This is a genomic window from Bradyrhizobium sp. UFLA06-24, from assembly GCF_054967145.1.
On sequence record NZ_JADFUE010000047.1, the window covers coordinates 1 to 48875 of the forward strand.

52 protein-coding genes and 1 tRNA gene are annotated in these 48875 nt (G+C 64.0%); 21 read left to right on the top strand and 32 right to left on the bottom strand.

Annotated features, from left to right (window positions below):
* The first annotated feature begins 106 nt into the window (after window positions 1-106).
* Together IF809_RS28290 and IF809_RS28295 are read left to right on the top strand one after the other, a co-directional pair.
* On the top strand, window positions 107-559 hold the full coding sequence (locus IF809_RS28290) for a VOC family protein (protein ID WP_128966123.1): 453 nt from the start codon (window positions 107-109) through the stop codon (window positions 557-559).
* A gap of 350 nt (window positions 560-909) precedes the next feature.
* Window positions 910-1548, top strand: a complete 639-nt coding sequence (locus IF809_RS28295; RefSeq protein ID WP_462839173.1) for a glutathione S-transferase family protein — start codon at window positions 910-912, stop codon at window positions 1546-1548.
* A gap of 122 nt (window positions 1549-1670) precedes the next feature.
* On the opposite strand, the gene IF809_RS28300 is transcribed toward IF809_RS28295, so the two are convergent.
* Window positions 1671-1919, bottom strand: a complete 249-nt coding sequence (locus tag IF809_RS28300) for a hypothetical protein (RefSeq protein ID WP_462839204.1) — start codon at window positions 1917-1919, stop codon at window positions 1671-1673.
* A gap of 52 nt (window positions 1920-1971) precedes the next feature.
* Entirely contained in the window at window positions 1972-2226 is a 255-nt protein-coding gene (locus IF809_RS28305) for a PilZ domain-containing protein (RefSeq protein WP_128966119.1), read from the bottom strand.
* A gap of 227 nt (window positions 2227-2453) precedes the next feature.
* On the opposite strand from IF809_RS28305, the gene IF809_RS28310 reads away from it, so the two are divergent.
* The 6 genes from IF809_RS28310 (at window position 2454) to IF809_RS28335 (ending at window position 6962) form a co-directional block, all read left to right on the top strand.
* Window positions 2454-2528 (top strand) — tRNA-Glu (locus IF809_RS28310).
* 201 nt (window positions 2529-2729) lie between these two features.
* A complete protein-coding gene (locus IF809_RS28315; protein ID WP_462839174.1) occupies window positions 2730-3356 on the top strand; it encodes a PilZ domain-containing protein in 627 nt (208 codons plus the stop codon).
* Between the two features lie 103 nt (window positions 3357-3459).
* Entirely contained in the window at window positions 3460-3702 is a 243-nt protein-coding gene (locus IF809_RS28320) for a hypothetical protein (protein WP_462839175.1), read from the top strand.
* Window positions 3703-3951: 249 nt separating this feature from the next.
* A complete protein-coding gene (locus IF809_RS28325; RefSeq protein ID WP_128966098.1) occupies window positions 3952-4992 on the top strand; it encodes a PrsW family glutamic-type intramembrane protease in 1041 nt (346 codons plus the stop codon).
* A 71-nt stretch (window positions 4993-5063) separates the two neighbouring features.
* Window positions 5064-5642, top strand: a complete 579-nt coding sequence (locus tag IF809_RS28330) for an HdeD family acid-resistance protein (RefSeq protein WP_128966097.1) — start codon at window positions 5064-5066, stop codon at window positions 5640-5642.
* 234 nt (window positions 5643-5876) lie between these two features.
* Complete coding sequence (locus IF809_RS28335; RefSeq protein ID WP_462839176.1) at window positions 5877-6962, top strand: 3-deoxy-7-phosphoheptulonate synthase; 1086 nt, start codon at window positions 5877-5879, stop codon at window positions 6960-6962.
* Between the two features lie 58 nt (window positions 6963-7020).
* Here the strand turns inward: IF809_RS28335 and IF809_RS28340 are convergent, their stop codons facing one another.
* The 3 genes from IF809_RS28340 to epmA are packed head-to-tail and all read right to left on the bottom strand — an operon-like array spanning window position 7021 to window position 9461.
* Entirely contained in the window at window positions 7021-7272 is a 252-nt protein-coding gene (locus IF809_RS28340; RefSeq protein ID WP_462839177.1) for a hypothetical protein, read from the bottom strand.
* Window positions 7273-7317: 45 nt separating this feature from the next.
* Entirely contained in the window at window positions 7318-8412 is a 1095-nt protein-coding gene (locus tag IF809_RS28345; RefSeq protein ID WP_462839178.1) for a lysine-2,3-aminomutase-like protein, read from the bottom strand.
* Window positions 8409-9461, bottom strand: a complete 1053-nt coding sequence (epmA, locus tag IF809_RS28350; RefSeq protein WP_128966093.1) for an EF-P lysine aminoacylase EpmA — start codon at window positions 9459-9461, stop codon at window positions 8409-8411. Before epmA ends, IF809_RS28345 begins: the two co-directional genes overlap by 4 nt.
* Window positions 9462-9623: 162 nt before the next feature.
* On the opposite strand from epmA, the gene efp reads away from it, so the two are divergent.
* Both efp and IF809_RS28360 read left to right on the top strand, forming a co-directional pair.
* On the top strand, window positions 9624-10190 hold the full coding sequence (gene efp, locus IF809_RS28355) for an elongation factor P (protein WP_092301496.1): 567 nt from the start codon (window positions 9624-9626) through the stop codon (window positions 10188-10190).
* Between the two features lie 17 nt (window positions 10191-10207).
* Window positions 10208-11833, top strand: coding sequence for a M23 family metallopeptidase (locus tag IF809_RS28360; RefSeq protein ID WP_462839179.1), 1626 nt, complete (start codon window positions 10208-10210; stop codon window positions 11831-11833).
* A gap of 59 nt (window positions 11834-11892) precedes the next feature.
* Here IF809_RS28360 and IF809_RS28365 read toward each other — a convergent pair whose 3' ends face one another.
* Window positions 11893-12396, bottom strand: a complete 504-nt coding sequence (locus tag IF809_RS28365; RefSeq protein ID WP_462839180.1) for a cupin domain-containing protein — start codon at window positions 12394-12396, stop codon at window positions 11893-11895.
* A gap of 21 nt (window positions 12397-12417) precedes the next feature.
* Window positions 12418-12885, bottom strand: coding sequence for a carboxymuconolactone decarboxylase family protein (locus IF809_RS28370; RefSeq protein ID WP_128966090.1), 468 nt, complete (start codon window positions 12883-12885; stop codon window positions 12418-12420).
* 54 nt (window positions 12886-12939) lie between these two features.
* Here IF809_RS28370 and IF809_RS28375 point away from each other — a divergent pair, with 54 nt between their 5' ends.
* Window positions 12940-13470, top strand: a complete 531-nt coding sequence (locus IF809_RS28375) for a MarR family winged helix-turn-helix transcriptional regulator (protein ID WP_462839181.1) — start codon at window positions 12940-12942, stop codon at window positions 13468-13470.
* Between the two features lie 16 nt (window positions 13471-13486).
* Here the strand turns inward: IF809_RS28375 and IF809_RS28380 are convergent, their stop codons facing one another.
* A complete protein-coding gene (locus IF809_RS28380) occupies window positions 13487-13738 on the bottom strand; it encodes a hypothetical protein (RefSeq protein ID WP_462839182.1) in 252 nt (83 codons plus the stop codon).
* A 62-nt stretch (window positions 13739-13800) separates the two neighbouring features.
* On the bottom strand, window positions 13801-14055 hold the full coding sequence (locus IF809_RS28385; protein ID WP_462839183.1) for a hypothetical protein: 255 nt from the start codon (window positions 14053-14055) through the stop codon (window positions 13801-13803).
* A gap of 125 nt (window positions 14056-14180) precedes the next feature.
* Here IF809_RS28385 and IF809_RS28390 point away from each other — a divergent pair, with 125 nt between their 5' ends.
* Window positions 14181-15410: a lytic murein transglycosylase gene (locus IF809_RS28390; RefSeq protein WP_462839184.1), complete on the top strand. Its 1230-nt coding sequence runs from the start codon at window positions 14181-14183 to the stop codon at window positions 15408-15410.
* Window positions 15411-15416: 6 nt separating this feature from the next.
* On the opposite strand, the gene IF809_RS28395 is transcribed toward IF809_RS28390, so the two are convergent.
* The 3 genes from IF809_RS28395 to recJ form a co-directional block, all read right to left on the bottom strand.
* On the bottom strand, window positions 15417-16211 hold the full coding sequence (locus IF809_RS28395) for an aldolase (RefSeq protein WP_462839185.1): 795 nt from the start codon (window positions 16209-16211) through the stop codon (window positions 15417-15419).
* Between the two features lie 96 nt (window positions 16212-16307).
* Window positions 16308-17117 carry an SDR family NAD(P)-dependent oxidoreductase gene (locus IF809_RS28400; protein WP_462839186.1) on the bottom strand — a complete coding sequence of 270 codons (810 nt, stop codon included), beginning with the start codon at window positions 17115-17117 and terminating at the stop codon, window positions 16308-16310.
* Between the two features lie 43 nt (window positions 17118-17160).
* Window positions 17161-19002, bottom strand: a complete 1842-nt coding sequence (gene recJ, locus IF809_RS28405) for a single-stranded-DNA-specific exonuclease RecJ (protein WP_164938657.1) — start codon at window positions 19000-19002, stop codon at window positions 17161-17163.
* Window positions 19003-19276: 274 nt separating this feature from the next.
* On the opposite strand from recJ, the gene IF809_RS28410 reads away from it, so the two are divergent.
* Window positions 19277-20353, top strand: a complete 1077-nt coding sequence (locus tag IF809_RS28410) for a methyl-accepting chemotaxis protein (protein ID WP_453979051.1) — start codon at window positions 19277-19279, stop codon at window positions 20351-20353.
* A gap of 517 nt (window positions 20354-20870) precedes the next feature.
* The gene (locus tag IF809_RS28415) at window positions 20871-21431 is read left to right on the top strand and encodes a serine hydrolase (RefSeq protein ID WP_462839187.1); all 561 of its coding nucleotides are present in this window, start codon (window positions 20871-20873) and stop codon (window positions 21429-21431) included.
* Window positions 21432-21688: 257 nt separating this feature from the next.
* On the opposite strand, the gene IF809_RS28420 is transcribed toward IF809_RS28415, so the two are convergent.
* Entirely contained in the window at window positions 21689-21898 is a 210-nt protein-coding gene (locus IF809_RS28420; protein WP_128966080.1) for a hypothetical protein, read from the bottom strand.
* A gap of 494 nt (window positions 21899-22392) precedes the next feature.
* On the opposite strand from IF809_RS28420, the gene IF809_RS28425 reads away from it, so the two are divergent.
* Entirely contained in the window at window positions 22393-23754 is a 1362-nt protein-coding gene (locus tag IF809_RS28425; protein WP_462839188.1) for a serine hydrolase domain-containing protein, read from the top strand.
* Between the two features lie 20 nt (window positions 23755-23774).
* Here the strand turns inward: IF809_RS28425 and IF809_RS28430 are convergent, their stop codons facing one another.
* Window positions 23775-23996, bottom strand: a complete 222-nt coding sequence (locus tag IF809_RS28430) for a hypothetical protein (RefSeq protein WP_462839189.1) — start codon at window positions 23994-23996, stop codon at window positions 23775-23777.
* A gap of 330 nt (window positions 23997-24326) precedes the next feature.
* Here IF809_RS28430 and IF809_RS28435 point away from each other — a divergent pair, with 330 nt between their 5' ends.
* Window positions 24327-25973, top strand: coding sequence for a caspase family protein (locus IF809_RS28435; RefSeq protein WP_462839190.1), 1647 nt, complete (start codon window positions 24327-24329; stop codon window positions 25971-25973).
* Window positions 25974-26183: 210 nt separating this feature from the next.
* Here IF809_RS28435 and IF809_RS28440 read toward each other — a convergent pair whose 3' ends face one another.
* The 7 genes from IF809_RS28440 to IF809_RS28470 all read right to left on the bottom strand — a co-directional run bounded on the left by IF809_RS28440 (window position 26184) and on the right by IF809_RS28470 (window position 33439).
* Window positions 26184-27194 carry a L,D-transpeptidase family protein gene (locus tag IF809_RS28440; RefSeq protein ID WP_462839191.1) on the bottom strand — a complete coding sequence of 337 codons (1011 nt, stop codon included), beginning with the start codon at window positions 27192-27194 and terminating at the stop codon, window positions 26184-26186.
* A 93-nt stretch (window positions 27195-27287) separates the two neighbouring features.
* Window positions 27288-28295, bottom strand: a complete 1008-nt coding sequence (locus IF809_RS28445; RefSeq protein WP_462839192.1) for a 4-hydroxythreonine-4-phosphate dehydrogenase PdxA — start codon at window positions 28293-28295, stop codon at window positions 27288-27290.
* Window positions 28292-29821: a tripartite tricarboxylate transporter permease gene (locus IF809_RS28450; protein WP_453979059.1), complete on the bottom strand. Its 1530-nt coding sequence runs from the start codon at window positions 29819-29821 to the stop codon at window positions 28292-28294. Before IF809_RS28450 ends, IF809_RS28445 begins: the two co-directional genes overlap by 4 nt.
* 9 nt (window positions 29822-29830) lie before the next feature.
* On the bottom strand, window positions 29831-30313 hold the full coding sequence (locus IF809_RS28455; protein ID WP_462839193.1) for a tripartite tricarboxylate transporter TctB family protein: 483 nt from the start codon (window positions 30311-30313) through the stop codon (window positions 29831-29833).
* 15 nt (window positions 30314-30328) lie between these two features.
* A complete protein-coding gene (locus tag IF809_RS28460) occupies window positions 30329-31321 on the bottom strand; it encodes a Bug family tripartite tricarboxylate transporter substrate binding protein (RefSeq protein WP_462839194.1) in 993 nt (330 codons plus the stop codon).
* 54 nt (window positions 31322-31375) lie between these two features.
* Window positions 31376-32635: a CaiB/BaiF CoA transferase family protein gene (locus IF809_RS28465; protein ID WP_462839195.1), complete on the bottom strand. Its 1260-nt coding sequence runs from the start codon at window positions 32633-32635 to the stop codon at window positions 31376-31378.
* Window positions 32636-32644: 9 nt separating this feature from the next.
* The gene (locus IF809_RS28470) at window positions 32645-33439 is read right to left on the bottom strand and encodes an enoyl-CoA hydratase/isomerase family protein (RefSeq protein WP_128966066.1); all 795 of its coding nucleotides are present in this window, start codon (window positions 33437-33439) and stop codon (window positions 32645-32647) included.
* A 117-nt stretch (window positions 33440-33556) separates the two neighbouring features.
* Here IF809_RS28470 and IF809_RS28475 point away from each other — a divergent pair, with 117 nt between their 5' ends.
* Window positions 33557-34222 carry a GntR family transcriptional regulator gene (locus IF809_RS28475; RefSeq protein WP_128966065.1) on the top strand — a complete coding sequence of 222 codons (666 nt, stop codon included), beginning with the start codon at window positions 33557-33559 and terminating at the stop codon, window positions 34220-34222.
* A gap of 17 nt (window positions 34223-34239) precedes the next feature.
* Here the strand turns inward: IF809_RS28475 and IF809_RS28480 are convergent, their stop codons facing one another.
* The gene (locus IF809_RS28480; protein ID WP_453979064.1) at window positions 34240-35166 is read right to left on the bottom strand and encodes a LysR family transcriptional regulator; all 927 of its coding nucleotides are present in this window, start codon (window positions 35164-35166) and stop codon (window positions 34240-34242) included.
* Window positions 35167-35262: 96 nt separating this feature from the next.
* On the opposite strand from IF809_RS28480, the gene IF809_RS28485 reads away from it, so the two are divergent.
* Window positions 35263-36138, top strand: coding sequence for an ABC transporter substrate-binding protein (locus IF809_RS28485; protein WP_453979065.1), 876 nt, complete (start codon window positions 35263-35265; stop codon window positions 36136-36138).
* A gap of 18 nt (window positions 36139-36156) precedes the next feature.
* On the opposite strand, the gene IF809_RS28490 is transcribed toward IF809_RS28485, so the two are convergent.
* The 6 genes from IF809_RS28490 to IF809_RS28515 form a co-directional block, all read right to left on the bottom strand.
* Window positions 36157-36876 carry a haloacid dehalogenase type II gene (locus tag IF809_RS28490; protein WP_462839196.1) on the bottom strand — a complete coding sequence of 240 codons (720 nt, stop codon included), beginning with the start codon at window positions 36874-36876 and terminating at the stop codon, window positions 36157-36159.
* Window positions 36877-37004: 128 nt separating this feature from the next.
* Window positions 37005-38006 carry a class II fructose-bisphosphatase gene (gene glpX / locus IF809_RS28495; RefSeq protein ID WP_128966061.1) on the bottom strand — a complete coding sequence of 334 codons (1002 nt, stop codon included), beginning with the start codon at window positions 38004-38006 and terminating at the stop codon, window positions 37005-37007.
* A gap of 98 nt (window positions 38007-38104) precedes the next feature.
* Window positions 38105-39421 carry a homoserine dehydrogenase gene (locus tag IF809_RS28500; RefSeq protein ID WP_462839197.1) on the bottom strand — a complete coding sequence of 439 codons (1317 nt, stop codon included), beginning with the start codon at window positions 39419-39421 and terminating at the stop codon, window positions 38105-38107.
* Window positions 39422-39451: 30 nt separating this feature from the next.
* A complete protein-coding gene (locus IF809_RS28505; RefSeq protein WP_028171284.1) occupies window positions 39452-40672 on the bottom strand; it encodes an LL-diaminopimelate aminotransferase in 1221 nt (406 codons plus the stop codon).
* Window positions 40673-40888: 216 nt separating this feature from the next.
* A complete protein-coding gene (locus IF809_RS28510) occupies window positions 40889-41164 on the bottom strand; it encodes a hypothetical protein (RefSeq protein WP_128966058.1) in 276 nt (91 codons plus the stop codon).
* A 12-nt stretch (window positions 41165-41176) separates the two neighbouring features.
* Complete coding sequence (locus tag IF809_RS28515) at window positions 41177-41539, bottom strand: hypothetical protein (RefSeq protein WP_462839198.1); 363 nt, start codon at window positions 41537-41539, stop codon at window positions 41177-41179.
* Between IF809_RS28515 and IF809_RS28520 the strand changes: the two genes are divergently transcribed.
* Window positions 41505-43247, top strand: coding sequence for a PHA/PHB synthase family protein (locus IF809_RS28520; protein ID WP_462839199.1), 1743 nt, complete (start codon window positions 41505-41507; stop codon window positions 43245-43247). The genes IF809_RS28515 and IF809_RS28520 overlap by 35 nt on opposite strands.
* A 62-nt stretch (window positions 43248-43309) precedes the next feature.
* Complete coding sequence (locus IF809_RS28525; protein WP_128966056.1) at window positions 43310-43708, top strand: MAPEG family protein; 399 nt, start codon at window positions 43310-43312, stop codon at window positions 43706-43708.
* 143 nt (window positions 43709-43851) lie between these two features.
* Here the strand turns inward: IF809_RS28525 and argC are convergent, their stop codons facing one another.
* The 4 genes from argC to IF809_RS28545 all read right to left on the bottom strand — a co-directional run bounded on the left by argC (window position 43852) and on the right by IF809_RS28545 (window position 46519).
* Window positions 43852-44835, bottom strand: coding sequence for an N-acetyl-gamma-glutamyl-phosphate reductase (gene argC, locus IF809_RS28530; protein ID WP_462839200.1), 984 nt, complete (start codon window positions 44833-44835; stop codon window positions 43852-43854).
* Entirely contained in the window at window positions 44832-45497 is a 666-nt protein-coding gene (locus tag IF809_RS28535; protein ID WP_462839201.1) for an FMN-binding negative transcriptional regulator, read from the bottom strand. Before IF809_RS28535 ends, argC begins: the two co-directional genes overlap by 4 nt.
* A 224-nt stretch (window positions 45498-45721) precedes the next feature.
* Window positions 45722-46252, bottom strand: coding sequence for a DedA family protein (locus tag IF809_RS28540; protein WP_128966053.1), 531 nt, complete (start codon window positions 46250-46252; stop codon window positions 45722-45724).
* Window positions 46253-46363: 111 nt separating this feature from the next.
* Window positions 46364-46519: a hypothetical protein gene (locus IF809_RS28545; RefSeq protein ID WP_462839202.1), complete on the bottom strand. Its 156-nt coding sequence runs from the start codon at window positions 46517-46519 to the stop codon at window positions 46364-46366.
* Between the two features lie 5 nt (window positions 46520-46524).
* On the opposite strand from IF809_RS28545, the gene parE reads away from it, so the two are divergent.
* Entirely contained in the window at window positions 46525-48573 is a 2049-nt protein-coding gene (gene parE, locus IF809_RS28550) for a DNA topoisomerase IV subunit B (protein ID WP_462839203.1), read from the top strand.
* Window positions 48574-48875 lie beyond the last annotated feature (302 nt).

Genomic DNA, 48875 nt, shown 5'->3' on the forward strand with positions numbered 1-48875 from the left:
TTCGTCGGCAGCGTCAGATGTGTATAAGAGACAGCCCCACTTTCCTGCTATCTCTCCCCCGCCATCCCGGCCCAAAGCAAAACCCCGCCCCAAGGGAGCAACAACCATGCGTTATCTCCACACCATGCTGCGCGTGCGCAATCTCGATGTCGCGCTGAAGTTTTACCAGGACGCGCTGGGGCTGAAGGAGGTGCGGCGGATCGAGAACGACAAGGGGCGCTTCACGCTGGTGTTCCTGTGCTCGTCTGATGATCTCGAGGCGCTGAAGAAGCAGCCGCCGACGCGCGGCGCGCCGCTGGTCGAGCTCACCTATAACTGGGACGAGGAGACATACGGCGAGGACCGCTTCTTCGGCCATCTCGCCTATGAGGTCGACGACATCTACGCAACTTGCGAGAAGCTGCAGAAGGCCGGCGTCACCATCAACCGGCCGCCGCGCGACGGCAACATGGCCTTCGTCCGCTCGCCCGATCTGCACTCGATCGAGCTGCTGCAGAAGGGCGAGCCGAAGCCGCCGCAGGAGCCGTGGGCCTCGATGCCCAACACCGGCCATTGGTAAGGGCCGGGCCGCAGGAACAAAGGCCGCCCCGCCCGTGTTGTCCTTCCGACAAATGCGATGGAGGAGAACGCGATGGGACGCGGAATTTTGCTGTGGCTGCTGGGTGTGCCGATCCCGGTGATCATTCTGTTGTGGCTGTTCTTCGGCCACTGATATCAGCGCAAACGCATCTTCGCGTTTGTCGCGCCAGCGCAAACGCATCTCGCTGATGTCGCGCCTGATGCGCTGCAATGAAAGCTCCGCTTCCCGAAGCGGAGCTTTTTGCATGAGAGGGGCGCGGCAAGGTACATGCCTGCTCGCGGCGATTTCCGCTATCACCCGCAGCAAATAAATGCTGCGGGAGACGCTCCATGCCGGACACACAGCTGACGATCTGGGGCCGCGCCAATTCGGTCAACGTGCAGAAAGTGCTGTGGTGCCTCGCCGAGCTCGGCCTGCCCTATCAGCGCATCGACGCCGGCATGCAATACGGCAAGACGCGTGAGCCTGACTATCTTGCGATGAACCCGAATGCGCGGATCCCGACGCTGGTCGAGGGCGACTTCGTGCTGTGGGAGTCGAATTCGATCATGCGCTATCTGTGTCTGGCGCATGGGCGCGGCACGCCGATCTATCCGGAGGCGCCGAAGCTGCGCGCCGGCGTCGACCGCTGGCTCGACTGGACGCTGTCGACGGTGCAGCCGGTCGACCGCCCGGTGTTCTGGGGCATCGTGCGCACCGCGCCCGCCGAGCGCGACATGATCAAGGTGCAGCAGGATGCCGATGCGGCGGCCGAGGTCTGGGCGATCGCCGACCGCCAGCTCGCCACGCGCCCCTTCATGGAAGGCGATGCGTTCACGCTCGCCGATATCGCCGTGGGCGCCTATGCGCGGCGCTGGTTAGGGGTCGAGGGCATCACTAGGCCGGCGCAGCCGAACCTGACGCGCTGGCTCGCCGAGCTCGGCAAGCGGGTGGGATTTGCCCAGCACGTGGCGCCGCCGATGTCGTGAGCCGCCGAGGCGGCCCAAGGTGCGGTGGGAGCGCACGGAATTGCGTTGACTGCGCTGGTTCGGCCGCACCCCGCTTCTACTGTGCATGGGGTTGTTTTCGTGTTTTTGGGGTGGGCCCTGTCTCAGCGCCGGATCGCCGTGTCGACACTGATCGAGCCGCCGATCTTCACGCAGGTCCCGGTGGCCTCGACCATGTAGAAGCCGCGGCCATAGGCGGCGCAGCTGCCCGCCTTTGCGGTCCCCGGGGCGTCGCCCTTCAGCGGCAGCGTCTTGCTGGACTGCGGCTGCTCGGTCGCTGGCAGGCGCAAGGTCTCGGCCCCGGCCGCGGCGGTCAGTGCGAGGGAGATCAGGGCGAGGACGGCAAGGCGCATGCCCGCCTTGTAGCCCGGACCGCCCATAGGCGCCATCCGGCTGGCCTGGAGTTTAGAGGAACCGGACGCCGGCCGACTTGCCGCGGCGCCAGATCACCTGGCAGCTCCGCCCAGTCCGCGCGTCCCGCGCAAAGGCCATCCGGATCACGCCCGGAAGCTGGCTCGCATCCTCATCCATTGTGATCTTGGCGCCCGAGTCCGAGATGTCCTGGACCAGGCAATGCCGCGCCGCGAATCCGCCGTCGAGCGTGATCCAGGCGTGCCGCGACAGCAGCTTGCGGGCTGCGCGCTTCTTGGGCGGTGGCATCGGCGAAAAATCTCCCCCGCCAGCGCTAGCCTGGGGAACCCTAAGAAACCGTTGAAATCGCGGCCCGAACAGTCCCGGAGCCGGCTATCCACCGCCGCCAGAACAGCGTTCCGGAACGGCCTTGCCCACGGGCCGAAAGGTCACTATACGTTCGCCCGCTGCAAGCCGCCGGGCCCGACTCGGACGGCCAGCGGGCCTGTCGCTAGATACGATCAGGCCTTGCGTTTGCTCCCTTCGTCTATCGGTTAGGACGCCACCCTTTCACGGTGGAGAGAGCGGTTCGATTCCGCTAGGGAGCGCCAAGCAGCCCCTCTCATTCTCTCACCGTTTCGCCCGGGAAGCCGCCGCGCACACCAGGACGTTTTGTCGCCGCCCCCCGGCACACCACCGCTCTGGCCGTTTACCGGAAATTTACCCCTGCTCCTGAGCGCGAGTATCAATTGCTTAGAATTTGATTGCTACCGTGGAATTACGGAAACAATCAGAAGCACAATTTAGCGCCCATGTCCGTCGCAGAGTTCCTGAGGCAGCGCGCAGTGGAAGTCAGCGTGGACGGCAGCTATTCGCTGCATCGCTGGTACGATTGCGAGGGAAAGCTGCGAAATTTCGCGTGCCGCACCAAACGCGTTTCGCCGTTCCGCATGATCGTGGACGTGCCCGTCGTCGGCAAGATCGGCGAGCGCGTGACCTCCTATTTCCAGGACTTCGGCGAATTCCAATGCACCATCAGCGCCACGCTCAAGTCGGGTTTCCTGATGGAGCTCGACATGACGCGAGCGCGACGCGCCTGGATGTCGGAAAAACTGACCTGGCTCGAAAAGAAGCAGAAGGATGACAGCATCCGGGAGCTGCGGCGCGACGCGCGCTTCGTCCCACAGGCCTCGCACACCGTCCTGACGCTCGCCGACGGCAGCAGCCATTCCTGCTTCATCATCGACGTCTCCACGGCCGGCGTCGCGATCTCCTGCGAATACGATCCGCCGATCGGAACGGCGCTGGCGGTCGGGGCCTGCGTCGGGCGCGTCATCCGCAAATTCGACAATGGCTTTGCCGTGAAGTTCGCCGAAAAGCAGCAGCGCGACGACCTCGTGCGCTTGATCGTCCGCTCGGCCGTGCCGCAACCGGCTTGAGCCCCACCCAACGCCGCCCTACCGCCGCCCCATTGCAGGATCAGCCTTGAAAACGTTCGCGCCGCAGCCGGGCGCTCTAGCTGACTTGCGATCGGGGGACCGAATGGCAGTCAACAAAATTACCTGGGACAGGGTCGGCCGGGTCACCGAGCCCGGGCGCTACATGTACACGTTCGGCTGGCTCACCATCACAGCCGGCGACCTCGATATCTGGAAGCAGTACCCGCAAGCCGCATTCACTTTGCTCGCACACCGTCCCGAGCCCGACGCGACCGTCGGCGAGGAATTCCATCTCGGCGCTTTCGACATCGCGCCCGACGCCCCACCGCCCCTTACTACCCATTGAATCCAAGAAGCCCCCGTAATTCGTTGATCCAACTCGGCAATCGCTTCCCGTCAGCGTGGCGGCGATTGCTACCATGGATGACGAAAAGGCTCCGTCACGCACTTGATTGCGCTTGCATTCTGCCCGAATGACCGGGATTGATGAACGCTGGCTGTTGCGCTTGTTAATCGACGAGACAGCGAGCGCATGACAGATGGTCGCATCGGGAGACGTAGATAAGCAGACCAGGGGAACCTATTTTCGGCGCCGATGTACCTGATTGAAGCGTTACCCACTGTCATCGGAACGGCCGCCATCGCCCCGGCGCTGCTGATGCTGTGGCTCGTCATCGCCGCCGAGGAACGGCCGGGGCCGCCGACGCAGGTTTGGACTGCGTTCCTGCTCGGTGCGGCCAGCATCTCACTGCTGGGCCTTGCACGCGCCCCCTTCGCCAAGATGGTCGCCTCGCCCGATAACCCCTGGGCGGCGCTGGCCATGCATTCGATCTTCGGCGTCGCGTTACCGGAGGAAGCGGTCAAGGTCATCGCCATCGTGCTGGTCTCCTCGACCAAGCGGCGAACTTTCGCCAATCCGATGGATACCGTGGTCTACGGCGCCGCCGTCGGGCTTGGCTTCGCCGCCTACGAGAATCTCGCTTATCTCGTGCAGCATGCCGAGATGTGGCGCTCGCTGGCGGCCTTGCGCAGCGTGCTCACTGTGCCGTTCCATGGTGCACTCGGCATCATTGCCGGCGCTTACCTCACGATCGCGCGTGCCGGCACCGCACTGGGCGCGAACCGCCGTCATCGCGACTGGGCCCGTCTCTCCAGTCGGCTGTTGATGCTGGCAGGCCCGCTGGCGTTGCATTCGGCCTTCGACTTCCCGCTGCTCACCCTGCAACAGATGCCGGATCTCGATCCGACACTGCGGATGTGGCTGGGCGGCGCGAGCCTGCTGATCGGCTTCAGCTCGATCGCTTTCGCAATTCGCCTGGTCCGGCGCGTCGCTCGCCATCACGCGCCCCGGACCGACGTCGCGCGGGAGCGGCTCAGCCAGTTGCGGCGGATGTGGGCACTGCTGCTCGCCGGCGGCGGCGTCGGCTTCCTCGGCCTGGCCTTCGTGCTGACCTCGATCCATCACTGGCTAGTCAACCCCGAGCGCAATCTGACATTGGCCCTGATCCCGATCGGGCTCACCTCCATCCTGCTCGGCCTTGCCCTTCTGATTGTCACAACGGCGATCTACATTCTTGGCCGCAACCGCATCCGGACCAGCGCGGAAGGCTTTTCCTCGGCACCCGGCGGCGGGTAAGCTCGCAGGATGGCGAGCGCACCGCGCGCATACTAGATTGAGCACACGCCCGTCGATCTTGGAGCCTGCCAATGACATCGCCCGACGAATTTTCACGATTGCAATCCGCGATGAGCGAGGCAGTCAAGGCGCATTGGAAAGCATTTCTGTTCGAGGGCATCCTGCTCGCCATCCTCGGTGTTGCCGCACTGGTCCTGCCGCCGCTCGCAAGCCTTGCGACCGCGATCTTCCTCGGCTGGATGTTCCTGATCAGCGGCATCGGCGGACTGATCGCAACCTATTGGGCGCGCCACGCACCGGGCTTCTGGTGGTCGCTGATCTCGGCGGCCCTCGCAACGCTGACGGGCATGCTCCTCCTGGCCCGCCCGATGCAGGCCGTACTGACACTCACCATCGTGCTCGGCGCTTACTTCCTCGCCGAGGGCGTCACTACCATCATGTATGCGCTCGAGCACCGTCGCGAGCTCAGCGGCCGCTGGTCGTGGCTCCTGGTCTCTGGCCTGGTCGACATCGCGATCGCGTTCATGGTGATCACGGGATTGCCGAGCTCGGCGGAATGGGCCGTCGGCGTGCTCGTCGGTATCAATCTGCTGTTCGGCGGCGCCACCCTGATCGGCATGGCTCTGGCGGCGCGCAAAAGCAACAGTTGAGCTGCCTCGAAGTCCCTCGCGCCGAGTGGGGGGTGACAAGGCGCCCACGGCGCGCTATATGGCCCATCATGATCACCATCGCCACCAGCTACTTTTGGTACTTTAGCTACGACAGCTCGCTGGCGGCAGGAGGATCGCGCTCAATCTGAAATATTGAAGCAAACGTCCGAACAGCCGCCAGGCCTGGCGGCTTTTTTATTGCCGGCAGGTTCTCGAAACAGACAGGAGCCCGCCGTGCTGAGCACGACCGACGATCTTCGTATCCGCGAACTGAAAGAGCTGAGCACGCCGGAGGATGTGATGCGGGAAGTCCCGCGCACCCTCACGGCCACCCGCTTGGTGATGGCAGCCCGTAACGCCATTCACGCCATTCTCAATGGCCAGGACGACCGGCTTCTGGTCGTGGTCGGCCCCTGCTCGGTGCATGATGCCATGGCTGCGCTCGACTACGCCGAGCGTCTTGCCAAACTGCGTGAGGACCTCGCCGATCAACTCGAGATCGTGATGCGGGTCTATTTCGAGAAGCCGCGCACCACGATCGGCTGGAAGGGACTCATCAACGATCCCGATCTCGATGGCAGCTTCGACATCAACAAGGGCCTGCGGCTCGCGCGCAGCGTGCTGTCGGCCATCAACAATCTCGGCCTGCCCGCCGGCACCGAATTCCTCGACATGACGACGCCGCAATACATTGCGGATCTCGTCTCCTGGGCCGCGATCGGCGCACGCACGACCGAGAGCCAGATTCACCGCGAGCTGGCTTCGGGCCTGTCCTGCCCGGTCGGCTTCAAGAACGGCACTGATGGTAATGTTCGTATTGCCGCGGACGCGGTGAAATCGGCCTCGCATCCGCATCATTTCATGGCCGTCACAAAACTCGGCCGCTCGGCGATCGCCTCGACCGCGGGCAACGAGGACTGTCACATCATCCTGCGCGGCGGAGCTAAGCCGAACTTCGACGCGGCGAGCGTCGCGGCGGCCTGCAACGAGCTGGCGAAATCCGGCGTCGCGCCGCTGGTGATGGTGGATGCGAGCCACGCCAATTCGAGCAAGAAGCCGGAGAACCAGCCGCTGGTCATGGCCGACATCGCGGGCCAGATCTCCGGCGGCGAGAGCCGCATCATGGGGGTGATGATCGAGAGCAACTTGGTCGCCGGCCGCCAGGACGTCGTGGCGGGCAAGCCGCTTTTGTACGGCCAGAGCATCACCGACGGATGCATCGATTGGGCGACCACGGCAGGCGTACTCGATCAGCTCGCCGACGCGGTCGAGATCCGCCGCAACGCTGCGCGCGCCGGACGACACGAGCGCTCCGCATAGAACGCGGTGTAAGGCGGGCGGGGCGATGCGCGCCCTGCCCGCCGCTGGAATTATCGCTCTAGCAGCCGCGGCAGATGCTCTTGATCTTCTTGTCGAGCAGAGCGTCTTCTTTGTTCACGGGATTGTTTGGATCGCTCAGAGTCTTCTCGCTCGGCACATCGCCCGCGCGCGGCTGGCGGTGACCGACAGGGGCCTGCGGCAACGTTCCCGACGTGGCCCCGCCCGAGGGCGATCCCTTGGCGGCGGGCTGGGCAATCGCCATACCGCCGAGCAAGACCACGAGCGATGCTGCGATCATGATCTTCTTCATCTTCGATCCTCCATTCCTCAAGCCCGACGTCTCCTCCGCGACCACTCAGGTCTCGGGCGGATAGAGATGAACGTCGCCGCAATAGTCGATGATACGATAGCGCGTTTCCGTCACCGCATCACCCGCATCGGCTGCGGTATTTTGCGCCGCCAACACATAATTCGGCCCCACGGGCGATTTGCCGGCGCCCCCGGGGATATCGATCACGTATTCCGGCTGACACAGTCCTGACACCCGTCCGCGCAGCTCCCGCATCAAGTCCTGTCCACGCGCCAGCGTCGTTCGCAGATGCGCGGTGCCGGGCGCCAGATCGCCATGATGCAGGTAGTACGGCTTGATCCGGCACTCGACGAAGGCCCGCATCAAATCCGACAGAGCAGCGACGTTGTCGTTGACGCCGCTCAAAAGCACGGACTGGCTCACCATGGGAATGCCGGCATCGATCAGCTGCGCGCAGGCGGCGCGGGCCCCCCCCGTCAGCTCGCGCGCATGGTTGGCATGCAGCGCAACCCAGGTGGTGGCGCCCTCGACTTTCAACGCAGCCACCATCTCGTCAGAGATGCGCGAGGGTTCAGCCACAGGCACGCGCGTGTGAAGACGGATGATCTTGACGTGATCGATCGCAGCGAGATCAGCCATGATCTCGCTCATCCGACGTGGCGACAGCATCAGGGGATCACCCCCGGTCAGGATCACCTCCCAGATCTCGCTATGCGCACGGATATAGTCGACCGCCGCGCGATAGCCACTGTCCGAGAGTGCGTTCTCCTTGCCCGGCCCCACCATCTCGCGGCGGAAGCAGAAACGGCAATAGACCGCGCAGACGTGAACGAGCTTGAACAGCACGCGATCGGGGTAACGATGCACGATCCCTGGAACCGGCGAATGTGGATGATCTCCGATCGGATCGGCGTCCTCGCCCGGTTGCATTTCCAGCTCCGCGGCCGTCGGAACGAACTGACGGGCGATAGGGTCGTCGGGATCAGAGGTGTCGATGAGTTCGACCAGCGCAGGTGTGATCGCAACCGCGTAGCGCGCAGCGACTCTCTCGAGCGAGGGCAGTAACGTCGCGGGCGCGAGGTCCGCGGCTACGAGCTCGGCCGGCTCACGCAATGTTCGTGCAAGATCGGCTTTCGTCATCTCTCACCCGCAGGCGGCGTCCACACCACCTGATCGATCCGTGTTGCGCCACTTGCCAGCATCACCAGTCGGTCGAACCCGAGCGCGACGCCGCTCGCCTCCGGCATGGCGGCGACCGCGGCCAAAAAGTCCTCGTCCAGCGGATAGGTCTCGCCGTAACGGCGCTGCTTCTCCGTCATGGCCTCCATGAAGCGCTTGCGCTGCTCCTCGGCGTCGGTGAGTTCGCCAAAGCCGTTGGCGAGCTCGACTCCGCAGGCATAGACCTCAAACCGCTCGGCGACCCTGGGATCGCCAGCCTTCACCCGCGCCAGCGCCGCCTCGGGAGATGGGTATTCGAACAAAATGGTCAAACGCCCCTGCCCGAGATGCGGCTCGACATGCTCGACCAGGACCTTGCTGAAAATGTCCGACCAGGTGTCATCCTCGGCGATGCGGACTTTGCCGCCGGCCGCCTGGGCGAGCGCGGCACGGTTACCCTCGTTGCCCGAGATTGTCGACAGCAGGTCGATCCCGGCGAACCGGCCGAAAGCGCCCGCAACCGTCAGCAGTTCCGGTTCGGCGAAGGGGTCGGCGGTGCGGCCTCGGAACGAGAAAGTCCCGATGCCGGTTGCCTGCGCGGCCGTGGCGATGACGACCACCGTATCGGCCATGATGGCATCATAGGGGGTGTCGGCCCGGTACCACTCCAGCATAGTGAATTCGGGCAGATGCAGGTCGCCGCGCTCACGGTCGCGGAATACCCGGGCGAATTCGAAAATCCGCTCTTCCCCGGCTGCCAGCAGCTTCTTGCAGGCGAATTCCGGCGAGGTCCGCAAATACCGGCTGGCACGGCTGCCGTCCGGCCGCATGATCTCGGTCCGGGGCGCGTGCAGATGGGTCTCGTTGCCGGGAGAGACCTGGAGGACGGAGGTTTCGACCTCGACGAACCCCTGCTCGGCGAAAAAGCCCCTGATTGCCCCGGTGATGGCGCCCCTGGCCTGGAGGAAAGGCCGCCGGTCGAGGTGCCTCCCGGACGACCAGAACGGCGAGATTGGCTTGTCCCCAGCCATTAACCGACCGCCCCGCGAGCCAGCAAAGTGCTGGCATCCAACGGCAAAATCAGTATGTTGCGGCCCGAAACGGGCGCCGAGGTCTGATTTGAGGCCCCAAGTCCCCCATCGATTTGACCACGTCCTGGCCGGTGCCGGGCCAAGCAAGCAGGAAATATAGCTTTGAGAGTCATCGCAAGTTCTATTCGCAAAGGCAACGTGATCGAGCAAGACGGCAAGCTCTATGTCGTCGTGAGCGCCGAGAACATCCACCCCGGCAAGGGCACTCCGGTCAGCCAGATCGAAATGCGCCGAATCTCGGACGGGGTAAAGATCTCCGAACGCTACAAGACCACCGACCAGGTCGAAAAGGCCACGATCGAAGAGCGCAACTACACGTTCCTGTATGAAGACGGCGACGGCTTCCACTTCATGAACCCCGAGACCTACGATCAGGTCCAGGTTTCCAAGGACGTCGTGGGCGACGCGGCCGCCTATCTTCAGCCAGACATGACCGTCAAGCTGTCGTTGCACGACGTCAACGTCGTCTCGCTCGCGCTGCCGCAGCGCGTGACACTGGAAGTGGTCGAGACTGAGCCTGTGACCAAGGGCCAGACCGCCTCTTCCTCCTACAAGCCGGCCGTGCTCTCGAACGGCGTCCGCACCACCGTGCCGCCCCACATCTCCGTCGGCACCCGCATCGTGGTGATGACCGAAGACGGCTCCTACTCCGAGCGCGCCAAGGACTAAGCGAGGAATCAAAGCAGGTGGCGCCGGGGGGCGAGACAGTGGTTGGGAACAGGTTCCGCTTCGTCTCGCTGCTTCTGGCGTCGCTGTCGCTCTTGACCGCCAAACCGCTGGCTGCGGACGAAATCCGCAGCCCGTCGCTCACGGCTCTGCGCGTCGATTGGCGCGCGGCGCTCGACCAGCTCCGTACCGAGATCAACAGTCGCCCTCAGGTCGCAGCGGATTTCACCTTCGTGCCGCGCCGTTCGGTGGCGCGCTTCGATCCCCGCGCGATGCCGGCACTGGTGCAGCTCAACGCGGTTTCCTCCCAATTCTTCACCGGCATTCCCCGCAGCCCGATTCCCGTATTGCTGCCGTTCGATGCCGCCGCCTATCTCGAGGCGCAACGCAGCAGCGCTCCCGGCACGACGCTCGCGGTGGCGCGCTACCAGGCGGATTTCGATCCCGTTGACATGTTCGACGCCGGCCCTGCCGGCTACAGCGCGACGTTTTCGCTCAAGCCTGGCGCCGGCGACGGCATGCCGACACGAACCTTTGCCAAACCGGTCGAAGTCCAGATCACGGGATCGGCGCTGGTCTACGACATCGCCGATCCCGCCGGCGGCAAGGGAGAGCCCGTCAAATCGCTTGCGACCACCTATCCCGACCTGCGCAAGTTCATCCGCGAAGGCTTTTTGCGCTACGCCTTCACGCGGTTCGGCGCCGCTTATGTCGTGTCGATCCAGTGCCTGGACAGCGTCGCAAAGCCGCGGCGACTTGCCTGCAAGGAAGCCTATCCCGTTGCCGAGCGCTTCCTGAAGGCGCTGCATGTGGCTGGCGGCCAACGCATGCGGCCGCTCATGGACGTCTCCTCCGAGTTGATCGATCGTCCTGCCGACCGGTCGACGGATTTCAGCTACAGGCCGAGCGGCGACATCATCCCGAACACCGGCTATCGCAAGCAGGGCGGCCACCCCGATGTGATGGCCTACGCCCAGATTCGCTTTCCCCTCGAGAAAGCGCCGGCCTTCGTGCATTCGCAATCCTACGCCAAGCGCGACAAGGCCGATGGGCCGACCGCCTATCCCTGGCGTGATAATTTCTGCGAGTCGCGCAGCTTCGAAGTGTGGCAGTGCGCCGGCGGCTATGGCCACCAGGGCGAGGACATCCGCGCCGCCAACTGCCCCTCCTCCGGAGACAATCACGAGCCCTGCGATCCCAGGCAGCGCAGCGTCGTTGCCGTACGCGACGCCGTCGTGATCCGCGCGCCCAGCGACCAGGCCGCCACGCTCGAGGTCAACAGCCGGACCGAGCATATCCGCTTCCGCTATATGCACATGAACCCGCACGCGTTGAACGACAGCGGCGTGCTCAATGGCCGCATCGTCAACGAAGGCGAAAAGATCGGCGTGGTCTCGAACTACCTCGATCATCCCGCCGGCACGTCGATGCATCTGCATTTCGACGTCCAGGTGTTCACCCGGGACGGCTGGATCTGGGTCAACCCCTATGCCACCCTGGTCTCAGCCTATGAGCGTCTGATCCGCGCCCGCGGCCGCGAGATTGGCCCGGAGATCGCAAGCACCCCGCAACCGGTCGCCCATGCGCTGCCCGAGGAAGTGATCAAGCCCGACCTGCGCGAGGGATCGAGCAGCGAAGGCAATTGAGAACACAGTGCGATGGGTATCCCGGCTGATCGACGCAATATCCGGGATACCGTTGCCGACTATTCCAGGTAGGTCGTCAGCTGCGCGCCCTCATCGGCCACGAACACCGCGATCAATTCTGCGGGCTCCGTGGTGCTCGCGTTGGCCGAGACCAGGTGTGTCGCACCTGGCGGCTCGAAAAAGGACTGGCCGACACCAAACGTCTCGACGGGGCCGCCGCCGAGCTGGGAACGGATCTCGCCCTTTGTGATGTAAGCAGTCACCGAGCCGGCATGCCGGTGCGGCCGCGAAAACCCGCCCGGGCCATAGAACACGCGCACGATAGTGACACGCTTTCCCGGAACGTTGGGCAGCGCGTAGGACGCAATCGGCTCGACCTTGTCGAGCGGCGAACTCTCGGCGGCCGTGGCGCAGAGCGGCGCGAGTGCTCCCGTGACGGTGTCCATCGCCACTGGCAGCCCCTTTCCGATCGCGAGCGCGCAGGCCAGCCCGCCAACGACGGCAAGGGCGACGGAGCGCAACGGCATTGGGCGCAGCGGCGTAGCCAAATTCATGGCGGTCATCACAACCTCCCCTTGTTCGGATCAGGACGCCACGGGCGGTCGCTTCGCCGGCGTCCATTGGAAGGCTGCGCCAAACCGGTTCCAAACGTTGATCGAGGCAATCGCGGATGTCAGGTACATCAGTTCGGTCTCGGAGAACTCGCGCTGCACTTCTGCATACACCTCGTCGCCGAAGCCGTCAGGGAGCAGCGTCAGAGCCTCGGCCCAAGCCAGCGCCGCGCGCTCCCGCGCCGAGTAAATCGGCGCCTCGCGCCACACTGCCACAAGATGGAGCTTGTCGACCGGAACCCCGAGCCGCTCCGAGAGCAGGACATGATGCTGCACGCAAAAGGCGCAGCCATTGATCTGTGAGGCACGTAGCTTCACGAGCTCGAGAAGCTGTTTGTCGAGACCGGCCTTGGCCGCGACCTGCCCCAGCGCCAGTACCAGATCATACGCATCCGGCGCGATCCTCTTGAAATCTTCGTATTCGCTGCGGGCATGTGACATTGCCGTTCACCTCGTGCTATTATAAGACTGCTTATATCTTATAAGAGCTCTTATATGACACGCAAGCCCGCCAGCATCACAAGATCGCAACCGCAGCGGAAAACGCCTGGCCCTGCAAACGACAGCCCGGTGCATGTTCCCGCCCCCGGCGAAGGCAAGCGCGGCGAGCAGGGGTATCTCGGCTATCTCCTGCGCCAGGCCCATGCCGCGGTTCGGCTGAAGATGGAACGCGCGCTGGCCGATCTCGGCGTCACCTCGCCGCAATTTGCCGTGCTGACCATGCTGAATGCTTATCCTGGACTGTCGGGTGCCGACGTCGCCCGTCTCACCTTCCTGACTCCGCAGACCGTCGGGGTGATCATCCGCAATCTTGCGCGCGACGGTGCGATCCTGATGACGCCCCATCCTGTCCACGGTCGCATTCAGCAATGGACGCTGACACCGCGCGGCGCGACGCTGCTGAAAACCTGCCGGGAACGCGTGATCGCATTGGAGAAGCGTCTGGCCAGTGGCCTCGATGCCAAAGCGGAGGCAAGCATTCGCCGCTGGCTTGCCAATGTTGCGACGGAGTTACAGGAAGACTAGGCGAGCCCCGTCCTCCCTACCCCTCCTTCAAGACGTTCTTGACTTCGCCATCGGGCCAGCTTTCGCCGGCGGCAATCACGCGGACGCGGCTGCGGTCCATAGCATTAATCAGCACATGCGAACTCACCCGGTCGCCGCTCGACTCCAGGTACAAATCCGTTTCAGGCTTCCAGCTTAGGGTTGCTGCGAGATCGCCAGGGAAAATCCGCCAGCACGATCCGTCGTCGAGTTCGACGACATGGCTTTCCGCATGCGTGCGTATCTTCATTCAACCCCGAAGTCTTACCGAAGAAGGCGGGCCCCGGCATGCATGGCCGGGACCCTGCTCATTCAGTCGTTGTCGTGATGAATCACGGTCTTGCTGCGGTTACCGAACTCATCTTCCTTCTTGATCACAGTGGTGCGGTCGGCGGGCTGGCGCTCCTTGATGACAGTGATCCGGTCGCGATCCCGGTCACGATACTCGTGGGACTCTCCGACCGTGACGCCGGCGCCAACCGGACCGACGTGGACACCAACTTCGTCGGCCAACGCCGGCGCGGCGATGGCTGTGATCATGGCAGCGGCAAACAGATATTTCCTCATCTCGTTCTCCTCCAATCTCGTGCGAAGGGAATGCAGCAGTGCGACACTTTGTTCCGGGGGAACAGCTGTTCCGCGCGTTCCAGGAACCGGCTCCCAAGCGCCGTGTTTCCCGCTAGAATGGCTGCATGAGACACCTTGATTCCTCGACCCGTCGCACCCGCCGTGCCCTGCTCCAATCCGCGCTCGGTGCAGCCGCGCTGCTGCTCCTCCCGACACGCGTCCTCGCCTCGCCTCCCGGCTTCGACGAATGGCGCGAGGGTTTTCGCGCACGCGCGATGGCCAAGGGCATTTCAGCTGCGACCTGGCAGCGCGCGATGGCGCGGGTCGAACCTGACATGAGCGTGTTCAAGCAGATGCGCAACCAGCCCGAATTCCACGAGCAGGTCTGGCAGTACATCAATCGCCGCGTCTCGGACTGGCGCATCATCAATGGCAAGATCGCGCTGAAGAACAACGAGGCATTGTTCGCACGCATCGAGCGCGATTTCGGCGTCGAGCGCGGCACGCTGCTGGCGTTATGGGGCGTGGAGTCGGCCTACGGCGATCCCCTCGTGCAGCAGAACCACATGACGCCGGTGTTTCCTTCGCTGGCCGCCCTCGCCTGGAACGAGCCGCGCCGCAAGGCCTATTGGGAAGCCGAGCTGATCAACGCGTTGCGCATTGTCGACAAGGGCTGGAGCACGCCCGAGGAGATGCGCGGCTCCTGGGCCGGCGCGATGGGACATTCGCAATGGATGCCGGAGGTCTGGCTCAATGTCGGCATCGACTACGACGGCGACGGCAAGGTCTCGCCGTTCGGCAAGCCCGACGACGCGCTCGGCTCCACCGCAAAATATCTCGTCAACCGCGGCAAATGGCATCGCGGCGAGCATTGGGGCTACGAGGTGCGCGCGCCAAGCGAGATGAGCGGCAGCCGAACCTATGCGGCGTGGCAAGCGGCTGGCGTCACCCGCGCCGACGGCCAGCCCTTTCCGCAGCCGAATGCTTCCGCACAGATGTGGACGCCGGTCGCAGGTGGGCCGACGTTCCTGCTGGGCCCGAACTTCTACTCGGTGAAGAGCTACAATCCCTCGATGAATTATGCGCTCGCGATCTGCCATCTCGGCGATCGCTGCCTCGGCGCGCCGCCTTTCATCCAGCCGTTCCCCGGCTCCGAGCGCGTGCTGACGCTCGCCGAGGTCCAGGAGATGCAGACGAGGCTGACCAAGGCCGGGTTCGACACCGGCGGCACCGACGGCCGGGTCGGCAACGACACCATGAAGGCGATCAAGGATTTTCAGCTGCGGGCCGGGATCACGCCCGCCGACGGCTATGGCGGGCTGAAGGTGCTGGCCAAGCTGCGTCATGGATCTTGAGCGGCTTCAGTGCCGATACTGCGGCTCCTCCGCATCGAGCCGGCGGCGGATCGCGGCGAGATGCAGCCGCGCGGATTCAGAATCGCCCTCGCGCATCTGCTTGTAGGTTGCGGCAGCAATGGCAGGGTCGACCGGCAGCACTTCCCGTCCCGTCGACATCGCCAGCACCTGCACTTCGGCGGCGCGTTCGAGATAGAAGAGATCGTCCCAGGCTTCCGCGATCGTCGGCGCCAGCACCATGACACCGTGATGCTTCATGAAGACGATGTCGGCATCGCCCACGGCGGAAGCAATCCGCGCACCCTCGCTGGCATCGAGCGCGAGACCGTTGTAATCGCGGTCGACTGCGGTGCGGCCGTAGAATTTCAATGCGGTCTGGCCGGCCCAGATCAAGGGATCGCCCTCGGTCATCGATAACGCCGTCGCGTAGGGCATGTGGGTGTGAAAGGCGACCTTCGCGCGCGGCAGGCGCTTGTGCATCTCGGCATGGATGTAAAAGGCGGTCGCTTCGGGCACGCCCTCGCCGTCGAGCACGTTCCCGTGGAAGTCGCAGATCAGGAGCTTCGACGCCGTCAACTCGCGGAAGGCGTAGCCGTAAGGGTTGACGAGAAAAAGATCGTCATGACCTGGCACCACCGCCGAGAAGTGGTTGCAGATGCCCTCCTCAAAACCGTTGCGCGCGGCCATACGGAAACAGGCGGCGAGATCCTCGCGCGCGGTGCGGATCGCTTCCGTGGCGAGATCCGGCCGGTTCGAGCGGAATGGCGCGGCTGCCGAGGAAGAATGAAGACTGTGCGCCATGGCGAAGGACACCTTTGTCGGTCGGAGATTACCGACGTTGTACAGGGGCTGCGCCTGCGCGTCAGCCCCTGCGGCTGCCCCCCTGCCTTGCGCAGCTCACGCGCGCCGCGGCACGCCGCCGGCGTTCATGCCGCCATCGATGACGAGTTCGCTGCCGGTCACGTAGCGAGAGGCATCGGAGGCCAGATACAGCACGCCGGAGGCAATCTCCGCCGCCTGCCCGGCGCGGCCGAGTGGGGTTGCAATCCTGGCCCGCTCCTCGGGATCGATCGGAGCGTTCTGACCTGCGCCGGCGGCGCCCGTGGGGATCTTGCCCCAGATCGGCGTATCGATGATGCCGGGATGGACCGAATTGACGCGGATACCGTCGCCGACAGCTGCGCACTCCATCGCGATCGATTTGGCGAACAGCCGGACGCCACCCTTGGTGGCCGAGTAGGCCGACAGGCCGGGCGCGCCGCGCAGCCCCGCGAGCGACGACATCATGACGATCGAACCGCCGCCATGCTTGCGCATCAAAGGCAGGCAATGTTTCACCGAGAGAAACACGCCATCCAGATTGATCGCATTCTGCTTGCGCCAGTCGGAGAGCGTCATCTCGGTGATCGAGGGCACCGCAATGCCGATGCCGGCATTGGAGACCATGATGTCGAGCCGGCCGTAGCGCTTGCCGATCTCGGCAACGATCTCAATCCAGCGCTCCTCGCTGGTGACGTCCTGCTTCAGGAAGACCGCGTTGCCGCCGGCTTTTGTGACGCGCGCCGCGAGTTCGGGCCCGCGCAATTCGTCGATGTCGGTGATGACGACGGTCGCGCCTTCGCGCGCGAACAACTCGACGATCGCCTCGCCGATACCAGAGGCGCCGCCCGTAACCAGCGCGATCTTGCCTTCAACCTGCCCTGCCATGTTCACTCCCTTTCTTTTTTCTTGTTTCAGCTGTTCGAGGTCGTCATCTAATCACGGATGGCCCTTGGTCCGGAAGCGCGACGTCGATGACGCGAAACTGCACGCGCTCGGCACCCTGATAGCGATCGACCGACAGGGAGCCCGCGACATGCAGTTGCTGGCCGCGATTGGCGAGCAGTGCATTGCCGAGCTTTTGCCCGACCGAACGGAACGCGATGCCATTGACGATGGCGCCGTCGCCAGACTTGAAGCGAAGGCGCAAATGCGCCTGCCCGACCTCGTCGGCGAAGACCAGTTGATGCGCCGGCAGCGCCAGCACCGGCTCGGGATTACCGCTGCCGAAGGGACCGGCGCGATTGAGCGTGGCCGCAAGCTCCGTCGTGACCGCACGCGCCGAAACTGCACCGTCGATGTAGAGCTCGTTGACATGGCGCGCCTCGGCGACATCCTGCGCCAGGGCGTTCTCGAGATAGGCGCGAAATTCTGCGAGCTTCTCTTTCCGCAGCGTCACGCCCGCGGCCATCGCGTGCCCGCCGCCCTTGAGCAGAATCCCGTCGGCGACCGCTTGCCGAACCACCCTGCCGAGATCGACGCCGGCGATGGAGCGGCCCGATCCGGTGCCGATGCCGCCGGGCTCCAGCGCAATCGCAAAAGCCGGCCGTGAGAACTTCTCTTTCAGCCGCGAGGCGACGAGGCCGACCACGCCGGGATGCCAGCCTTCGGACGCAGTGACGATGACACTGAGCTTGTCCTCCAGCCCGATCGAAGCCAGTGCCTCGGCTTCGGCCTGCGCTTCAGCCGCCTGCTCGATCACGCGGCGTTCGCTATTGAGGCGGTCGAGCTCAGCGGCGATGCGGGCGGCCTCGACGCTGTCGCCTTCCAGCAGCAGCCGCACGCCGAGATCGGCCCGGCCGATACGGCCGCCGGCATTGACGCGTGGCCCCAGCATGAAGCCAAGATGCCAGGCCTCCGGCGGTCCGTTCAATCGCGCCACATCCATCAGCGCGGTGTGGCCGACATGGTCGCGCCGCCGCATCGCGATCAGCCCTTTGGCGACGAAAGCGCGGTTCAGGCCGATCAGAGGCGCGACATCCGCGACGGTGCCGAGGGCGACGTGATGGAGCATGCCGAGCAAATCGGGCTCGGGCATTTCCGCGGTCCAGAAGCCGCGCTGGCGCAGCTCTCTGTTGACCGCGACCAGCGTTACCAGCACGAGACCGACGGCGGCGAGATGACCGAGTCCGGAGAGATCGTCGAGCCGGTTCGGATTGACCAGTGCGTCCACCTCCGGCAGGTCGGTACCGGCCTGGTGATGGTCGATCACCACCACGGACATGCCGAGACGCTTGGCCTCGGCCAGCGGCTCGATGCTGGTGGTGCCGCAATCGACCGTGACGAGCAGCGTGGCGCCCTTGGCCGCCAGCCCGCGCACGGCTTCGACGTTCGGGCCGTAGCCCTCGAAAATGCGATCGGGAATGTGGATCAGCGGATCGAGCCCGCAATGGCGCAGGTGCCAGGCGAGCAGCGCCGCCGAGGTGGCCCCATCGACGTCGTAGTCGCCGAAGATCGCGACCTTCTCGCCCTTGGCGGCCGCATCGGCGATGCGCTTTGCGGCGGTCTCCATCTCCGTGACCGTGAACGGATCCGGCATCAGCTTGCGGATCGTCGGATCGAGGAAATCAGGCACGGCATCGATGTCGACCCCGCGGCCGGCCAGCACCCGCGCCAGCAATTCGGGCAATTGGTGACGCTGCACGATGGCGAGCGCCGTGGCGGCGCCGCGCCCGTCCAGCCGGTCGCGCCAGAGCTTGTCGGTCAGCGAGCGCGCCACGCCCAGGAAGGCCTGGGGCATTTCGACGGGCAAGGCGGTGGCGGGTGGCGTCATGATTCAAGGGTTCAAGTGGTCCGGGGCGTGGCGGCGGCGCGAGGGCCGCATCCCGCGGGATTCGGCGGGAATCCTCGGCCATTTGCAATGTCACTGGCCCAGAAAGCGGTGGATTGCCGAAATGCCGAGCGAATTGACTACCATTTGAGCAGCTGGGCGGACAGCAAATTAAGTGGGCGTTAGCCGGAATCTTCGAAAACGAATCGTATTCGATCTGTAAGCCCTTGTTCCCAGTTCATTGCAGATCAGACCTCATTGCCAAGGGAAGTCCCCGATGTCTGCTGCGCTGGGTCTGAAAACCAAACCTGTTACCACCGAACCGGCGGACGATGATTCCGACATTTCCGCGCTGATCAACCGCCTGACCGCGGAGGTCAACCAGATCGCGGTCGACAAGACGAAATCGATCCAGCAGATCACCAACCAGATGAAGATGCTGGCGCTGAACGCGCTGATCGAAAGCTCGCGGGCCGGCGCACAGGGCGCGGGCTTCGCCGTAGTGGCGCAGGAGGTGCGCGGCGTCGGCCAGCAGGTCGAGACCATCGCGCGCGAGCTCGAGACCCAGCTGACGAAACGCACCGGCGATCTCGTCGCCTCGATCGAGCGGATGAGCCAACGCTCGCGCGGCGAGCGCATGATGGACCTGTCCCTGAACGCGGTCGAGTTGATCGACCGCAACCTCTATGAGCGCACCTGCGACGTGCGCTGGTGGGCGACGGACTCGGCCGTGGTGGATTGCGCGGCCTCGCCGGTGCCGGCGGCTGTCAGCTATGCCTCGCAGCGGCTCGGCGTCATCCTCGGCGCCTACACGGTCTATCTCGACCTCTGGCTCTGCGACCTCGACGGCAACGTCATCGCCAACGGCCGCGCGGATCGTTTTCGGGTCGTCGGCCAGAACGTCGCCCACACCAAATGGTTTCGCGAGGCGAAGACTTTGCGGTCCGGCGACGATTATGTCGCCGGCGACGTCGAGAACCAGCCGCTGCTCGGCAACGCGCAAGTCGCAACCTACTGCGCCAGCGTCCGCGCGGGCGGCGAGGCCCACGGCGCCCCGATCGGCGTGCTCGCCATCCATTTCGACTGGGAGCCGCAGGCGCGCGCCATCGTGCAAGGCGTCCGCGTCGGCGACAATGACAAAGCCCGCGTGCTCCTGGTCGACTCGAATTTCCGCGTGATCGCTGCCTCCGACGGCCAGGGCATTTTGAGCGAGCGCATCGCGCTGTCGCTGAACGGCCAGCGCTCCGGCTTCTACCACGACAGGTCAGGCACGATGATCGCCTTCCATGCAACGCCGGGCTACGAGACCTATCGCGGGCTCGGCTGGTACGGCGTGATCGTTTGCGGGGCGTGAGCCCGCGCCGGCCGCGCTTTACGAAAACAACCCCATGCACAGTAGCCGGACCGTTGCGGCGACAAGCTTTTTCGAGCGCCGTCGTTGCACACGTCGGCACAAGGCGCAGCAAGCCTTAGCTGATGGCGACGACCTGATGCGACAAGATCCCGCCGGCGGGACGTTTGACACGTCGGGCAAAACACTGGCAAACTAGCATCATCGCGCCATGTGTGAGAGCAACGTCGGTGCACCACCGAGAGAGCCTGCACCGACGGCGCCTCGGGCGCGAATGATCCCTCGCCGCTCCCTTGAAACCAAGCCTGTGCAAGCCGATGATTTTCCGGAGTCGCCCCGTCGTCTCTAAAGGAATGGGCGAGCGGTCATACGACCGAATACGAGCTTGTGAGCGTGACGAAAAATGGCGAGCCCAAGCGTGCGGTCTTTTGCTCAGCCGGCGACGGCTTGGCTGACCAGCCGGTCTGCCCAAGATGGGCGAAATAGGAGATCTACTTACGGCAATCTCTGAGGGGACGTTGTGTCGGCGCCGCAATATTCCCGTCGCAAGGCTGTGTCATCGCTGGCTGCTACGAGCATAGAAGCCGACGTGCTCGGCATGGTGCTTCACGGTGCGGTTAACAAGTCAGCGTCTGACTATCTGCGCGAGAAAGTATGGGGACCGATCGGCGCGGAAGCGGATGCCAACTGGCTGGTAGACGCAGAGGGATTCGAACTGGGGCACTTTGGCTTCAACGCCGTTCTGCGCGACTACGCCCGGCTAGGACGCTTGCTGGCGCATGATGGCGCATGGGATGGCAAGCAGATCGTCCCGACGCAATGGATGATCGATGCAACCACCGTTCGCGCTTCGGATGACTATCTGCGACCGAGCGTGGCGACGAACAGATTTGGCTACGGTTACCTCGTGTGGCTGTTTCCCGGTGAGAGGCGGCAGTTCGCGTTGTTGGGATTCAAGGTCCAGTATATTTGCGTTGATCCGACCTCTAAAGTCGTCATGGTGCACACTGCAATTGAGGACCCGGTCCATCGAGGCGAACCATGGGCTCTGTGGTCGGCACTGGTCGATCAGCTGGGCTGATAATAGCTCAGGACAAGCTCGACATCGACCGCTTCGGGTGAACCTCTGTCGTGGGAGCACCGCCCGACAACGGCCGGTCGTGCCTCCGACTGCCGGCGATGACCTGGCGGTCCTGTCTGCGTCGCGATATCTGACGGAAGTGCGAAAAGCAGAAAACTCCCGGATCATGAGATCCGGGAGTTCCGACGCTTCGTCTTGTTCAGTGCGGAAGGCCCGATTCACTTCGACGCCTGGCGCTCCCGCCTCGTGACGTGACCCTAGGCCGGAGAGCAGTTCGAGTAGGAGCCGCCTCCGGACTTGCCCACCGAGCCATCCGGATGAGCAATCGTGCTCGGAGGAAGCTGCGAGGTGCCGCCGCAGAAAAGGACGCCGTAGAACGCGCTCATCGCGGCGGCGACGCCCGGATTATCGATGTTCTTCATACCACCGCAAACAGCCGCAAGTTCATCGTGACTTAGCTTCTTCATCGTCAACTCCTTGGTCGAAGATATGCCCGGACCTGACTTCGATTCACCGATATGTCCGCCTAGCTTCCGATGTGGCCGGCCGCATATCCTGCATGAGTCATAGTACTTATCCTTGGCTAGGGAACGGGTGTTCCGGCTAGGACCGGATGAGCGCTATCCTGCGTTCCGAAAACGCGTTCATCTGTGTTTCATGTCACGGATGCCGAGCATGCCTTTGACGACCTGGTGATCTCAATCCGTGTTCCACCTGGGTCGGCAGCGGCCACATCAGTCGGGAAGTCGCCATCGTCTGACAGCCGGCATTCGAGCAAATGTTGCGGACGGTCGCGAAGGGCCAACAAGAGACCTCACTATGAGAACCCGTCGGCCGGAATCAAGGAAAATACTTCAATATGCGTTCTGCCCAGCTCCGTTCATGCGTATCATGCTGCGATCAGGTCGAGCTCGCAGCGCGTGGGGATCCAATGCATATTCGCCAGATCGTTTTCGCCGTCGTGCTGCTCGGCGCTTTGGTTCGGTTCGGGCCCGCCACGGCTGAAGATGGCTTTCCAGCAGCGGAGTGGGAGCGCGTCAGCCCTGCGGAATTGGGCTGGTCAGGGACCGAATTGGCCCAGGCGCGATCTTTTTCGGATCAGATTCGCTCGAGCGCGGTCGTGATCGTTCAGCACGGAAAGGTGGTGGCCGAGTGGGGCAATACGACGAAGCCAATGGAAGTCGCTTCAATCCGCAAGAGCCTGCTCGGCGCGCTGATCGGCATCGCCGTGTCGGATCACCTGATCGACCTCGACAGCACGCTTGGCAAACTCGGCATCGACGATAATCCGCCAGGCCTGACCGAGATCGAGAAGGGCGCGACGGTGCGCGAACTGCTCGAAGCTCGTTCCGGGGTCTACCACGCGGCGCTCTATGAGACGCCGGGCAATGCCAAGATGCGACCGCCGCGCGGCAGCCACCTGCCCGGCAGCTTCTGGTACTACAACAACTGGGACTTCAACGCGCTCGGCACGATCTACGAGCACGCAACCGGCACCGGCATCTTCCAGGCGCTCGACCAGAAGATCGCAAAGCCAATCGGCATGCAGGACTACCGGCCACAGGACGGCAGCTACATCCGCGGCGAAGCGTCTATCCACCCCGCCTATGAGATCCGCATGAGCGCACGGGACCTGGCGCGCTTTGCGCTTCTCTATCTGCACAAAGGCAATTGGGCCGGACACCAGATCGTGCCGCGGGAATGGGTAGAAGAGAGCACGCGCAGCCATTCGAAAGCGTCCCCCCTGCCGGGCTATGGCTATCTCTGGTGGATCGGTTTTCTGGGCGGTGCCGTTGCGCCTACGGTCGCTTTGCCGGAGGGCAGCTTTTTGGCCCAAGGTGCCGGCGGCCAGTACGCCTTGGTCGTGCCCGCGCTCGACCTCATCGTGGTCCATCGCATCGACCGCGACACGCCCTTCACCGAACCTTCTTTTCGGAGCATCGGCAGGCTGTTCTGGCTGATCCTGAAGGCCGAGGGTTATGATCCGGGACCCGATGCCTCGCTCACCGCGGCGACCGGCGAACGACCGACAGGCGAGACCCTGGCCGCAAAATTCCGGGGCAAGACGATCAGCTTCGGTCCCAAGCTCAGGAATGGTCCGCTCACAATGCAGTTCGAGCCCGACGGCCGGATGACTTATCCGCACTGGGACGAGGCCTTCGGACCTGCCGCCGGGACATGGACGGCCGCGGACGATAAGCTCTGTATCCTGAACCCGGATGCCAGACGTCGCTGCTACCTTCCAGTGCTGAACGGTGAACGGGTCGAGTTGTTCGATCAGCTTGGAGTCATGCAGATCGACGGGGTGGCGCTGCCTCAGTGATCTGCATGCAGCTCGCGGCGTCAGGTCGGCCGCTTTCCGGCGAGACCCTGAGCGGGCTCGCTGATATTCTGCTGCGGCGCGTGCGAGACCATGGGCGGCGGTGCCGGCTGGACCGGTGTCTCGATCACCTTGCGTGCGAAGTCCGGGGCACGATGCTCGATGGTGAGCTGGCCCGCCACCAGCATGATGCCGGCGCAGAGCAGCGCAAGAGCGGCCGTCACGAGATCACGGTAGTCATCCATTGATGTTTGCCCACCCAAACCTGTCGGAGCAGAAAACGTCGCCCCGCCCACTCCGTTCCACGCTATCTGTTCGCTGGCGGCCGTCGTTGAGCGGATCGACATCTCCCAGGTTGAGCGAGAAGCGGAACTCAAGATCGTCGTTTCGGTCGACAGTCCGGGGGTCCCAAAGACTCCTCCTCACCGGTGACGGGTGCTGCTCTGCAAGGGGAGAACCTGGAGCTGAAATGCGGAAGGTGCTGACCTCTGGGGTCCTCCATCTGTTGGCGTCGGCTCGATTCGCCGTTTAGTGTACGGCGCCTGGAGAAGGGTCAAGCCTTGCGGGGGGCGACGATGTGGGGACGCTTTACTTTTTTAGTTTCGGTCTTGCTGCTGACTACATTGCCGGCGCTTGGCACCGAGCGGGTTGCATTGGTTATCGGCAACGGTGCGTACATGAGAGTACCAGCTCTTCCGAATCCAACACGAGATGCGGCTGACGTTGCTCGCGCTTTGGAGCGCCTCGATTTCAAGGTCACCCAAGTAACCAATGGCACTGCCGTCGATATGCGCAAAGCAATCGTCGAGTTTGGCCGCGCTGCCGAAGGCTCCATGATGGCCGTCGTTTTCTACGCTGGCCACGGCATGGAGGCTGGAGGAGAAAATTGGCTGATTCCGACGGATGCCGAATTGAGGAGCGACACAGATGTCGAGAGCGAAGCCGTCAGTCTGAGGTCTGTGAATCTACAGGTGAGCAAGGCGCGACAGTTGGGGCTGATCATTCTGGACGCGTGCCGCAACAACCCTTTTGAAGCAAAGATGAAGCGGTCTTTGGCCAGCCGCGCAGTTGCCCGTGGATTGGCCCCGACGGAACCAACAGACAATGTACTCATTGCATACGCCGCCCGCGACGGGACTACCGCAAGTGATGGGGACGGAAGGAACAGCCCTTTCACGACTGCGCTTCTTCGGCACATCGAGACACCCGGATTGGAGATCTCATTCCTTTTTCGTCGAGTTCGCGATGATGTCATGACCGCGACCAAGCGCGAGCAGCAGCCCTTTGTGTACGGGTCACTCTCGAAGGAGGAAATCTATCTCAAAGGACCGACCGCAAGCCCTCCGAATGCGCCGGCTTCGGGCGCCCCCACTCCACCTGTTGTTCCTGCGCCCTCCGAACCCAAGCTCAACACGGACAGCACGACGCAAAAGCAAGCGCCGACCGCTGACGCAGGAATTGCCGATCGCGGCGCGTTCTCACCCGAGGACGGCCAACGCATCACGGCAATAGCGACCAAACAGCAATTGAAAATGCCGGAATTTACCATCACGCCCAGCAAGTCGGATTCAGCGGGAACGAACTCGAAGTTCGTCGGAGTGTGGTCCAGCAAGAAGGGATGGGGCAACGGCAAAGGCCGACATGCAATGCTGATCATTACCGACGTCTCGGCGACCGGTTTAGCCACTGGCTTCTATCTCTGGGGTCCGCCCACGAAATCATCTTGGGTGCAAGCGCCTGCGGGTTACTCCCGATTCGCGGAGTACATCGACAAAGACGCTTTCTCGATGAAGTTCCGCGAGACGATCACCGCAAAATGGGACGCGAAGAACTTAATTATTCTGTCTAATTCAAATCCCGATCATCCCGCTGAGCGGCCAACCATCGATCTCTATCCGGTCTGGCAGTTAGTCAAGCCAACACTGGCGGTGAGTTCTCCCTCGAATACCAGGGAGCACCCGCAAAAGCCGAAGGAGCTCTCGACGCATTCGGCTTCGCCAATGGGCAAGGGCGAAGACCAATCGCGCTCGGCGAAGCAGGCACAACGGCCGAGCGGAGATGGTCGATGTGACAAGATGCATGATCGGCTCGGCTGTCTCTGCGCCCTGCAAAACGGAGGCGGCATCTCGCCCGACGGGAAGAGCTGGTGGTCGAAACGCCGTACCACTGACGCTCCCAACGAAGCATTTGTCCGATGCCAAATCAGAGCGGGCAGGACCTAGGTCTCAGAGCCGCAACGAGATTGTGCGAAGAGGATCGAGGCGACAGCAGTCCATGAGCGCCAGGGATCGTTGTCTCCATTTGAGCAATGTCGACGACCGTCCTCATGGATTGCAGCAAATATGGCAAACGCACGCTTTGGACGCGAAAAGTCGTTCTCGTCCGGAGCGGTCGGGTCGACCGCTTCCAATTCCGATGGCCTCGTCCGGGACTCAACTGGTGTCCTCGACGAAGACGACCGGCGTGCCCTTCGAGACCCTCGCGGCCACGCGCTGCGCGTCCCAATTCGTCAGCCGCACGCAACCATGTGATTGGCCCTTGGAGATGTTTTGCGGGGACGGCGTGCCGTGGATGCCGTAACCGTCGGCGGAGAGGTTGATCCACACCGTCCCGACGGGATTGTTCGGGCCGGGCATGATCTTGAAGGGTTTGCGGGCATGAACGCCCTTGAAATGATAGGCGGGATTGTAGCGGTAGGTCGGATTTTGATCGATCTCGGTGACCTTCAGCGTGCCCGATGGCGACGGCTTCTCCTCGCTGCCGACGCTCGCCGGATAGAAACCGATCAGCGCATTCGACTTGTCGAACAGCTTGACGGTCTGCCTGACCTTGTCGACCTCGACCCGGTCGGCCTTGACGGGAGCACTGCCGCCGTCGGTGGTATCGACCACGGCGATGGTCTCACCGGCGCGGTCGAAATGGTGCCCCGGATTGAGCGCTGCCAGCAGCTGCTCGCTCATGTGAAACTTCTCGGCCAATGCCTCGCGCGGGCTGGTGTAGCCGAGTTTCGGAATGTCCTTCATGTCCTCCATCTTGGCCGGAAGCTTGCGCAGGAACGGACCTGCGACGTCCTTGTCGGTGATGGTGTAGGTGGTCGTCGGCGGCCGATCGTCCGTCTGCAGGGCTTTCCAGAGATCATCGGTGACCTCGTCGGAAGCCACCAATTGCCGCGCTTCCGCAAACGCGCGCAGCGCTTTCCTGGCGTTCTCGCCGAACTTGCCGTCGATCTCGCCCGGCGAGAAATGGGCGCGGTCCAGCAGGACCTGCAGATGCACCCCCGCCGGGGTCGGCTTGTCCTTCGACAGCGTCTTCTTCGATGGCTGGGCTGACGCGATGGCGGCCGGATCCATCCCGGCGGCGAGCCCCGGGGTGGCCGTCAAGGCGAGCAGCGTGACGGCAAATGCAATCTTCGCGGCCGCGCGCAGCGGCCTCGCCTCGGCCATGGTCCAGCTCCGACGTGGGAACGTTCGTCGGAGTGGCAACTCGGCTCGGCGGCGGAAGTTTCCAGTTTTTCCTGAAGGTGAAAGCCGGGCGACCTACCAGGCGGCCCGACGCGCGGCCATGTCTGCCGCGAGCAGCACGGCGCTGCGACTGGCGCCGACCGATGCGATCCCCTGGCCGGCGATGTCGTAGGCCGTGCCGTGGGCGGGCGTGCAGATCGGGAACGGGAAGCCGCCGAGCAGGGTCACGCCGCGATCGAAGCCCATCAGCTTCATCGCGATCTGGCCCTGGTCGTGATACATGGTCAGCACCGCATCGAAGGCGCCCGCCTTGGCGCGCAGAAACACGGTGTCGGCGGGAAACGGGCCCTCCACGGCCATGCCCTCGCGCTTGCCGGCTTCGACCACGGGCGCGATGACATCGATCTCCTCACGGCCGAAATTGCCGCCGTCGCCGGCATGCGGGTTGAGGCCCGCCACGGCAACGCGGGGCCGCGCAAAGCCCGCCTTGCGCATGCAGGCATCGGTCAGCATGAGCGCGCGGCGGATACGCTCGCCGGACAGTTTGGCGGCAACATCCCTCAGCGGAATGTGCGAGGTGACGCGCGCATTCCAGAGCTCGCCGAGCACGTTGAATTCGCTGGCCGGCGTCTTCAGCCCCGCGACCTCCGCGGAGAACGCGATCTCGTCGTCATAATCGGCGCGCGCAAGGCGCATGGCGGCTTTGTTGAAGGGCGTGAAGCAGACCGCATCGACCCGGCCATCCCTGCCGAATTCGAGCGCCCGCTTGTAATTGGCCAGAGCAAATTGCCCGCCCGCAAGGCTCGCCACGCCACGCTCGACCCGCGCGGGATCGAGGTGACCAAGATCGAGGAACAGCGCATCATCAGTCAACTCATCGAAATCGGCGCCCTGCTCCACCGCCGTCACATCCGGCGTGACACGCGCGATCTTCGCCCCCGCCTCGAAGACACGGCGGTCGCCGATCACGACGAGGCGGGCGCGGGCGCGGATTTCATCCAGCGACACGAGCTGTGCCGTCAGCTCCGGACTGATGCCGGCGGGATCTCCCATCGCGAGCGCAATGAGCGGCTTTGCGGTCATATGATCACCTTTTCCTTGGCCGGCGTCTCGGCGGTGGATTTGCGGAAGGGCCGCGCAAGCTGCAGCACGAGCGGAAGCAGCAACAGCGCGATGCCTGCGATCACCAGGCACGTCACCAGCTTGTTGGCGAAGAATATCCCGAGCGATCCCTTCGACATCAGCATCGATTGCCGGAACGCGTCCTCCGCCTTGTCGCCGATGACGATCGCGAGCACCAAGGGCGCCAACGGATAGAACAGCTTCTTGAAGAGATAGCCGACGATGCCGAAGCCGAGCATCATCACCACGTCGAGATAGGAGTTCGAGACCGAATAGGCGCCGACGACGCAGATGATCACGATCAGCGGCGCGATCACCACGAACGGGATCCGCATCAAGGCAGCGAACACGGGAACGGTGAGCAGCACCAGCGCGACTGCGACGATGTTGCCGACATACATCGAGGCGATCAGGCCCCAGACGAAATCCTTCTGGTCGACGAACAGCATCGGTCCCGGATTGAGACCCCAGATCATCAGCCCGCCCATCATCACGGCGGCGGTCGCCGAGCCGGGAATGCCGAGCGAGAGCATCGGCAGCAGCGCGCTCGTGCCGGCGGCATGGTCGGCGGTTTCGGGCGAGATGATGCCTTCGACCTCGCCGGTGCCGAAATAGCGGCCGCGGCGCGAAAAGCGGCGGGCGATGCCGTAGCTCATGAAGGACGCCGCGGTCGGACCGCCCGGCGTGATCCCCATCCAGCAACCGATCGCGGCGCTCCGCAGCAGTGCCACGCCATGGCGAGGCAGGCGGCCGACCGCACGAAATACCTCGGCCCAATCGATCTTCGAGGAGACGGCGCGGGCGTGAAACTCCTCTTCGACCGCGACCAGCAGCTCGCCGATGCCGAACAGGCCCATGACCGCGACGACGAAGTTCACGCCCTTGACCAGCTCGTCGATCCCCATGGTGAGGCGCACGCTGCCGGAGACCGTGTCGATGCCGATCGCAGCGATGGCAAAGCCGATCGCGAGCGCCACCACGGTCTTGATCGGCGCCGCGCCGCCCATGCCGACGAAGCTCGCGAAGGCCAGGAAATAGACCGCGAAATATTCCGGCGGGCCGAAGGCCAGCGCGACCTGCGCCACCCAGGACGCCAGGAAGGTGATCAGGATGACGCCGACGAGCGCGCCGAAGGCCGCCGAGCCGAACGCGGTGGCGAGCGCCGTGGTCGGCCGTCCGTCGCGCGCCATCGGATAGCCGTCGAAGGTGGTCGCCACCGAAGACGGCTCGCCCGGGATGTTGAACAGGATCGAGGTGACCGAGCCGCCGAACAGCGCGCCCCAATACATGCTGGAGAGCAGGATGATCGCCGAGACCGGCTGCATGCCGAAGGTCAGCGGCAGCAGCAGCGACACCCCGTTCGGCGCGCCGAGGCCCGGCAGCACGCCGACGAGAATGCCGAGCAGCACACCAATCGCCATCAGCACCAGATGCGGCACGGTGACCGCGATGCTGAAGCCGTGCAGGAGCTCTGCCAGATTGTCCATCGCTCCTCCTCAGTACCCGAGCGCTGCTGCGAGCGCGCCATGCGGCAGGCTGACCTGGAACATGCGTTCGAACACGACATAGAGCGCCAGCGCCGTTGCCGCGGCCGTGGCCGCCGACCACGGCACGGATTGATGCCGGCGGATCGCGAGCACCGCGAAGACATAGGCCGCGGAGGCAACGTACATCCCGAGCAGCGGGATCACCGCCACGAAGATCGCAGCCGGCACGAACAGGCCAGCCAGCCGCCGCAGCTCGATGGACGTAATCGCGATGGGAACGCTTGCCAGCGATGTGGCCGGCACAATTCCGCGAGCGAGGTTGTAGAGACTTCCGGCGATGATGATCATGCCGGTCAGGAACGGGAAGGTGCCGGCATCGACGCCCTCGCTCGACCAGCCGATGCCGTTGTCCAGGCTCTGGACCACCACCGCGAAGCCGAATCCGCCGGTGAGGACGGCGGTGGCAAGCTCGAGGGCGCGGCGTGAGATCATGGCGTGGTGCCCGCCCTACTTGACCAGCCAGCCCTGCTCGCTCGCGACCTGCTTGACGTGCTCGAGATCCTGCTTGATGAACTTGTCGAACTCGGCACCGGTCAGGAAGGTGTCGACCTGCGAGCTCTTCTCGATGTAGTCCTTCCATTCCGGCGTCGCCTGCACCTTCTTCATCAGGTCGACGTAGTAGGCGGCCTGCTCCGGCGTGATCTTGCCGGGCAGCCAGACCGTGCGCGGCTGCTCGTATTGCTTGATGTCGAGGCCCTGCTCGACGCAGGTCGGAACGTCGCTCCAGCCTTCGGTCGCCGTGATCTTCGGTCCTTCAGGCAGCCGCTTCGGACTGAAGACGCAGAGCGGGCGCTGCGTGCCGCCACGCCATTGCCCGAGGCTTTCGCTGGGATTGTTGACGTGGGAGTCGATATGCCCGCCGGCGAGCTGCACGGCGGCCTCGGCGCCGCTCTTGAACGGGATATAGGTCAGCTTGACGTGGCCGACCTTCTCGATCATGCGCGTCAGCACCTCGTCGGTGTCCTTCGACTGCGCGCCGCCCATCTTGAACTGGCCTGATGCGGCCGCCTTGAGATAATCGCCGGCGGTCTTGTAGGGCGCGTCCTGCTTGACCCAGAGCAGGAATTCGTCCTGCGCCATCGCCGCAATCGGGGTGAGATCGGTGTAGTTGAAGGCGACCTTGGAGACGAGCGGCTGCTGCCAGGCGTTCGAGGTGCCGAAGATCACCTTGTAGGGATCGCCGGCGGAGGCCTTGCCGTAGACATAGCCTTCGGCGCCGCTGCCGCCGCCCTTGTTGACGACGACGATCGGCTGATCGGTCAGCTTGTGCTTGGTGATGACGTTCTGCACCGCGCGGGCGAGATTGTCGGTGCCGCCGCCCGGCCCCGCGGTTGCCACGAACTCGATCGGCTTCTGCGGCTGCCAGGCCGCGAATGCCGGCGCACTGCCTGCGAGCACGGCCACGCTGACCGACAACAGGAAGAGAGATGTACCACGCATGATTTCCTCCGATCGATTTTTCTGTTTTGCTTGATCAGTCGTGCCGAAGTCCGTTCAGGCCACGCGCTCCTCGCGCGTCCCCGATGCCGAGACGATGGCGCCTTCTTGTTCGAGCGCTTCGATTTGCTTCTGGTCGAAGCCGTGCTCGGCCAGCACCTCGCGCGTATGCTCGCCGTAGACCGGCGCGCCTGATGCGACCTTGCCCGGCGTTTCCGAGAACTTGATCGGCAGGCCGATCGTCTTGACCGGGCCCAGCGTGGAATGCTCGACCTCGACGACCATTTCGCGCGCCAGCGTCTGCGGATCGCTCAGCGCCTCCAGCATGTTGTGCACGGGGCCGCACGGCACGCCCTTCTCGTCAAGCGCGGCGAGCCAATGCGCGCGCGTTTGGGTGCGGAAGCGTTCGCTCAGGACGGCTTCGAGCTCCTTCAGATTGGCCATGCGGTCGGCGCCGGTGACGAAGCGCGGATCGGCGGCAAGCTCGCTCGCGCCGAGCGCTTCCAGCATCAACAGCCAGTGCTTCTTGTTGGCACCGCCGACCACGAGCCAGCCGTCGGAGGCTTCGAACGCCTGGTAAGGCGCGTTGAGCGGATGGGCCGACCCCATCGCGCGCGGCGCGGTGCCCGCGGCCAACGCGATGGTCGACTGCCAATAGGTCTGCACCAGGGCGGCCTCGTAGAGCGAGGTCTCGACCCACTGCCCCTCCCCGGTCTTGAGACGGTGCGTGTAGGCGGCGAGAATGCCCATGCTCGCGAGCAGGCCGGCGGTGATGTCGGACAACGGCGGGCCGCATTTCACCGGCGGTCCATCGGGGCGCTCGCCGGTAAAGCTCATGATGCCGCTCATGGCCTGCGCGACGAGGTCGAACCCGCGACGGTGCTTGTAGGGTCCGGTGCGGCCGAAACCCGACAACGAGCAGTAGATCAGCGCGGGGAATTGCTTGTGCAGCTCTTCGTATCCAAATCCGAGACGCTGCATCGCGCCCGGCGCAAAGTTCTCGACCAGCACGTCGGCGTCCGCGATCAGGCGCCGCAGCACCTGCTTGCCGCCGTCGGTCTTGAGATCCAGCACGATGCCGCGCTTGTTGCGGTTCATCATCAGGAACGATGCCGCCTCATCGCCGATCTTCGGCGGCACCGAATGGCGGGTGTCATCGCCGTTTGGCCATTTCTCGATTTTGATGACGTCGGCGCCCATGTCGGCCAGCATCAAGGTGCAGGTCGGCCCCGCCATGACATGGGTGAGATCGACGACCTTGAGGCCGGCGAGCGGACCGGAGCGGCGTGAGGTGGATTGCGATCGATCGCTTGGCATCGGAGCGTCCTATTGACCGCGCCACTGCGGGGCGCGCTTGCTGAGGAAAGCATCGAGCCCTTCGCGAAAATCCTGGCTCGTGTAGCACATCAGGATGAGGTCTTCGCCCTCGTCCCGCGTCAGCCGCCGTTGCAGCCGGGCCACGGCCTGCTTGGTCGCGGTCAGCGTCAGCGGCGCGTGGCTGGCGACGAGGCGCGCGATCTCGTCAGCGCGCCGGTCGAGCGCAGCGAGATCGTCCACGACCTCACCGAGCAAGCCGACGCTGGCAGCCTCCGCGGCATCGACGAGGCGCGCGGTGAAGATGAGGTCCTTGACCCGGGCAGCCCCGATCAGCGCCGTGAGACGGCTGACATTAGACATCGACAGGCAATTGCCGAGCGTCCGCGCGATGGGAAATCCGATTTTCGCACTGCGCGTGCCGATGCGCAGGTCGCAGGCCGCCGCAATGCCCGCTCCGCCGCCGGTACAAAAGCCGTTAATCGCCGCGATCGTCGGCACCCGGCATTGTTCGAGCGTAGTCAGCACCCGGTCGATGCGGTTCTCGTAGTCGATCGCGTCCTGCGGCGTCCTGAAAGCGCGGAACTGGTTGATGTCGGTGCCGGAGGCAAAGGCCTTATCCCCGGCCCCGCGCAGCACCAGCACTTTGATCGACAGGTCGTGATTGGCCTGTTCGCAGATGGCGGCGAGCCGCTCATACATCGTGAAGGTGAAGGCGTTGCGCGCCTGCGGACGGTTGAAAGTGATCCGCCCGATCCCGTCCTTGCATTCAAAAACAAGGTCGTCCGCCGCTACGGCCTGATCCATTTCCTCGATCCCTATCTGTTTTTTGCTTTTTTGAATGCAAAATGTGAGATTTTCAAGATATAAATACCGAACTTTCGTCTATTGAGCCATTTTTGCATTCAAAAACTGAGAGCGCCCATGCTGCATGAGGAGGTCGTCGGCCGCATCCGCGACATTCTGCTCGATGGTGAGATCCCGCCGGGCGCGCGGATTCCCGAGCGCGAGCTGTGCGAACGGCTCGACATCTCGCGCACGCCGCTGCGTGAAGCGCTCAAGGTGCTGGCCGCGGAAGGCCTGGTGCAGCTCCTGCCCCATCGCGGCTCGCGCGCGGCAAAGCTGACTGACAAGGACATGCGCGACCTGTTCGAGGTCTGCCAGGGTCTCGAGGCTTTGGCCGGCGAGCTCGCCTGCGAGCGCATCAGCGACGTTGAGATCGCTGAGATCGCCGCGGCCCACGCCGCGATGGTGCAGCATTATCGCGAGGGCGATCTGATCCAGTATTATCGCGGTAACCGCGCCATTCACGAGGGGATCGTCAACGCCGCCGGCAATCCCGTGTTGTCGGGGCTCTACGCCTCCGTGACCGCGCGCATCCGCCGCGCGCGCTACGTCACGCCGATGACGCCGCAGCGCTGGGCGCTCGCCGTCAGCGAGCACGAGGCCATCCTGAACGCGCTGCAGCGCCGCGACGGCACCGGCCTCGCCCACATCCTGCGCGCGCATCTGCGCCACAAGCGCGAAGAGGTGTTGCAGGCAGGCTTTGCGGAGACGGAAGGAAGCGAGCTTACATTGAAGAGCGCGTGAGCGGGCTCTCCCGCAGGCTAGGCACGACTGCCGAACAGATCGACCGTGATCGACCGCAGCCAGCGGTGGGCGGGATCGCGATGGTAGCGCTCATGCCAATATTGCGCGATCTCGATCCGCGGCAATATCACCGGCGTCTTGAACACCGTCATTCCGAGCGGTTCGGCGACGATGGCAGCGAGGTTGGCGGGCAAGGTCGCGACGCCATCGGTTTGAGAGGCCACGATCGCGCCCGCGATGAAGCTCGGCACCTGCAACAGGATGTTTGTGCGCGCAATCGCGCGCGTCAGCACGCGCTGCGTTTCCAGATGGGCCGCGTGACCGGTCTCGGACGCCGTGATCAGGACATGCTTCTCCTCGAGAAATCCCCGCCGGGTCCGCACCGCTGCCGGCCTTGGATGGTTCCGTCTCACAACGCTGGTGTAGCCGTCCGAATAAAGCCGCTGGCGGCGAAGATGCCCCGCCGCACGCGGCAGCGCGCCGAGCGCAAGGTCCGCCTCGCCGGACTCCAGCTTGACCGCGAAATGCCGGGAGTCGAGCGGGATCGCTCGCAATTGAATGCGCGGTGCGAGCTCGGCGAGGCGCGCGACCAAAGGCGGCAGGAACCGCACCATACCGACGTCGGTCAAGAGCAGACTGAAGGTCTTCTCTGACTTCGTGGGGTCGAACGGCAACCGCTCCTGCCATAGCCGGTCGGCCATTTCGAGCAGCGCGCGGACTTGCGCCGCCATTTCGACGGCGCGCGCGGTGGGCTGAACGCCGCTGCCGCGCCGCACGAACAGCGGATCGTCGAAGCGCAGCCGCAAGCGCGCCAGCAGCTTGCTGATCGCCGGCTGCGTGGTCTCGAGGCTCACGGCTGCCCGCGTGATACTGCCCTCGCGGATCAGCGCGTCGAGCACGCGGAGATCGCGCAAGTCGATCCCGGAAGATTCCATCCTGGGCATGTGAAACATTCCCTCGTAGCCATGGATCGAGCTTCGTCCTTTGCTATCGTGTCGTCAATCGAACGGCCGAACGGCCACGCGGATACGGAGGACGCCATGACGAAATTCGTGATCGAACCGCATTTTCGCCTGCAGGAATGGCTGGCCGAGGAGAAGGGCTATTTCCGCGACGAAGGGCTCGACTACGAGTTTCGCGAGCTGATCCGCTCGAGCGGGGGCCAGCACCACAACAAGGTCAATGAAGGCGCCTTCCAGAGCATCGAGAAGGGGCGCAAAGCCGACGTCAGCTGCGCCTGCCACTGGACCGTCAACATCGCCGCTTCGAACGGGCACGCCAAGCTCTACGCCGACGTCTACTCGGTCGCGCCGTCAGGCATCTTCGTTCCGGCGGATTCGAATATCCGCACGCCTGCCGATCTTGCGGGAGTGCCGATCTCGGTGGGCTTCCAGTCAGGCAGCCATTATTCGACCATCCAGGCGCTCGAGCCCTATCTGGCGCCGAGCCAGATCAACCTCACCTTCGAGGACGGCATGCTGTTCCGCCGGATGGAGCTGCTGTTCGAAGGCAAGAGCAAGGCAGCTTCGCTGTTCAATGGCCCCTACTATTTCGCCGAGCAGCTCGGCTACCGCAAGATCATCGACACCACTTTCATGATCGCCTCCATGATCAATGGCGATCCGGCGCCAGAGGACATCAAGCGCTACTTCCGGGCGCTGAAGAAGGCCCAGCGTGATATCGACCTGCGTCCGGAGCTGTTCACGCACTACTACAAGAACGAATTTCCGGATCGCTTCCATGAGGCCATGGACACCAGGCGCTGGGGCCCCGGCGAGCGGATCGTGTTCGAACCCTATTCGCGCGAGGTCTACGAGCAGTCGTTCGACTGGATCGAGAAGCACGGCATCTTCAAGGCCGGCACGATGGGTGACGGCGCCTACGACAAGGCGACGGTCGCATTCGGAAGGATTTGAGCTCGGCGAAGCCGCGCGCTAGCACCCCAGCCGGTCGGCGATGCCGCCGAAATCCTCGGCGACGACGTCCCAGGCGCCGGTGGCTTCGAAGTCGACCTTCTGCAGCGGGCCGTACTCGGTCGGCCGCGCCACGAAGGCGGTCTTCAGACCGTTCTTCTGCGCGGCGGCGAGGTCGCCGTTATGGGCGGCGACCATCATCACCTCTTCCGGCTTGAGGCACAGCAGCTTGGCGGCGCCGAGATAGGTTTCGGGATCGGGTTTGTAGTGCTCGAACAGCTCGGCCGACATGATGAGATCCCAGGGCAGCCCGGCAAACTTCGCCATGTTGGTAAGCAGCGCGACGTTGCCGTTCGAGAGCGGCGAGATCACGAATTTGGTCTTGAGCCGGGTCAGGCCGGCGACACTGTCGGGCCAGGGATTGAGGCGGTGCCAGCCCTTGGTCAGGTAGTCGAGATCGGCCTCGGACAGGCCTTTGATCGCGAACTGCTCGACCAGCTTCTCCAGCGAGCGGCGATGCAGATCATCGAGCATGACATAGCCGCGCTCGGGATGTTTGCGCACATCGTCCATCGAGGCCATGTACATGCCGCGCCAACCGTCGACGAGCGCGGTCCAGTCGGCACTGATGCCTCGGCCCTTCCCCCACCACATGAAGTCGGTGATGAGGCTGGTGCGCCAGTCGACGACCGTGCCGAACACGTCGAAGATCAGGGCTTTGACGGCTGAGAGATCGGACATGGGCGCTTCCCTCTTGTTGTCATTCCGGGGCGCGCGGAGCGCAAACCCGGAATCCATTGGGCGGCAGAGTCCAAGGCGAGATGGATTCCGGGCTCTCGCTTCGCGAGCCCCGGAACCACACCTGTGACTTAGTCCAGATGGAACTTCGCGAGCTCGCGGTGCTCGGCCTTGATGTAGCGCACAGTGCCGGTGACGGAGCGCATCACAACCGTCTCGGTCTCGATCACGCCGTCCTTGCGAAACTTCACGCCCGACAGCAGCGAGCCCGTGGTGACGCCGGTGGCGGCGAACAGGCAGTCGCCGCGCGCCATGTCCTCGATGCCGTAGATCATCTTGGGATCGTTGACGCCCATCTTGGCGGCGCGCTCGACCTTCTCGCCGGAATCGAGGATCAGCCGGCACTGCATCTGCCCGCCGATGCAGCGCAGCGCCACCGCGGCGAGCACGCCTTCCGGCGCGCCGCCGGTGCCGAGATACATGTCGACGCCGGTGTTGTCGGGATCGGCGCAGTGAATCACGCCGGCGACATCGCCGTCAGTGATCAGACGCACCGCGGCGCCGGTCGAACGCACGCTCTCGATGATGCTGGCATGGCGTGGACGATCGAGCACGAGCACGGTGATGCCCTCGGGCTTGACGCCCTTGGCCTTGGCCAGGCGGCGGACGTTGTCGGCGGGGCTGGCATCGAGCTCGACGACGCCCTTGTCGTAGCCGGGACCGATCGCGAGCTTCTGCATGTAGACGTCGGGCGCGTGCAGCAGCGTGCCGCCGTCGGCCATCGCCATGGTGGCGATCGAGCCCGGCATGTTCTTGGCGCACAGCGTGGTCCCCTCGAGCGGGTCGACCGCGATGTCGACCTCGGGGCCGGCGTTGACACCGACCTTCTCTCCGATGAAGAGCATCGGCGCTTCGTCGCGTTCGCCCTCGCCGATCACGATGGTGCCCTGGATCGGCAGCTTGTTGAGCTCGCGGCGCATGGCGTCGACGGCGGCCTGGTCGGCCGCTTTCTCATTTCCGTGCCCACGCAAGCGCGCCGACGACACCGCCGCCCGCTCCGTCACGCGCACGATCTCCAGCGTGAGAATGCGCTCGAGCAATGCTTGCGGCGGCACTGAAATATGGGTCGACATCGGCTAACTCCTTCGAAACGTTTGGGACGGACATCTCCGTCCGCATCAACTCGTAACACCCACAGTTCGTTCGAACCGTGTCATTGTTTAAGCATGCGCTAGTTCTTCTCGATTCTGATGACCTGCGGCCGTCCGCTGATGACCTTGTCCTTCTGCACGGCGGCGAGCGCGCGACGCACGGCGTCCTCGTGTGTGGCATAGGTGATCAGGATGACGGGCACGGGCACCGCCTTGCCGCTTGCCGGCGCAACGCCGCCATTGGGATGGCGCTGCACGATCGACTCGATCGAAATCTTCTGCTCGGCAAGCCGCGTCGCGATCGCAGCCGCGGTGCCCGGGAAATCGCGCGCCAGGAGGCGGATGTAATATCCGCCTTCGTGCCGCTCCATCGGCGCCTTCTTGGTGTCGCGGAGCTGCGCGATCGGCCGGCCGAACGGATTGGCGCGGATGCCGCGCGCGACGTCGGCGATATCGGCGACGACGGCGGATGCCGTCGCAGCACCGCCTGCACCGGGGCCGACCAACGTGATCGGCGGAATGCCTTCGCCATCGATCGTGACTGCGTTGGTGACACCCATCACCTGCGCGATCGAAGAGGTTTTGGGAACCATGGTCGGATGCACGCGCTGCTCGATGCCCTTGGCAGTGCGAACGGCAACGCCGAGCAACTTGACGCGGTAGCCGAGATCCGCGGCTGCGCGCAGATCTTCCGGCGCGATGGAGGAGATGCCTTCGACATACACCGCGCTTTGAGCAACTTTCGTGCCGAAAGCGAGGCTGGCAAGAATGGCGAGCTTCTGTGCCGTGTCGTAGCCATCGACGTCGAAGGACGGATTGGCCTCGGCATAACCGAGCCGCTGCGCATCCTTGAGGCACTCGGCGAACGACAGGCCCTCCTGTTCCATCCGGGTCAGGATGTAATTGCAGGTGCCGTTGAGAATGCCGTAGACGCGGTCGATGCCGGTTCCGGCTAGACCTTCGCGTAACGTCTTGATGACGGGGATCGCGGCCCCGACGGCTGCCTCGAAATTCAGCGCACCGCCGTGCTTTTCGGCTGCTTTGGCCAGCTTGATGCCGTGCTTGGCGAGCAGCGCCTTGTTGGCGGTAACGACCGACTTGCCGGCATTCAGCGCCGCCTCGACAGCGGAGAGCGCGGGATCGCCGGCGCCGCCCATCAGTTCGACGAAGCAGTCGACCTCGGGGTGCGTGGCGAGCGCCATCGGATCCCTAGCCCATTCGACGCCGCGCAGATCGATGCCGCGCTTCTTCGCTTTCGAACGCGCGGTGACGGCGACGACGCGGATGCCGCGCCCGCTGCGGCCCGCGAGCACGCGCGCCTGCGTTTCAATCAACCGGACAACTTCGGCGCCCACGGTGCCGAGCCCCGCTATGCCCACTTTCAGGGGTGCAACCATGATGCTTGAGAGAACCTGTCGAAGAGAAAATCAGCGCCTGTTGGCGAGCGGAACGACGTTGTGCAACGTTTCGATGCCGCTTTCAAGGAAGCGGCGCACGCCGCGCGCGGCCTGCCTGATCCGTTGCTCGTTTTCCACCATGGCGATGCGGACATATCCTTCACCATGCTCGCCGAAGCCGACGCCGGGCGAGACGGCGACACCGGATTTTTCCACCATCAGGGTCGCGAACTGCATGCTGCCGACGCTGCGGAATGCTTCCGGCAGCGGCACCCATGCGAACATCGAGGCTTCCGGCGGCGGAATCTCCCACCCCGCCCGGCCGAACGATTCCACCAGCGCGTCGCGGCGCTTGCGATAGGTGTCGCGCATCTCTTTGATGCAGTCGTCGGGGCCGTTCAGCGCGGCGGTGGCTGCGACCTGCACCGGCGTGAAGGCGCCGTAATCGAGGTAGGATTTGACACGGGCGAGCGCGGCGATCACCCGCTCGTTGCCGACGGCAAAGCCCATGCGCCAGCCGGCCATCGAATAGGTCTTGGACATCGAGGTGAACTCGACGGTGACGTCCATCGCGCCGGGCACCTGAAGCACCGAGGGCGGCGGATTGTTCTCGTCGAAATAGACTTCCGCATAGGCGAGATCCGACAGGATCAGGATCTCGTGCTTCTTCGCGAAGGCAACGAGGTCCTTGTAGAAGTCGAGGCTCGCGACATAGGCGGTCGGATTCGACGGATAGCAGACGACGAGCGCCAGCGGCTTCGGGATCGAATGCACGATCGCCCGCTCCACCGCCTCGAAGAATTGTGGCGTCGGCTCCGACGGCACCGAGCGGATCACCCCGCCCGCCATCAGGAAGCCGAAGGCGTGAATGGGATAGCTCGGGTTCGGGCAGAGGATGACGTCGCCGGGCGCGGTGATCGCCTGCGCCACGTTGGCAAAGCCCTCCTTGGAGCCGAGCGTCGCCACCACTTGCGTGTCGGGGTTGAGCTTCACGCCGAAGCGGCGCGCGTAGTAGCCGGCCTGGGCCCGGCGCAGGCCGGGGATGCCGCGGGACGCCGAGTAGCGGTCGGTGCGCGGCTTGCCGAGCGTCTCCTTCAGCTTCTCCAGCACATGCGGCGGGGCCGGCAGATCCGGATTGCCCATGCCGAGATCGATGATGTCGGCGCCGGCGTTCCGCGCGGCCGCCTTGGCCCGGTTGACCTGTTCGAACACGTAAGGCGGAAGGCGGCGGATGCGGTAAAATTCTTCCATGGCTCTCTGGGCTCCGGGCAACCGGTCAGGACAGAATCGACCTGGCCAATTGGGCCATTCCGACAGGCATCGGCCCCACGCATCAAAATCGCTCAAAATCAGATACTTAGAGCAATCTGCGACGGCGGCGGCTGAAGTCGTTCGCCCTGACTCTCGGCTGAACTGAGGTCTTTTAGCACGGCAAGACGAGGGCGCCAGCGATTACCTTGCGCTGCGCTATTTCGCGTCCTTGGCGGCAATGGCCTGGCGGTCGCGCGCGGCGGCCAGCTCCGCCTCGATCTTGGCACGCTGGTCGGGCGGGATAATTGCCTGGTCACGATCGGGCGGCAAATCGTGCACCGGCAGGTAGCCGGCGGGCTCCTTGGGATGGGCCGGCGTATCGGCGGCCGACATGTCCGCGAGCTGGCTCGAGCAGCCGCCCAACGCAAATGCCGCCATCAGCAGCACGCAGCACGCAAGCCGCGTCTTTTGCAGGTCCCATAACGCCAACACTTGGGAAATCCCCTACTCGTCCCAACGCAAGGCTGCCGATAGCTTAATCAACAACCTGCCCAAGCTCAAACCATTGCTGCCCACAAATGGCACGAGCGAGAAATCTTCCGAGGCCCACAGCATGAGAGGTGCACGTCGATTGTGACAAAAGCAAGAAGCCTTGTCGCAGTGCAGCACATCTTCGCGCCTGTTTAACGCGAAACCGGCGAGCTTCGCGGTGACGAATACGGAATGAATCGTTACTGTCCTCTTCATGAGTACCGTCACGACCGACACGCGCACGCCCGGGACAACGTCCGGGACAAAGTCTGAAACGAAGTTCGATGCGGAAGCCTTCGCGATGAACGTCGCGCGGGCGATGGAGAGCGGCGGCAAGGCGCTCGCCGCGTTCCTGAAGCCGCGCGAGAGCGGCGAGGTGCAGGACCGTCCTCCGACCGAACTCACCGAAGTCGTCAAGACCTTCACCTCGGTCGCCGAATACTGGCTTTCCGACCAGTCGCGATCGTCCGACCTCCAGACCAAGCTCGCCAAGGACTATCTCGATCTCTGGGGCTCGGCGGCGCGCCGCATGGCCGGACAAGACGCCGCGCCCGCAATCGCGCCCTCGCCGCGCGACAAGCGCTTTGCCGATCCGGAATGGAAGTCGAACCAGTTCTTCGACTTCATGATGCAGCTCTATCTGCTCACGACCAAATGGGCGCAGGAGCTCGTGCGCGACGCCGAGCTCGATGTCCACACGCGCCGCAAGGCCGAATTCTATATCCAGCAGATCACCAACGCGATCTCGCCGTCGAACTTCGTGCTGACCAATCCGGAGGTGCTGCGCGAGACCGTCGCAAGCAGCGGCGAGAACCTCGCGCGCGGCCTGACGATGCTGGCGGAGGACATCGCTGCCGGCAAAGGCATGCTGAAGATCCGCCAGTCCAACCCTGACAACCTCGTCGTCGGCGTCAACATGGCGACCACGCCCGGCAAGGTGATCTACCAGAACGAGATGATGCAGCTGATCCAGTATGCTCCGACCACGGAGAAGGTGCTGCGCACCCCCCTCCTGATCGTGCCGCCCTGGATCAACAAGTTCTACATTCTCGATCTCAAGCCGGAGAAGTCCTACATCAAGTGGTGCGTCGACCAGGGCATCACCGTGTTCGTGATCTCATGGGTCAATCCCGACAAGCGGCTTGGCAACAAGAGCTGGGAAGACTACATGAAGGAAGGCCCGCTCACGGCGATGGACGTGATCGAGAAGGTCACCGGCGAGATGAAGGTGCACACCGCCGGCTATTGCGTCGGCGGCACCATGCTCGCGACCACGCTGGCCTGGCTCGCCGAGAAGCGGCGCCAGCGCGTGAGCTCGGCAACGTTCTTTGCCGCCCAGGTCGACTTCACCCATGCCGGCGATCTCTTGGTCTTCGTCGACGAGGAACAGATCGCGGCGCTCGAGCAGGACATGAAGGCCTCAGGCGTGCTCGAAGGCTCCAAGATGGCGATGGCCTTCAACATGCTGCGCTCGAACGATCTGATCTGGTCCTACGTCGTCAGCAACTATCTCAAGGGCCAGCAGCCCAGCGCGTTCGACCTGTTGCACTGGAATTCCGACGCGACACGAATGACGCAGGCGAACCATTCCTATTATTTGCGCAACTGCTATCTGGAGAACCGGCTGTCGACGGGCACGATGGTGCTCGACAACACCCTGCTCGACCTCTCCAAGGTCAAGGTGCCGGTCTACAATCTCGCCACCCGGGAAGACCACATCGCGCCGGCGGAATCGGTGCTGTACGGCTCGCAGTTCTTCGGCGGCCCCGTGAAATACGTGCTGTCCGGCTCCGGCCACATCGCCGGCGTCGTCAATCCGCCTGCCTCGAACAAATACCAGTACTGGACCAACGACAACATCAAGGCCGCCAATGTCGCCGAGTGGATGAAGGGCGCGGTGGAGCACAAGGGCTCGTGGTGGCCGGATTGGCGCGAATGGCTGGGCAGCCTGGATCCGGAGGAAGTGCCTGCGCGCAGCGTCGGCACCGAGGCACTGCCTCCGATCGAGGACGCACCCGGCAGCTATGTCAGGGTTCGCGCGTAGCGGAATCTCCCGCGCTTGTATAAGCTCACTCTCAAGGCAGCGACGACAGAGGGGATCGGGTTATGACGCGTGAATTGTTCTGGCTGACGTGCACGGTGATCCTGACCGGGATCCTCTGGATTCCCTACACCATCAATCGCTGCCAGGTCCGGGGCCTCAGCGGCGCGATGGCCAACCCCTCGCGCGGCGACAAGCCCCAGGCCGATTGGGCTAACCGTCTGATGTTCGCCCATGACAACGCGGTCGAGAACCTCGTGCTGTTCGCGCCGCTGGTGCTGATCCTCAATGCGATCGAGTATTCCTCGAAATGGACGGTGCTCGCCTGCGCGGTCTATTTCTGGGCGCGCGTCGCGCATCTGATCGTCTATGCGCTCGGCATTCCCGTGTTCCGCACCCTCGCCTTCACCGTCGGATTCCTGGCGCAGGCCGTTCTGGCGCTGGCGATCTTCGGGGTGTTTTGACGTAAGTTTCACCGTCTCGCGAGGAGTTCGCGACAAAGTTGCCAAGCTTGCGCTGATGCGACGAAGCAATCCAGGACTGTCTCCGCAGTGGGAATTCTGGATTGCTTCGCTTCGCCCGCGATGACGGAGGATAGACGCTCGCCCTACTCTTCCGGCAATCCCAGCATCAGCCGCATGTTCTGCACGGCCGCGCCGGATGCGCCCTTGCCGAGATTGTCGAGCCGGGCGACCAGGACGGCCTGGTGATATTTGTCGCTGGCGAAGACATAGAGCTCGAGCATGTTGGTCTCGTTGAGTGCTTCCGGCTCGAGCCGGCCGCCCTTGGCCGCTTCGTTCTGAAGCGGCATCACCGAGACGTATTTCGACCCGGCGTAGCGCTTTGCCATTGCGGCTTGCAGATCAGCACCATCAGGCTTCCCCGGCAGCGTGTCCAGCTGGAGCGGCACCGAGACCAGCATGCCCTGCCGGTAGTTGCCGACCGAAGGAATGAAGATCGGCCGCCGCGTCAGGTTCGAATAGAGCTGCATCTCCGGCAAATGCTTGTGCTCGAAGCCGAGGCCGTAGAGTTCGAACGACGGCGCGCTGCCGTCTTCAAAGCTCGCAATCATCGACTTGCCGCCGCCGGAATAGCCGCTCACCGCATTGACGGTGACGGGATAGTCCTGCGGCAACAGGCCGGCATCGACGATCGGACGCAACAGCGCGATCGCGCCGGTCGGATAGCAGCCGGGATTTGAGACCTTCTTGGCGGCCTTGATCTTGCCGGCCTGGTCCGGGGTCAGCTCCGGAAAGCCATAGGCCCAGTCGGGCGCAACCCGGTAGGCGGTCGAGGCGTCCAGCACTTTCGGCGCGGAGGCGCCCATGCTGTCGACCAGGGCAACCGTTTCCCTGGCGGCATCGTCGGGCAGGCAGAGGATCACGAGATCGACCTCCTCCATCAGTGCCTTCTTCGCCGCGGGATCCTTGCGCTTGTCGTCGGCAATCGTCTTCACGACGACGTCGCCCTGGAGCTTCAGCCGCTCGTTGATGCCGAGACCGGTGGTGCCGGAGCCGCCGTCGACGAAGACGGTGGCGGGCTTGGCGCCCGCGCCTGATGTCGGGGCTTTCGTGGTTTCCGTGAGGCTCATGGTGCGCTCCTTTCGAGCGTGTTCGCGTCGTCTGCAAAAACCTGCGGCCGGATCTGCCGCATCAAGCTCGAGATCTGCTTCGCGTCGGCATCGCCATCGCCGAGCGCATTCGCGATCGCTGCATAGTCGGCATCGGATTTGTGCTGGTTGAGCTTGAAGCTGCCTTCGACCTCTTCAACCGTCATCACCAGACCCACGATTCCCTTCTTCATCGCCTCGAGCCGGCCCGCGGTCATCTTGCCCGACGTCCATGGCTGCTTCGGCAGCAGCCAGTTCTCGAACTTGTCGCTGAGCGTGTCGACCTGCACCGACAGCTCCTGGTCCGACAACAGCCGCACCGGCCCGGTCAGATGCACCGACTGGTAGAGCCAGGTCGGCACCTGATCCGGCGAGACGTACCAGTCCGGCGAGACATAGGCATCGGGGCCGTTGACCGCGAGCAGCCAGGACGTCGCGCCGTCCGCCAGCTTTATCAGCGGATTGTGACGGGCGACATGAAAGGCCGCGTGCGGCGTGCCGTCATCGGCATAGCTCAGATAGAACGGCAGCGACGATGCGACCGGCTTCCTGCCGTCAAAGGCACACATGGTGCCGAAGCCGCGCTCGTCGGCGAATTTCAGGCTCGCGGCGCGGTCTTGCTTGAAATGGGGTGGCGTGTACATCGTGGTCTCCTGCTGGGCCTCCTTGGGGAGCCGCCGGATCAGATCGCGCTGACAGGAGAGAGAATGCCGCGGATCGGATCCAGCGGCAAAGACGATGATCTCAAACGCGATCGACCGCCCAAACCGCAAGACTGCGGCGGCGGCGACGGGCGAACAGGATGGTCGCGGCGTTGATCATGGCGTGGGGTGATAAGGCCAGTGGCGGTTCCCGTCAAGTTTTGGCGTCAGATCACCCGCCAGATCCATTCCGTGATCTTCGCGATCACGTCGCCGAACACGAGGAGCGCCGCCGACCAGACCAGCGCCGAGACGAAATTGGCGGCCTGGAAGGTCCAATAAGGCATCTCGAAGATGCCGGCTGCCAGCGGCACCGAGGCGCGTAAGGGGCCGAAGAAGCGGCCGATGAAGATGCTGGGTACGCCCCAGCTCCGCACGAAAGCCTCGCCCTTGGGCAACAGTTCCGGATACCGCGAGAGCGGCCACATCTGGGCGACCCGCTCCTTGTAGCGAAAGCCGAACCAGTACGAGACCCAGTCGCCCAGCGCCGCGCCGAGGCCGCCGGCGATCCAGACGGGATAGAAGCTGATGCCGCTTGCCCCGATCAGCGCGCCGATGGCGACCAGGGCGCCCCAGGCCGGGATCAGCAGCGAGATGAAGGCGAGCGACTCTCCGAAGGCGAGCAGGAACACGATCGGAGCTGCCCAGGCCTGGTGAGCACGCACGAAGTCGGCCAGGGCGTGCGCAAACTGCTCCATTCCGAATTGGCCTTCCCGCCCTGTCCCAAGGTGCTGCGATAAAAAGGACTGGTAAGCCAAGCACTTGTGTGACATCAAGTCACAAAATCCGGCCCGGGCCGGACCAGGACGTCAAATTGCCGGGAATAGCTCGGCCAGCAGCGTAAAATCGCCGGCATTGGCTCCCAACGACGCCCCGGTGGCGGCCCGGCGGTGACCTTTGCCGGCCAGCCATGGCATAGTCGCGCGAACCGATTCGCCGCCCGCGCAGCCCTCAAAACGCATCAAGATATATGTCCAAGCAGTTGAAAACCAAGGCTAAAGACGATTTATTCGACGGCAATGAGCCGAAGGGGCGCGCCAGTAGCGCGAAGGCGGCGCCGCGCGCGAGCGGCGGAGAAGCCGACTACACCGCAGCCGACATCGAGGTGCTCGAGGGCCTGGAACCGGTGCGGCGCCGGCCCGGCATGTATATCGGCGGCACCGACGAAAAGGCGCTGCATCACCTCTTCGCGGAAGTGATCGACAACTCGATGGACGAGGCGCTCGCCGGACATGCGACCTTCATCGGTGTCGAGCTCTCCGCAGACGGCTTCCTGACCGTCACCGACAACGGCCGCGGCATTCCGGTCGATCCGCACCCGAAGTTCCCGAAGAAGTCGGCGCTCGAAGTCATCATGTGCACGCTGCATTCGGGCGGCAAGTTCGACAGCAAGGTCTACGAGACCTCGGGCGGTCTGCACGGCGTCGGCATCTCCGTGGTGAACGCCCTCTCCTCGCGCCTCGAGGTCGAGGTCGCGCGCAGCCAGAAGCTCTACCGCATGTCGTTCGAGCGTGGGCACCCGAAGGGCAAGCTCGAGGATCTCGGCAAGGTCAACAACCGCCGCGGCACCCGCGTGCGCTTCAAGCCCGACACCGACATCTTCGGCGCGAAGGCCGTGTTCAAGCCGCAGCGCCTGTTCAAGATGACGCGCTCCAAGGCGTATCTGTTCGGCGGCGTCGAGATCCGCTGGAATTGTGCACCCGAGCTGCTCAAGGGCATCGAGGACGTGCCGGCGGAAGCCACGTTCCACTTCCCCGGCGGCCTCAAGGATTATCTGGCCGCCGCAATCCACGCCGACACGCTGGTGCATCCCGATATCTTCTCCGGCAAGTCCGGCCGCAACGGCGCGCACGGCGCCTGCGAATGGGCCGTGGCCTGGACCGCGGACGCAGACGGCTTCCTCTCCTCCTACACCAACACGGTGCCGACGCCCGATGGCGGCACGCACGAATCCGGCCTGCGCAGCGCACTGTTGCGCGGCCTGAAAGACCACGCCGAACGCGTCGGCCAGGGCAAGCGCGCATCGTCGATCACCTCCGAAGACGTGATGGTGGGCGCGGCCGTGATGCTCTCGGTGTTCGTGCGCGAGCCTGAATTCCAGGGCCAGACCAAGGATCGCCTCGCTACCGCCGAAGCACAGCGCATCGTCGAACAGGCGATGAAGGATCCGTTCGACCACTGGCTGTCGGGCAATCCGAACATGGCCAACCGGCTGCTCGACTTCGTGATCGACCGCGCCGAGGAGCGGCTGCGCCGCCGCCAGGAAAAGGAAACCGCGCGCAAGACCGCCGGCAAGAAGTTGCGCCTGCCCGGCAAGCTCGCCGATTGCACCGATGCCGGCACCGAAGGCTCCGAGCTCTTCATCGTCGAGGGCGACTCGGCCGGCGGCAGCGCCAAGCAGGCGCGCGACCGCAAGACCCAGGCCGTGCTGCCGCTGCGCGGCAAGATTCTCAACGTCGCTTCCGCGGGCAAGGACAAGCTGACGGCGAACGCCCAGCTCTCCGATCTCGTCCAGGCCATCGGCTGCGGCACGCTTGCGCAGTATCGCGAGGAGGATCTGCGCTATCAGCGCATCATCATCATGACCGACGCCGACGTCGACGGCGCGCATATCGCTTCGCTGCTGATCACCTTCTTCTACCGTCAGATGCCGCGTCTGATCGACGAGGGCCACCTCTTCCTCGCGGTGCCGCCGCTCTACAAGCTGACCCACGGCACCAAATCGGTCTACGCGCGCGACGACAAGCACAAGGACGAGTTGATCAAGAGCGCCTTCAACGCCAACGCCAAGGTCGAGGTGAACCGCTTCAAAGGCCTCGGCGAGATGATGCCGGCGCAGCTGAAGGAAACCACCATGGATCCGTCCAAGCGGACGCTGCTCAAGGTGGTGCTGCTTGCGGATGACCGTGACACCACCGCGGATTCGGTCGAGCGGTTGATGGGCACCAAGGCCGAGGCGCGCTTTGCCTTCATCTCCGACAAGGCTGAATTTGCCAGCGAGGAATTACTGGACGTCTGAAGGCAGGATTTGCGCTCAAGAGCCCCGGCCCGCGTCCGGGGCTTTTTCGTTTGAGGGCCGAGACTGCCGCTTGCGGGTGATTCTGATCCGCAAATGATCCGCCCTCTGGCGCGACTCGGCCAACGACTCACGGGATCGACCTTGAAGAATGGCTGTGGCCGGATTGCCTCCGTTTCGAACAAGGGCGACTTCCTAACGAAAACTTATTCGGACAAGGGAGTTGAGAAATTGCACAAGCCATTGAAATTTCGTGCAATTTACCTGTCTCTTATACACATCTGACGCTGCCGACGAACTCTAGG

Excerpts from the sequence above, each read along its gene's own strand:
- IF809_RS28290 (WP_128966123.1), top strand. The coding sequence starts at position 107 with ATGCGTTATCTCCACACCATGCTGCGCGTGCGCAATCTCGATGTCGCG.
- IF809_RS28295 (WP_462839173.1), top strand. The coding sequence starts at position 910 with ATGCCGGACACACAGCTGACGATCTGGGGCCGCGCCAATTCGGTCAAC.
- IF809_RS28300 (WP_462839204.1), bottom strand. The coding sequence starts at position 1,919 with ATGCGCCTTGCCGTCCTCGCCCTGATCTCCCTCGCACTGACCGCCGCG.
- IF809_RS28305 (WP_128966119.1), bottom strand. The coding sequence starts at position 2,226 with ATGCCACCGCCCAAGAAGCGCGCAGCCCGCAAGCTGCTGTCGCGGCAC.
- IF809_RS28315 (WP_462839174.1), top strand. The coding sequence starts at position 2,730 with ATGTCCGTCGCAGAGTTCCTGAGGCAGCGCGCAGTGGAAGTCAGCGTG.
- IF809_RS28320 (WP_462839175.1), top strand. The coding sequence starts at position 3,460 with ATGGCAGTCAACAAAATTACCTGGGACAGGGTCGGCCGGGTCACCGAG.
- IF809_RS28325 (WP_128966098.1), top strand. The coding sequence starts at position 3,952 with ATGTACCTGATTGAAGCGTTACCCACTGTCATCGGAACGGCCGCCATC.
- IF809_RS28330 (WP_128966097.1), top strand. The coding sequence starts at position 5,064 with ATGACATCGCCCGACGAATTTTCACGATTGCAATCCGCGATGAGCGAG.
- IF809_RS28340 (WP_462839177.1), bottom strand. The coding sequence starts at position 7,272 with ATGAAGAAGATCATGATCGCAGCATCGCTCGTGGTCTTGCTCGGCGGT.
- IF809_RS28345 (WP_462839178.1), bottom strand. The coding sequence starts at position 8,412 with ATGACGAAAGCCGATCTTGCACGAACATTGCGTGAGCCGGCCGAGCTC.
- epmA (WP_128966093.1), bottom strand. The coding sequence starts at position 9,461 with ATGGCTGGGGACAAGCCAATCTCGCCGTTCTGGTCGTCCGGGAGGCAC.
- IF809_RS28365 (WP_462839180.1), bottom strand. The coding sequence starts at position 12,396 with ATGACCGCCATGAATTTGGCTACGCCGCTGCGCCCAATGCCGTTGCGC.
- IF809_RS28370 (WP_128966090.1), bottom strand. The coding sequence starts at position 12,885 with ATGTCACATGCCCGCAGCGAATACGAAGATTTCAAGAGGATCGCGCCG.
- IF809_RS28375 (WP_462839181.1), top strand. The coding sequence starts at position 12,940 with ATGACACGCAAGCCCGCCAGCATCACAAGATCGCAACCGCAGCGGAAA.
- IF809_RS28380 (WP_462839182.1), bottom strand. The coding sequence starts at position 13,738 with ATGAAGATACGCACGCATGCGGAAAGCCATGTCGTCGAACTCGACGAC.
- IF809_RS28385 (WP_462839183.1), bottom strand. The coding sequence starts at position 14,055 with ATGAGGAAATATCTGTTTGCCGCTGCCATGATCACAGCCATCGCCGCG.
- IF809_RS28390 (WP_462839184.1), top strand. The coding sequence starts at position 14,181 with ATGAGACACCTTGATTCCTCGACCCGTCGCACCCGCCGTGCCCTGCTC.
- IF809_RS28395 (WP_462839185.1), bottom strand. The coding sequence starts at position 16,211 with ATGGCGCACAGTCTTCATTCTTCCTCGGCAGCCGCGCCATTCCGCTCG.
- IF809_RS28400 (WP_462839186.1), bottom strand. The coding sequence starts at position 17,117 with ATGGCAGGGCAGGTTGAAGGCAAGATCGCGCTGGTTACGGGCGGCGCC.
- recJ (WP_164938657.1), bottom strand. The coding sequence starts at position 19,002 with ATGACGCCACCCGCCACCGCCTTGCCCGTCGAAATGCCCCAGGCCTTC.
- IF809_RS28410 (WP_453979051.1), top strand. The coding sequence starts at position 19,277 with ATGTCTGCTGCGCTGGGTCTGAAAACCAAACCTGTTACCACCGAACCG.
- IF809_RS28420 (WP_128966080.1), bottom strand. The coding sequence starts at position 21,898 with ATGAAGAAGCTAAGTCACGATGAACTTGCGGCTGTTTGCGGTGGTATG.
- IF809_RS28430 (WP_462839189.1), bottom strand. The coding sequence starts at position 23,996 with ATGGATGACTACCGTGATCTCGTGACGGCCGCTCTTGCGCTGCTCTGC.
- IF809_RS28435 (WP_462839190.1), top strand. The coding sequence starts at position 24,327 with ATGTGGGGACGCTTTACTTTTTTAGTTTCGGTCTTGCTGCTGACTACA.
- IF809_RS28440 (WP_462839191.1), bottom strand. The coding sequence starts at position 27,194 with ATGGCCGAGGCGAGGCCGCTGCGCGCGGCCGCGAAGATTGCATTTGCC.
- IF809_RS28445 (WP_462839192.1), bottom strand. The coding sequence starts at position 28,295 with ATGACCGCAAAGCCGCTCATTGCGCTCGCGATGGGAGATCCCGCCGGC.
- IF809_RS28450 (WP_453979059.1), bottom strand. The coding sequence starts at position 29,821 with ATGGACAATCTGGCAGAGCTCCTGCACGGCTTCAGCATCGCGGTCACC.
- IF809_RS28455 (WP_462839193.1), bottom strand. The coding sequence starts at position 30,313 with ATGATCTCACGCCGCGCCCTCGAGCTTGCCACCGCCGTCCTCACCGGC.
- IF809_RS28460 (WP_462839194.1), bottom strand. The coding sequence starts at position 31,321 with ATGCGTGGTACATCTCTCTTCCTGTTGTCGGTCAGCGTGGCCGTGCTC.
- IF809_RS28465 (WP_462839195.1), bottom strand. The coding sequence starts at position 32,635 with ATGCCAAGCGATCGATCGCAATCCACCTCACGCCGCTCCGGTCCGCTC.
- IF809_RS28470 (WP_128966066.1), bottom strand. The coding sequence starts at position 33,439 with ATGGATCAGGCCGTAGCGGCGGACGACCTTGTTTTTGAATGCAAGGAC.
- IF809_RS28475 (WP_128966065.1), top strand. The coding sequence starts at position 33,557 with ATGCTGCATGAGGAGGTCGTCGGCCGCATCCGCGACATTCTGCTCGAT.
- IF809_RS28480 (WP_453979064.1), bottom strand. The coding sequence starts at position 35,166 with ATGCCCAGGATGGAATCTTCCGGGATCGACTTGCGCGATCTCCGCGTG.
- IF809_RS28485 (WP_453979065.1), top strand. The coding sequence starts at position 35,263 with ATGACGAAATTCGTGATCGAACCGCATTTTCGCCTGCAGGAATGGCTG.
- IF809_RS28490 (WP_462839196.1), bottom strand. The coding sequence starts at position 36,876 with ATGTCCGATCTCTCAGCCGTCAAAGCCCTGATCTTCGACGTGTTCGGC.
- glpX (WP_128966061.1), bottom strand. The coding sequence starts at position 38,006 with ATGTCGACCCATATTTCAGTGCCGCCGCAAGCATTGCTCGAGCGCATT.
- IF809_RS28500 (WP_462839197.1), bottom strand. The coding sequence starts at position 39,421 with ATGGTTGCACCCCTGAAAGTGGGCATAGCGGGGCTCGGCACCGTGGGC.
- IF809_RS28505 (WP_028171284.1), bottom strand. The coding sequence starts at position 40,672 with ATGGAAGAATTTTACCGCATCCGCCGCCTTCCGCCTTACGTGTTCGAA.
- IF809_RS28520 (WP_462839199.1), top strand. The coding sequence starts at position 41,505 with ATGAACGTCGCGCGGGCGATGGAGAGCGGCGGCAAGGCGCTCGCCGCG.
- IF809_RS28525 (WP_128966056.1), top strand. The coding sequence starts at position 43,310 with ATGACGCGTGAATTGTTCTGGCTGACGTGCACGGTGATCCTGACCGGG.
- argC (WP_462839200.1), bottom strand. The coding sequence starts at position 44,835 with ATGAGCCTCACGGAAACCACGAAAGCCCCGACATCAGGCGCGGGCGCC.
- IF809_RS28535 (WP_462839201.1), bottom strand. The coding sequence starts at position 45,497 with ATGTACACGCCACCCCATTTCAAGCAAGACCGCGCCGCGAGCCTGAAA.
- IF809_RS28540 (WP_128966053.1), bottom strand. The coding sequence starts at position 46,252 with ATGGAGCAGTTTGCGCACGCCCTGGCCGACTTCGTGCGTGCTCACCAG.
- parE (WP_462839203.1), top strand. The coding sequence starts at position 46,525 with ATGTCCAAGCAGTTGAAAACCAAGGCTAAAGACGATTTATTCGACGGC.